General features: G+C 61.3%; 60 protein-coding genes and 1 pseudogene (2 of these 61 only partly in view). 26 read left to right on the forward strand and 35 right to left on the reverse strand.

Annotated features, from left to right (window positions below; translation table 11 throughout):
* The 6 genes from ACI7M0_RS13635 to ACI7M0_RS13660 all read right to left on the reverse strand — a co-directional run.
* Positions 1-1756 carry the 5' portion of an acyl-CoA dehydrogenase C-terminal domain-containing protein gene (locus ACI7M0_RS13635; protein ID WP_129932724.1) on the reverse strand. It extends 23 nt beyond the left edge of the window, so 1756 of the gene's 1779 nt are visible here — the first part of the coding sequence; its start codon is at positions 1754-1756; its stop codon lies beyond the left edge, outside the window.
* Complete coding sequence (locus ACI7M0_RS13640) at positions 1749-4214, reverse strand: RND family transporter (protein WP_129932725.1); 2466 nt, start codon at positions 4212-4214, stop codon at positions 1749-1751. Before ACI7M0_RS13640 ends, ACI7M0_RS13635 begins: the two co-directional genes overlap by 8 nt.
* Before the next feature lie 15 nt (positions 4215-4229).
* Positions 4230-5225, reverse strand: a complete 996-nt coding sequence (locus tag ACI7M0_RS13645) for a YCF48-related protein (protein WP_129932726.1) — start codon at positions 5223-5225, stop codon at positions 4230-4232.
* Positions 5226-5246: 21 nt separating this feature from the next.
* Positions 5247-6605 carry a DUF1329 domain-containing protein gene (locus ACI7M0_RS13650; protein WP_129932727.1) on the reverse strand — a complete coding sequence of 453 codons (1359 nt, stop codon included), beginning with the start codon at positions 6603-6605 and terminating at the stop codon, positions 5247-5249.
* A 38-nt stretch (positions 6606-6643) separates the two neighbouring features.
* Positions 6644-8599, reverse strand: a complete 1956-nt coding sequence (locus tag ACI7M0_RS13655; RefSeq protein WP_129932728.1) for a DUF1302 domain-containing protein — start codon at positions 8597-8599, stop codon at positions 6644-6646.
* A 77-nt stretch (positions 8600-8676) separates the two neighbouring features.
* Positions 8677-9252, reverse strand: coding sequence for an alpha/beta hydrolase (locus tag ACI7M0_RS13660; RefSeq protein ID WP_129932729.1), 576 nt, complete (start codon positions 9250-9252; stop codon positions 8677-8679).
* A 246-nt stretch (positions 9253-9498) separates the two neighbouring features.
* Between ACI7M0_RS13660 and ACI7M0_RS13665 the strand changes: the two genes are divergently transcribed.
* Complete coding sequence (locus ACI7M0_RS13665) at positions 9499-10530, forward strand: AraC family transcriptional regulator (RefSeq protein ID WP_064490590.1); 1032 nt, start codon at positions 9499-9501, stop codon at positions 10528-10530.
* Here ACI7M0_RS13665 and ACI7M0_RS13670 read toward each other — a convergent pair.
* The 6 genes from ACI7M0_RS13670 to ACI7M0_RS13695 all read right to left on the reverse strand — a co-directional run bounded on the left by ACI7M0_RS13670 (position 10493) and on the right by ACI7M0_RS13695 (position 15837).
* Positions 10493-10825: a Rieske 2Fe-2S domain-containing protein gene (locus ACI7M0_RS13670; RefSeq protein ID WP_020191133.1), complete on the reverse strand. Its 333-nt coding sequence runs from the start codon at positions 10823-10825 to the stop codon at positions 10493-10495. The genes ACI7M0_RS13665 and ACI7M0_RS13670 overlap by 38 nt on opposite strands.
* On the reverse strand, positions 10822-11475 hold the full coding sequence (locus ACI7M0_RS13675; RefSeq protein WP_129932730.1) for a DsbA family protein: 654 nt from the start codon (positions 11473-11475) through the stop codon (positions 10822-10824). The genes ACI7M0_RS13670 and ACI7M0_RS13675 overlap by 4 nt, the downstream gene beginning before the upstream one ends.
* Before the next feature lie 4 nt (positions 11476-11479).
* A complete protein-coding gene (locus ACI7M0_RS13680) occupies positions 11480-12760 on the reverse strand; it encodes an MFS transporter (protein ID WP_064490592.1) in 1281 nt (426 codons plus the stop codon).
* 127 nt (positions 12761-12887) lie between these two features.
* Complete coding sequence (locus ACI7M0_RS13685) at positions 12888-13940, reverse strand: 3-keto-5-aminohexanoate cleavage protein (protein WP_020191130.1); 1053 nt, start codon at positions 13938-13940, stop codon at positions 12888-12890.
* 54 nt (positions 13941-13994) lie between these two features.
* A complete protein-coding gene (locus ACI7M0_RS13690) occupies positions 13995-14843 on the reverse strand; it encodes a TauD/TfdA family dioxygenase (protein ID WP_012052451.1) in 849 nt (282 codons plus the stop codon).
* Positions 14844-14856: 13 nt separating this feature from the next.
* A complete protein-coding gene (locus ACI7M0_RS13695) occupies positions 14857-15837 on the reverse strand; it encodes a quinone oxidoreductase (RefSeq protein ID WP_129932731.1) in 981 nt (326 codons plus the stop codon).
* Positions 15838-16063: 226 nt separating this feature from the next.
* Here ACI7M0_RS13695 and ACI7M0_RS13700 point away from each other — a divergent pair, with 226 nt between their 5' ends.
* A complete protein-coding gene (locus tag ACI7M0_RS13700) occupies positions 16064-16270 on the forward strand; it encodes a hypothetical protein (RefSeq protein WP_129932732.1) in 207 nt (68 codons plus the stop codon).
* 42 nt (positions 16271-16312) lie between these two features.
* On the opposite strand, the gene ACI7M0_RS13705 is transcribed toward ACI7M0_RS13700, so the two are convergent.
* Complete coding sequence (locus ACI7M0_RS13705; RefSeq protein ID WP_104961793.1) at positions 16313-16672, reverse strand: hypothetical protein; 360 nt, start codon at positions 16670-16672, stop codon at positions 16313-16315.
* Between the two features lie 169 nt (positions 16673-16841).
* Between ACI7M0_RS13705 and ACI7M0_RS13710 the strand changes: the two genes are divergently transcribed.
* Complete coding sequence (locus ACI7M0_RS13710; RefSeq protein ID WP_104887563.1) at positions 16842-17042, forward strand: hypothetical protein; 201 nt, start codon at positions 16842-16844, stop codon at positions 17040-17042.
* A 225-nt stretch (positions 17043-17267) separates the two neighbouring features.
* Here the strand turns inward: ACI7M0_RS13710 and ACI7M0_RS13715 are convergent, their stop codons facing one another.
* The 4 genes from ACI7M0_RS13715 to ACI7M0_RS13730 form a co-directional block, all read right to left on the reverse strand.
* Positions 17268-17576 carry a hypothetical protein gene (locus ACI7M0_RS13715; RefSeq protein WP_019438490.1) on the reverse strand — a complete coding sequence of 103 codons (309 nt, stop codon included), beginning with the start codon at positions 17574-17576 and terminating at the stop codon, positions 17268-17270.
* A gap of 223 nt (positions 17577-17799) precedes the next feature.
* Positions 17800-19221 (reverse strand): group II intron reverse transcriptase/maturase, encoded by a 1422-nt coding sequence (gene ltrA, locus ACI7M0_RS13720; protein WP_405314305.1) that lies wholly within the window; start codon positions 19219-19221, stop codon positions 17800-17802.
* Between the two features lie 475 nt (positions 19222-19696).
* Positions 19697-20065 (reverse strand): hypothetical protein, encoded by a 369-nt coding sequence (locus ACI7M0_RS13725; RefSeq protein WP_010953909.1) that lies wholly within the window; start codon positions 20063-20065, stop codon positions 19697-19699.
* Positions 20066-20467: 402 nt separating this feature from the next.
* Complete coding sequence (locus ACI7M0_RS13730; RefSeq protein ID WP_012052457.1) at positions 20468-20755, reverse strand: hypothetical protein; 288 nt, start codon at positions 20753-20755, stop codon at positions 20468-20470.
* A 216-nt stretch (positions 20756-20971) separates the two neighbouring features.
* Between ACI7M0_RS13730 and ACI7M0_RS13735 the strand changes: the two genes are divergently transcribed.
* From ACI7M0_RS13735 to ACI7M0_RS13745, 3 genes are all read left to right on the forward strand, one after another.
* Positions 20972-21499, forward strand: coding sequence for a DUF3455 domain-containing protein (locus ACI7M0_RS13735; RefSeq protein WP_104887561.1), 528 nt, complete (start codon positions 20972-20974; stop codon positions 21497-21499).
* 103 nt (positions 21500-21602) lie between these two features.
* Positions 21603-22151 (forward strand): sigma-70 family RNA polymerase sigma factor, encoded by a 549-nt coding sequence (locus ACI7M0_RS13740; RefSeq protein WP_010953906.1) that lies wholly within the window; start codon positions 21603-21605, stop codon positions 22149-22151.
* A complete protein-coding gene (locus ACI7M0_RS13745; RefSeq protein ID WP_104887559.1) occupies positions 22148-22840 on the forward strand; it encodes an anti-sigma factor domain-containing protein in 693 nt (230 codons plus the stop codon). Before ACI7M0_RS13740 ends, ACI7M0_RS13745 begins: the two co-directional genes overlap by 4 nt.
* A gap of 51 nt (positions 22841-22891) precedes the next feature.
* Here the strand turns inward: ACI7M0_RS13745 and ACI7M0_RS13750 are convergent, their stop codons facing one another.
* The 7 genes from ACI7M0_RS13750 to ACI7M0_RS13780 all read right to left on the reverse strand — a co-directional run bounded on the left by ACI7M0_RS13750 (position 22892) and on the right by ACI7M0_RS13780 (position 27671).
* Entirely contained in the window at positions 22892-23149 is a 258-nt protein-coding gene (locus ACI7M0_RS13750; RefSeq protein WP_014591103.1) for a hypothetical protein, read from the reverse strand.
* Positions 23150-23390: 241 nt separating this feature from the next.
* On the reverse strand, positions 23391-23828 hold the full coding sequence (gene aroQ, locus ACI7M0_RS13755; RefSeq protein WP_010953903.1) for a type II 3-dehydroquinate dehydratase: 438 nt from the start codon (positions 23826-23828) through the stop codon (positions 23391-23393).
* A gap of 4 nt (positions 23829-23832) precedes the next feature.
* The gene (gene aroE / locus ACI7M0_RS13760) at positions 23833-24651 is read right to left on the reverse strand and encodes a shikimate dehydrogenase (protein WP_064490599.1); all 819 of its coding nucleotides are present in this window, start codon (positions 24649-24651) and stop codon (positions 23833-23835) included.
* Complete coding sequence (locus ACI7M0_RS13765; RefSeq protein WP_129932415.1) at positions 24648-25880, reverse strand: CaiB/BaiF CoA-transferase family protein; 1233 nt, start codon at positions 25878-25880, stop codon at positions 24648-24650. Before ACI7M0_RS13765 ends, aroE begins: the two co-directional genes overlap by 4 nt.
* The gene (locus ACI7M0_RS13770; protein ID WP_019751728.1) at positions 25877-26332 is read right to left on the reverse strand and encodes a MaoC/PaaZ C-terminal domain-containing protein; all 456 of its coding nucleotides are present in this window, start codon (positions 26330-26332) and stop codon (positions 25877-25879) included. The genes ACI7M0_RS13765 and ACI7M0_RS13770 overlap by 4 nt, the downstream gene beginning before the upstream one ends.
* Positions 26329-26727 carry a VOC family protein gene (locus tag ACI7M0_RS13775; protein ID WP_129932416.1) on the reverse strand — a complete coding sequence of 133 codons (399 nt, stop codon included), beginning with the start codon at positions 26725-26727 and terminating at the stop codon, positions 26329-26331. The genes ACI7M0_RS13770 and ACI7M0_RS13775 overlap by 4 nt, the downstream gene beginning before the upstream one ends.
* On the reverse strand, positions 26724-27671 hold the full coding sequence (locus ACI7M0_RS13780) for a ketopantoate reductase family protein (RefSeq protein WP_129932417.1): 948 nt from the start codon (positions 27669-27671) through the stop codon (positions 26724-26726). Before ACI7M0_RS13780 ends, ACI7M0_RS13775 begins: the two co-directional genes overlap by 4 nt.
* 93 nt (positions 27672-27764) lie before the next feature.
* On the opposite strand from ACI7M0_RS13780, the gene ACI7M0_RS13785 reads away from it, so the two are divergent.
* Complete coding sequence (locus ACI7M0_RS13785) at positions 27765-28664, forward strand: LysR family transcriptional regulator (RefSeq protein WP_129932418.1); 900 nt, start codon at positions 27765-27767, stop codon at positions 28662-28664.
* 336 nt (positions 28665-29000) lie between these two features.
* Here the strand turns inward: ACI7M0_RS13785 and ACI7M0_RS13790 are convergent, their stop codons facing one another.
* From ACI7M0_RS13790 to ACI7M0_RS13800, 3 genes are all read right to left on the reverse strand, one after another.
* Positions 29001-29762: an SDR family NAD(P)-dependent oxidoreductase gene (locus ACI7M0_RS13790; RefSeq protein WP_129932419.1), complete on the reverse strand. Its 762-nt coding sequence runs from the start codon at positions 29760-29762 to the stop codon at positions 29001-29003.
* Between the two features lie 211 nt (positions 29763-29973).
* Positions 29974-30198 (reverse strand): DUF6196 family protein, encoded by a 225-nt coding sequence (locus ACI7M0_RS13795; RefSeq protein WP_371920358.1) that lies wholly within the window; start codon positions 30196-30198, stop codon positions 29974-29976.
* The gene (locus ACI7M0_RS13800; RefSeq protein WP_129932421.1) at positions 30170-31426 is read right to left on the reverse strand and encodes an NADH:flavin oxidoreductase/NADH oxidase family protein; all 1257 of its coding nucleotides are present in this window, start codon (positions 31424-31426) and stop codon (positions 30170-30172) included. Before ACI7M0_RS13800 ends, ACI7M0_RS13795 begins: the two co-directional genes overlap by 29 nt.
* A gap of 300 nt (positions 31427-31726) precedes the next feature.
* Here ACI7M0_RS13800 and ACI7M0_RS13805 point away from each other — a divergent pair, with 300 nt between their 5' ends.
* Positions 31727-32530 (forward strand): type 1 glutamine amidotransferase domain-containing protein, encoded by an 804-nt coding sequence (locus ACI7M0_RS13805; RefSeq protein ID WP_064490604.1) that lies wholly within the window; start codon positions 31727-31729, stop codon positions 32528-32530.
* Between the two features lie 114 nt (positions 32531-32644).
* A complete protein-coding gene (locus ACI7M0_RS13810; RefSeq protein WP_104961805.1) occupies positions 32645-33571 on the forward strand; it encodes an acetoacetate decarboxylase (ADC) in 927 nt (308 codons plus the stop codon).
* A 15-nt stretch (positions 33572-33586) separates the two neighbouring features.
* Here ACI7M0_RS13810 and ACI7M0_RS13815 read toward each other — a convergent pair whose 3' ends face one another.
* From ACI7M0_RS13815 to ACI7M0_RS13825, 3 genes are all read right to left on the reverse strand, one after another.
* On the reverse strand, positions 33587-34066 hold the full coding sequence (locus tag ACI7M0_RS13815; RefSeq protein WP_104961806.1) for a MerR family transcriptional regulator: 480 nt from the start codon (positions 34064-34066) through the stop codon (positions 33587-33589).
* Between the two features lie 137 nt (positions 34067-34203).
* Positions 34204-34962, reverse strand: a complete 759-nt coding sequence (locus tag ACI7M0_RS13820; protein ID WP_129932422.1) for an SDR family oxidoreductase — start codon at positions 34960-34962, stop codon at positions 34204-34206.
* Positions 34963-35008: 46 nt separating this feature from the next.
* Complete coding sequence (locus tag ACI7M0_RS13825) at positions 35009-36007, reverse strand: NADP-dependent oxidoreductase (RefSeq protein ID WP_129932423.1); 999 nt, start codon at positions 36005-36007, stop codon at positions 35009-35011.
* On the opposite strand from ACI7M0_RS13825, the gene ACI7M0_RS13830 reads away from it, so the two are divergent.
* On the forward strand, positions 36002-36565 hold the full coding sequence (locus ACI7M0_RS13830) for a helix-turn-helix domain-containing protein (RefSeq protein ID WP_256658194.1): 564 nt from the start codon (positions 36002-36004) through the stop codon (positions 36563-36565). The genes ACI7M0_RS13825 and ACI7M0_RS13830 overlap by 6 nt on opposite strands.
* Before the next feature lie 65 nt (positions 36566-36630).
* Here the strand turns inward: ACI7M0_RS13830 and ACI7M0_RS13835 are convergent, their stop codons facing one another.
* Positions 36631-37512, reverse strand: coding sequence for a LysR family transcriptional regulator (locus ACI7M0_RS13835; protein ID WP_129932424.1), 882 nt, complete (start codon positions 37510-37512; stop codon positions 36631-36633).
* Positions 37513-37629: 117 nt separating this feature from the next.
* On the opposite strand from ACI7M0_RS13835, the gene ACI7M0_RS13840 reads away from it, so the two are divergent.
* From ACI7M0_RS13840 to ACI7M0_RS13860, 5 genes and pseudogenes are all read left to right on the forward strand, one after another.
* Positions 37630-37818, forward strand: coding sequence for a hypothetical protein (locus ACI7M0_RS13840; RefSeq protein ID WP_129932425.1), 189 nt, complete (start codon positions 37630-37632; stop codon positions 37816-37818).
* Positions 37819-37821: 3 nt separating this feature from the next.
* Positions 37822-38850 carry an SDR family oxidoreductase gene (locus ACI7M0_RS13845; RefSeq protein WP_129932426.1) on the forward strand — a complete coding sequence of 343 codons (1029 nt, stop codon included), beginning with the start codon at positions 37822-37824 and terminating at the stop codon, positions 38848-38850.
* A gap of 17 nt (positions 38851-38867) precedes the next feature.
* Positions 38868-39416 (forward strand): histidine phosphatase family protein, encoded by a 549-nt coding sequence (locus ACI7M0_RS13850; RefSeq protein WP_129932427.1) that lies wholly within the window; start codon positions 38868-38870, stop codon positions 39414-39416.
* A gap of 118 nt (positions 39417-39534) precedes the next feature.
* Positions 39535-40050: a GrpB family protein gene (locus ACI7M0_RS13855; RefSeq protein WP_019438508.1), complete on the forward strand. Its 516-nt coding sequence runs from the start codon at positions 39535-39537 to the stop codon at positions 40048-40050.
* Between the two features lie 16 nt (positions 40051-40066).
* Positions 40067-40282 (forward strand): annotated as a pseudogene (locus ACI7M0_RS13860) (NIPSNAP family protein); the annotation flags it as partial.
* 233 nt (positions 40283-40515) lie between these two features.
* Here the strand turns inward: ACI7M0_RS13860 and ACI7M0_RS13865 are convergent.
* Positions 40516-41610 carry a GNAT family N-acetyltransferase/peptidase C39 family protein gene (locus ACI7M0_RS13865; RefSeq protein WP_076403005.1) on the reverse strand — a complete coding sequence of 365 codons (1095 nt, stop codon included), beginning with the start codon at positions 41608-41610 and terminating at the stop codon, positions 40516-40518.
* Between the two features lie 94 nt (positions 41611-41704).
* On the opposite strand from ACI7M0_RS13865, the gene ACI7M0_RS13870 reads away from it, so the two are divergent.
* From ACI7M0_RS13870 to ACI7M0_RS13880, 3 genes are read left to right on the forward strand one after another with little or no spacing between them, the layout of a single operon-like run.
* Complete coding sequence (locus tag ACI7M0_RS13870; RefSeq protein ID WP_020190206.1) at positions 41705-43285, forward strand: RimK family alpha-L-glutamate ligase; 1581 nt, start codon at positions 41705-41707, stop codon at positions 43283-43285.
* Positions 43286-43288: 3 nt separating this feature from the next.
* Entirely contained in the window at positions 43289-44200 is a 912-nt protein-coding gene (locus tag ACI7M0_RS13875) for a magnesium transporter CorA family protein (RefSeq protein ID WP_104961815.1), read from the forward strand.
* A gap of 56 nt (positions 44201-44256) precedes the next feature.
* The gene (locus ACI7M0_RS13880; RefSeq protein ID WP_165366978.1) at positions 44257-44400 is read left to right on the forward strand and encodes a hypothetical protein; all 144 of its coding nucleotides are present in this window, start codon (positions 44257-44259) and stop codon (positions 44398-44400) included.
* A 109-nt stretch (positions 44401-44509) separates the two neighbouring features.
* Here the strand turns inward: ACI7M0_RS13880 and ACI7M0_RS13885 are convergent, their stop codons facing one another.
* Both ACI7M0_RS13885 and ACI7M0_RS13890 read right to left on the reverse strand, forming a co-directional pair.
* The gene (locus ACI7M0_RS13885) at positions 44510-44896 is read right to left on the reverse strand and encodes a putative quinol monooxygenase (RefSeq protein WP_129932428.1); all 387 of its coding nucleotides are present in this window, start codon (positions 44894-44896) and stop codon (positions 44510-44512) included.
* A 114-nt stretch (positions 44897-45010) separates the two neighbouring features.
* The gene (locus tag ACI7M0_RS13890; protein ID WP_129932429.1) at positions 45011-46018 is read right to left on the reverse strand and encodes a zinc-binding alcohol dehydrogenase family protein; all 1008 of its coding nucleotides are present in this window, start codon (positions 46016-46018) and stop codon (positions 45011-45013) included.
* Positions 46019-46123: 105 nt separating this feature from the next.
* Here ACI7M0_RS13890 and ACI7M0_RS13895 point away from each other — a divergent pair, with 105 nt between their 5' ends.
* The 3 genes from ACI7M0_RS13895 (at position 46124) to ACI7M0_RS13905 (ending at position 48236) form a co-directional block, all read left to right on the forward strand.
* Positions 46124-47014, forward strand: a complete 891-nt coding sequence (locus ACI7M0_RS13895; protein WP_064490617.1) for a LysR family transcriptional regulator — start codon at positions 46124-46126, stop codon at positions 47012-47014.
* 125 nt (positions 47015-47139) lie between these two features.
* Positions 47140-47706, forward strand: a complete 567-nt coding sequence (locus ACI7M0_RS13900) for a TetR/AcrR family transcriptional regulator (RefSeq protein ID WP_218567978.1) — start codon at positions 47140-47142, stop codon at positions 47704-47706.
* 53 nt (positions 47707-47759) lie between these two features.
* Positions 47760-48236, forward strand: a complete 477-nt coding sequence (locus ACI7M0_RS13905; protein WP_010953850.1) for a nuclear transport factor 2 family protein — start codon at positions 47760-47762, stop codon at positions 48234-48236.
* 85 nt (positions 48237-48321) lie between these two features.
* Here the strand turns inward: ACI7M0_RS13905 and ACI7M0_RS13910 are convergent, their stop codons facing one another.
* Complete coding sequence (locus ACI7M0_RS13910) at positions 48322-49263, reverse strand: helix-turn-helix domain-containing protein (protein ID WP_064490705.1); 942 nt, start codon at positions 49261-49263, stop codon at positions 48322-48324.
* Between the two features lie 529 nt (positions 49264-49792).
* On the opposite strand from ACI7M0_RS13910, the gene ACI7M0_RS13915 reads away from it, so the two are divergent.
* The 5 genes from ACI7M0_RS13915 to nthA form a co-directional block, all read left to right on the forward strand.
* Positions 49793-50851, forward strand: a complete 1059-nt coding sequence (locus ACI7M0_RS13915; RefSeq protein ID WP_129932431.1) for a phenylacetaldoxime dehydratase family protein — start codon at positions 49793-49795, stop codon at positions 50849-50851.
* A gap of 82 nt (positions 50852-50933) precedes the next feature.
* Positions 50934-51800, forward strand: coding sequence for a transporter (locus tag ACI7M0_RS13920; protein WP_129932432.1), 867 nt, complete (start codon positions 50934-50936; stop codon positions 51798-51800).
* 54 nt (positions 51801-51854) lie between these two features.
* Complete coding sequence (locus tag ACI7M0_RS13925; protein ID WP_129932433.1) at positions 51855-52379, forward strand: group 1 truncated hemoglobin; 525 nt, start codon at positions 51855-51857, stop codon at positions 52377-52379.
* Between the two features lie 189 nt (positions 52380-52568).
* Positions 52569-54083: an amidase gene (locus ACI7M0_RS13930; RefSeq protein ID WP_129932434.1), complete on the forward strand. Its 1515-nt coding sequence runs from the start codon at positions 52569-52571 to the stop codon at positions 54081-54083.
* An 88-nt stretch (positions 54084-54171) separates the two neighbouring features.
* Positions 54172-54721: the 5' portion of a nitrile hydratase subunit alpha gene (gene nthA, locus ACI7M0_RS13935; RefSeq protein ID WP_014591140.1), read on the forward strand. The gene runs 32 nt beyond the window's last position; only the first 550 of its 582 coding nucleotides appear in the window; it begins with the start codon at positions 54172-54174; its stop codon lies off the right edge, out of view.

Raw genomic sequence — 54721 nt, forward strand, 5'->3', positions numbered from 1 at the left:
GGTACAGGCTATCGCTGCCGGCCCTGACACTGGCGCTGAGCGAGTGGATGCGTGGTAGCAGGCGTGCAAAGTAGAAGCGCGCGGTACCGAGCTTGCTGAGGTGGAACGGCTCAGGTGCCGCCTGGCCCTGGCACACCACGGCCATGCGCGCCCACAGGTAGGCGTAGAAGGTGTAGCCAAACACGTGCAGGTACTCCACCGCCGCCGCGCCAAGCTCGCGCGGGTTGCCTTGGCTGCGGTCGAGCAGCCAGGCACTCAGTTCGTCAAGGTTGTGCACGGCAGCCAGCAGTGGCGCACTGAACTCGGCGTGCGCCACTGGCAGCGCCTGGGCAAAGCTGACGATTTCGTCAGACAGGCCACGGTAGGCCTTGCCGCCATCACCAAATAGCTTGCGCCCTACCAGGTCGAGCGCCTGGATGCCATTGGTGCCTTCGTAGATCTGGGTAATGCGGCAGTCACGAATCAACTGCTCCTGGCCCCACTCGCGGATATAGCCGTGACCACCCAGCACCTGCTGGCCGTGCAGGGTAGTCTCCAGTCCCATGTCGGTGAGGAAGGCTTTGGCGACCGGCGTAAGCAACGCCACCTTGGCCTCGGCATTGGCGCGTGTAGCCGGGTCGTCGCTGTATTTGGCCATGTCCAACTGCAACGCCACGTAGGTGGAAAATGCCCGCCCGCCCTCGTTCAGCGCTTTCATGGTCAGTAGCATGCGGCGTACGTCCGGGTGGACGATGATCGGGTCGGCATACTGCGACGGCGCTTCAACACCCGACGGCGCGCGGCCTTGCAGACGATCACGGGCATAGGCGATGGCTCCCTGATAAGACCGCTCGCCCAGCGCCAGCCCCTGGATACCCACGCCCAGGCGCTCGTAGTTCATCATGGTGAACATGGCATTGAGGCCCTTGTTCGGCTCGCCGACCAGGTAGCCGATGGCGCCGTCGAAGTTCATCACGCAGGTGGCCGAGGCCTTGATGCCCATCTTGTGCTCGATCGAGCCGCAGCTCACTGCGTTGGCCTCGCCAAGCACGCCGTCGGCGTCGACCAGCACCTTGGGCACCAGGAACAGCGAGATGCCTTTGGGGCCGGCCGGTGCATCCGGTAGCCGCGCCAGCACCAGATGGATGATGTTCTCGGTCAGGTCCTGCTCGCCGCCAGTGATGAAGACCTTGGTGCCGCTGATGCGGTAGCCGCCGTCGGCGAGGGGTTGTGCCCGGGTGCGGATCAGGCCCAGGTCGGTGCCGGCGTGGGGCTCGGTCAGGCACATCGAACCGGCCCAACGCCCTTGGTACATGGGTGGCAGGTACAGCGCCTGCAAAGCCTCACTGGCATGGTTGAGCAGTGCCAGGCAGGCCCCGGCGGTCAGCATCGGGTACAGGCCAAACGACAGGTTGGCGGCATTGAGCATCTCTTCGAGTTGGGCACCGATCACCTTCGGCATGCCCATGCCGCCGTAGGCCGGGTCGCCGGCCACACCGACCCAGCCGTCAGCGGCAAATGCCCGGTAGGCATCGGTGAAACCGTCGGGCGTGCGTACCTGGCCAGCCTCCCAGCGGCAGCCCTGCTCGTCACCACTGCGGTTGAGCGGCGCCACTCGCTCGGCAATCAGCTTGCCGGCCTGCTCGAGTATGGCCCGGGCAGTGTCACCATCGACCACCTCGGCCAGTATGGGCGTTTGCGCCCACCAGGTCGGGATGTCGAACACTTCGTTGAACAGAAAATCCATGTCGCGCAGTGGCGCAAGGTAATCAGACATGAGGCGAGCACTCGGTTTCTTGGGTTTGCGAAAGCGCCGGCGCCTGGGCATCGGCAGCTGCCAGGGCGCCCTGGCCGCGCAGGAGGAAGTGCGACAACGCGGGTATCAGCACCAGCGCGCCGAGCATGTTCCACAGGAACATGAAGGTCAGCAGCAGGCCCATGTCGGCCTGGAACTTGATTGGCGACCAGGCCCAGCCGGCTACGCCAGCGGCCAAGGTGATACCGACCAGCCCCACCACCCGACCGGTGAAGGCCAGGGCTTTCTGGTAGGCGTGGGCCAGGCTCAGGCCGGCGCGCTGGTAGTGCAACTGCACGCTGAGCAGGTACAGCGCGTAGTCCACGCCAATGCCCACCCCCAGGGCGATCACCGGCAAGGTGGCGACCTTGACGCCGATGCCCATGGCCACCATCAACGCCTCGCACAGCACCGAGGTAAGCATCAGCGGCAGGATTGCCACCAGCGTCGCTCGCCAGCTGCGGAAGGTGACCAGGCAGAACAGGGTCACCGCCAGGTACACCAGCAACAGCATGCGGTGGTTGGCCTCGCGCACCACCTCGTTGGTGGCGGCCTCGATGCCGGCGCTGCCGGCGGCCAGCAGGAACTGGTGGTCAGCATTGCTGTTGGCCTGGGCGAAACGCTCAGCCGCTACAGCCACCTGGGCCAGCGTGTCGGCGCGGTGGTCCTTGAGGTAGGCGATCACCGGCATCAGCGAACAGTCGTTGTTGAACAGCTCCGGGGCGTTGACCGAGGCTTGCTGGGCGGCGTAGTTGAGCACGTCCTGGTTGCGCTGAAGGCTGTTCAGGCGCGCGTTGCCTTCGTAGGTACCCGCAGTGATCTGGCGCACCGCGTTTGCCAGCGACACGGTGGTCTGCACACCCGGCAGTTGCTGCAGCTCCCAGGCCAGGCGGTCGGCGAGGATCAGTGTCTGGTATTGCAGGCAGCCTTCGGGAGCCGTCTTGACCATGACCGCGAAGATATCGCTGGACAGTGCGTAGTGCTGGGTGATGTAAGCGTTGTCGAGGTTGTAGCGCGAGTCCGCACGCAGCTCGGGGGCGCCACTGTCGAGGTCGCCGATCTTCAGCTGGAGGCTACCCCAGGTGCCAAGGGCGGCCAACGCCAGGGCAGCCAGCAGTGCAGCACTGGCCCACTTGCGTTCGGTGAATCGGTCAAGCAGCGCCCACAGCCGGCCGAAGCCACGGTGCTGATCCGCGCGAGCATCGATACGTAGCGCTCGCTCGGCAGCCTTGCGGCCTACACCGACATAGGACAGCGCCACCGGCATCAACAGCAACGAGGTAAAAATCAGCACCGCCACACCAATGCTGGCGGTGATTGCCAGGTCCTGGATCACCGGAATATCGATCAGCATCAGCACCGCAAAGCCCACGGCATCGGCCAGCAGTGCGGTGACCCCGGCCACGAACAGGCGGCGGAAGGTGTAGCGGGCGGCAATCTGCCGGTGCGTACCGCGGCCTATGTCCTGAAGGATGCCGTTCATCTTCTGCGCCGCGTGCGACACGCCGATGGCAAAGATCAGGAACGGCACCAGGATCGAATACGGGTCGATGGCATAGCCCAGCCAGGCGACGATACCCAGCTGCCATACCACCGCAGTCAGCGAACACACCACCACCAGCAAGGTGCTGCGCACACAGCGGGTATAGCAGTAGATGATCACCAGGCTGGTCAGCACAGCCAGCGCAAAGAACGCCATCACCTGGATCAGGCCGTCGATCAGGTCACCCATCAGCTTGGCGAAGCCGATCACATGAATGCGGTACTGGCCGCTGGCCTGGTACTGACTGCGCAACTGTTCGAGCTTTTGCGAAAAGGCATGGTAGTCCAGGCCTTTGCCGGTGGCTGAGTCCTGGTCCAGCAGCGGCACCACCAGCATGCTCGACTTGAAGTCGCGCGCTACCAGGCTGCCGACGATGTTGGCACGCTCGATGTTCTGCCTTAGCTGTTCGATATCACCGGCTGCGCCTTGATACCCGTCAGGCATGACCGGGCCGCCCTGGAAACCCTCCTCGGTTACCTCGGTCCATCGCACCGCCGGGCTCCACAAGGACTTCACCCATGCCCGGTCCACGCCTTGGCTGAGGAACAGTTCGTCGTTGATATGGCGCAGGGTCTGCAGGTAACCCGGGTCGAAGATATCGCCGTGGGTGTTCTCTACCACCACCCGGACCGCATTGCCCAATCCGCGCAGCGAAGCGCGGTTTTCCAGGTAGTTCTGTATGTAGGGGTGGCTCTGCGGCAGCATCTTGTCAAAGCTGGGGCGCAGCTCCAGGCGCGTCGCCGCCATGAAGCCCAGCACCAAGGTTGCCAGCAGCATGCACAGCAGAAATGGCCAACGATGGTTGAACACCAGGCGTTCCAGGCAATTGCCCGAGCGTGGGTCGAAATCGGCGAGGTTGCGGATTACCGGAAGCGTATCTTGGCGGGTAGCGGCCATCAGGGTCTTCTCTTGTCAGGGGTGCTGCGTGGGGTTACCGGCCTGGTTGCGCACGCCACGCTCGCCCACCAGCACCAGGCCGTTACCGGCATCGCTGACGAGTGCGGTGACTGGGCTGCGGGGGCTGTGGGCTACCGGGCTGAAGCTGGCGCCGTCATCGCGGCTGAGCAGCAGGTCACCGGCCTGGCTGGCAAGCCACAGCTGCCCGTCACGGTCGATACCGGCGGCGGTGAGGCTGGTGTTGATCCGTGTGTTGATCAGTTGCCACTGCTGACCGCCATCGGTACTGCGATAGACGTGGCCGCGCAGGCCGTATATCAGCAGCACGCCGGGCTTGCCGACGGCACCGAACAAGGTGCCGGCGTAGGGTGTGCCAACGCGAGCGAAGCGCTTGCCGTCCCACTTCAGCAACAGGCCCTGCTCGCCCGTGATGAACAGCTCGTCGCCCACCGCGGCCAGGCTGGTCAGGTGCAGGCCTTGCGGGTTGTCGCTGTGGTCGAGCCACGGCTGCCAGTGCTTGCCGCCATCCGTGGTGCGAAGCAGCAGGTTGAACACCCCCACCGCGTAGCCCGTGCGGGTATCGCTGAACCACACGTCGAGCAAGGCATTGTCGGTGCCCGCGCCTGGCAGCTGTTCGGCCAGTACCCGGCCGTCCAGCTGTTTTTGCCAGTGCATGCCACCGTCACGGCTGTGCAGGACCACACCGTCATGGCCCACCGCCCAGCCCAGCTCGGGCGTGGCGAAGCTCACCGCATTCAGGTCGGCGCTGACCGGCACCTGGGCTTGCTGCCAGTGCGCGCCGTGGTCATCGGAATACAGGATGTGCCCGCGCGGGCCGACCGCGACCAGGCGCTGCCCGGCCCAGGTCACATCACGCAGGGCGCTGCTGCTGGCAAGGGCGCTGGGCATGGCGGGCACATCCAGCACATCGGTGAATGGCGCTGCCTGGGCCGCGCCATGCAGCGCAACCAGGGCCAGCATCACCACGCTGCATCGTTTGAAGACAGGCATTGGAACCTCTGCTCCGTGCGTTTAGCGAATGCCGTTGCCGGCCAGCGAATCGGGCGACCATTGGGTTTTCGACAACGGGTCGATGTAACGGATGCCGCCGTAGGCACCGACCACGCCGTTGAGGTTGTAGGTGCCGCCGATGAGGTCGTAGATCATGAACGGCGTGGCGTCCGGGGTCTGCTTGTCATAGCTCTGGGTAAGGAAGGCGAACGAACCCCGGTACAGCTGGCCACGGGCGTCGTACTGGTCCGAGGCCAGCGCGATCCAGCTGTCCTCATCGAGGTAGAAGCGGCGCTTGTGGTAGATGTGACGCGCGCCGTCCTTGAGCTTGCCTTCCACCACCCACACGCGGTGTTTTTCCCAGCGTACAAACTGCGGCGCCAGGTGATTGGGGGTGATCAACTGCTTGACGTCGGTGTTGTAGGTCAGCCGGTAGGTGTTGTAAGGCACATACATTTCCTGCTTGCCGACCAGGGTCCAGTCGTAGCGGTCCAGCGCGCCGTTGAAGACGAACACGTCATCGTAAGTGCCAGAGCCGGAGGTGCCCGGGTTGGGCGTGTCGTAGGCCAGGTTAGGCGCCAGCTTGACCCGGCGCTGGCCCGGCAGGTACTGCCAGGCGCTGCGCGGCTGCACCAGCGGGTTGGCAGCGTCGCGCAGCATCATTGCTTCACCGGCACGGCGTGCGGGCCCGGTGTACACCAGTTTCATCTGGTAATAGGTGTCCTTGGCGCCGATCGGCTTGGCCATGTCCTCATAGATCGGGTAACTGATGTGCGCCTGGCCGGTGGTCGACAATGACGGTTTGCCAGCAGCATCGACGTTCCAGGAGTCGTACTTGGCGGTCATGCTCACGCCCTGGTAGCGCAGCAGGAAGTTCCACATGGCCTCGGCGCCGTTCTGCGGAATGGGGAACGGAATGCCCGGCAGCACATTGTCCACGGCAGTGCCGCCCTCCTGGCTTCTGGCGCCGGTGGCATTTTTGCGGGTGTTGTCCAGCACCGCCTGCGGCAGCGCGACGCTGCGGTGAGTCGGGTACACGTCAACGTGGTAGCTGGGGTAGCGCTTGAGCAGTTCGAGGGTAGTGGCGGTCAGTTGCCCCTTGTACTGATCGGCATTCTTGCCATCGATGACCAGCAACGGCTTCTCGCTGGCAAACGGGTCGGGGCGCATGCTGGCGCCGCTCTGATAGCTGGCCGGCGGGGTAAGCAGGCCGCCTTGGTAGGCCGGGATGGAGCCGTCGGCATTGCCGGCCTTTTCGGCGCCGAGGGTGGTCAGGTTGTTGCCCAGGTGTGCAGCCTGGTCAGGAGAAACGGCAGCCTGGGCGGCGTTGAGCGCGGCCAGCGACAGGCACGAGGCCAGCAGGGTACGTACGAAGATCATGATGGTTGTCTTCCTGTGTAGGCGGTAGGAAACAGGACTCAGAAGGTCGTCTTGACGGTCAGGTACAGCGCGCCACGGTCTTCGGTGGTGGCGCCACCACCGGAGAAGGAGGCGTAGCCGCCGCCGTAGCAGGTGTAATCCTGTTCGCCGTCCAGGGCATTGGGGGTGCTGCCGTCGGTCTGGCCGTCCTTGCAGGCCTTGGTCTCACCTAAGCTGTCGACGTACTTGAGGTCGACGAAGTACTGGTTGTAGATCGCGGCGCTGAAGCCCACCGCGTAATTGCCGGTGTTTTCGGCGCCGCCGCCTTGCACCGGCGAGACACCGTCCAGGCCGACGTTGACCGACAACGGCATGCTCAGATCCATGCCCGGCAACACCTGGTACCAGGTGGGGGTGAAGTTGACGGCGATACCCCAGTTGTCGCGGGTCGCCTTGTCGATGCCGCGGTAGCTGCCCTTGCCTTTGTACAAAGCCTCGTTGTGGCCATCGAGCTTGAGCAGGTTGCTGTAGAATAGCTCACCGAGCAGGGTTGCCGAGTCGAACAGCGGCGTGTCACCCATCGTCATCAGGCCGTTGACGGTGAAATGCAGGGTGTCGCCAGTGGCGCTCAGGCTGTCACCATCCTTGGGTACGTCGTAGACCACCCCGCTGCTGGGCAGGCGCGACGGCAGTAAACCGAAGCCACCACCCAGGCCACCTTGGCCGGGGGCACTGACGATTGCCGGGATACTCGCCAACGGCATGTTGTGGCGGATGTTGAGGTCGCTGCCGACGCTGATGCCGGCCACATCCTTGGACAGGCTCAGGCCATAGATGTCGATGTTGTCGGCGTAGGCGAACTGGTAAGTGGTGCTTTGCAGCGAGTTGTACAGGTTACCGACCGCCCCTTGGCGGCTGCCCGGCGGGTTGCCGAAAGGGCCACTGGCCACGGTCATGCCGCGCGCATCGAGCCAGGCCTGGGGCAGAATCTCGGACGTCTTGCGGTAGTAGAAACCGAGGGTGCCGCCCAGCCATTGCGGCGACCACCTGGCCATGATGCCCCAGTCGCCGCTCTTGCCGGGCGTCAGGTCATGACCGCGGCGGATGGTGGTCAGCGCTCCGCGCACCGGGATCAAGCCCGGGGTGCCGGTGTGGCCGAGCAGGAAGCTCTGCGCGCCCTCGCCTACCACATCGGCGCCGCCATAGTAGGTGCCCACTTCGGGCAAGCGGGCAGCATCCCAGTCGAAGAAGTACTGCGCCCCCAAGGTGAGTTCGGAGTTGACCAGGAACGAGGTCGACAGTTGGTTGCGGGGGACGAACAGCTCCTTGGCCTCGGTGCCTGGCGAGGCCGCCAGCTTGGCCAGGTCCAGGCCGGACTGGCCATAGCTCAGCGAATGCACGGGGTTGAGCAAGGTTTCCCCCCAGAACAGGTTGTGCTGGCCCAGCTTGGCACTGACCTGCGACGCTTCGCCGACATCACGGCTCATGAATACGAACGCATCCAGCACTTCGCCCGATGGGCCGTTGTAGTATCGCTGGGCGTAGTTGCTCAGGTGCGGGCTGCCCAGGGGTGTGCCAGTACCCGGCAGGCCATTGAGGCTGGGGCTGATGCCCGACTGATCACCGTTGCCATTGACGAACGGGTTGCTGTTGGAGCCGGTGTTGTCGTAGGCCTTGTCGTACCAGCTGGCAGTGCTGACGCGAAAACCGGTGTTGCCCTGATACACCACATCCAGCTCGGTCAGCAGGTCGACCCGGTTGGTGATGTTGGTGCCGGCCTTGCGGAAGTTGTAGTCACCGTCGTTGCTGTTGGGCGTGCCCAGCATGCGCTTGTCGGCGCTTTCCGTGCGCACGCCATAATTGTATTTGACGGTATTGTCGAAGCGCACGGCCCAGTCTTCATTGCCGGTCTCGACTTCGACGGCCTGGGCGGCGGGCAGCGTGAGCAGGGCGACGGCGCAGGCGAGCAGGCAGCGCTGTGGCTTCACGGCATGGTGAATGCGGTGTTCTGGCATTACGATGGCTCCACGTATTGTTATTGTTTTTTACGCCGCCCGTCTGTTGCGGGCGTGGCTGGGGCGTCCATGCGTTACTACAGGGTTTCGGCGTCCAGACGGCGGATCAGGGCCTCGGCCAACGGCCAGGGGCCGAAACCGGAAGCCGGGTTGAGATGGCCGACGGCGCCCAGGTTGACCAGCTCACTGCCCCAATGGCGGGCAAGTTCGCTAACGGCGGCGTAGCTGGCCAGGTGGTCATTGCTACTGGCCGCGACAATGCTCGGGAACGGCAGCGCCGTGGTTGGCAACGGCGACCAGCCCTGGGCGGCCAGGCTGGCCGGGCTTGGGTAGTGCGCCGGCCATTGGGCATTGAGGTCTGGCGGTGCAGCCAGCAAAGCCCCCTTGATCGGCCACCCGTAACGCGCGGCCCAGTGGGCGACCATCAGCACGCCGGCACTGTGTGCCACCAGCAGCACCTGGCCGTCGATCTGCTCCAGTTCGCGCTGGATCGCCTCGACCCGGGCGTTGCAGCAAAGGCCGTCAACCTTCAGCGGCGGTACGCTGCGCACCTTCGCCAGGCGGCTGGCAAGCAGCGTCTGCCAATGATCGGCGACGTGGTCGCGCAGGCCAGGGACGATCAACACGGTGGCAGTGGTTTGCAGTTTTTCCACGGTGAACCTCGTGTGCGGTGTAGCTGTTGAGGTTCACAGTAAACAGCCCTCCCCCCGGGTGCTTCACATTGGGCGTCAGGTACTTTTCATTTGATGACAATGGCCCGAACAGGGCTTTGCTTTTCAATTGATGACACGCAGGCTATAAAACCCGTGCACCTGCAAGCCAAGTGCTTTTTGTCGCAACAGCCTTGTGCTGCTGCCTGAAAGCGCCAGGTTGCCTGAACAATAGGGATAACAATAAAAATGCCTGCCCTCGTCCGCGCCGCCAGCTTGACCAACTACCTGGAAGTGTCCCGCCACCTGGGCCTCAACCCCCACACACTGCTGGCGCAGGTGGGCCTCAGCGCGGCGTTGCTCGACGACCCCAACCGGCGTATCCCGGTGGCCAGCGTGATCAACCTGCTGGAAGCTTCCGCCAGCGCCAGCCACTGCGAGAGCTTCGGCTTGCGCATGGCCGAACTGCGCCAGTTGTCGGACTTCGGCGAAATCAGCCTGCTGCTCAGCCACCAACGCAACCTGCGCGACGCGCTGCAGGTGATCGTGCAGTACCGCCACCTGCTCAATGACGCGCTGGCCATTCATATCGAAGAAGCTGGCAAGACCGTGGTCATTCGCGAAGAGGTGATCAGCGAGCGCGCGCCCTGTAGCCGCCAGGCCACCGAGCTGGCTATCGGGGTGATGATGCGCTTGTGCGCGGCGCTGCTCGGCACGCACTGGCACCCGATCAGCGCCAATTTCACCCATGCGGCACCCGCCGACCCCGCCATTCACCGGCGCATTTTCGGCTGCACGCTGGTGTTTGGCAGCGAGTTCAACGGCATCGTCTGCCCTGCCGCCGACCTCGACAGTGCCAGCCCGCTGGCCAACGAAGCCATGGCCCGCCTGGCCCGGCGCTACCTGGACACGCTGCCGGCAGGCAGCGAGCCATCGCTGGAGCTGGAGCTGCGCAAGACCATCTACCTGCTGCTACCCATGGGTCGGGCCACCCTCGAGCAAGTGGCGCAAACCCAGGGCATGAACGTACGCACCCTGCAGCGGCGGCTGGAAGACAGCGGCTTGACCTTCAAGGACCTGATCAACAGCGTGCGACGTGACCTGGTGATGCGCTACCTGGAGAACCCCAGCTATTCGCTGGGTCGCATTGCCGATATGCTCGGTTACTCGATGCCCAGTTCGTTCACCCGCTGGTTCATCGCCCAGTACGGCATGCCGCCGGCCAGCTGGCGGGCACGCAGTGTCAGCCCTGCTCCCCAGGCCCGTCACCATCGAGGGTGATGAACACCGCATCACCCTCCTGCTGCACCGGGTAGCTGGCAACTTTCAACGCCTTGGAATTGACCAGGTAGCCGCTGGCCAGGTCGAAGCGCAGGCCGTGGGCACAGCACTGGATCACCCGCCCTTCCAGGCGCCCGCCACACAGCGACGCCCCTTGGTGCGGGCAGCTATCGTCGATGGCATAGAGCGCACCGGCGACATTGAACAACGCTACGCTGCGGCCCTCGCAGGCCAGCAGCACCCGGCCATTGCGCTCCGGCAGCTGGCTGGGGTTCAGGGCGATACGCAGGCTCATGCCTGCACCCTCTCTGACAAGGCGTCGGTCATCGCGGCAAACAGCGCCTCGGCTGGCCGCACCCCGGCAATCAGAGGGCCCAGGTTGAAGCGATAACGTGGCACGGCACTGCCTGCACGCCCTGCACCGTCGAGGAACGGGCTGCCATCATCACGCAGACAATCGATTACCTGCGCGGCCTTTAGCCCGCAACTCTCAGCGATGCCGAGCAACGTGCGGCTATCGCCGAGGTCGCGGCCTTGGTGGAAATAGGCAATGAACAGCCGCTCCAGCAACGCTTGCTGTTGCGACGCGCCAAGCAGACTGCCGGCCCGCTGCATCAACCGGTGGGCGTTGCCGGTGTTTGGCATGCGGCAGATGCGCGAGAAGTCGATATCCTCCCCCACCACGCGGGCAGCGGCGCGCACCTGAGTCTGGCGCTCGCGCACTGCCTGCTCGCTGCCCAGGCGTTGAAGGTAGAACTGTTTGAAGGGTACCCCATTGGCTGGCAGCCCCGGCAGCAACTGCACGCCCTGCCTGTGAACCTGCACTTGCACGTGTGGCTGCTCACGCTGCAACAGCAACAACGCAGCCTGCAAGTGCCGCTGGCCAATCAGGCACCAGGGGCAGACGAAATCGAAGAGCACCTCGATGGACAATTGCTGTTTCACAGTTTCAACTCCTGGCGCGCAGACGATCCATGTCGCGGTGGTAGTGACGTTTGGCAACCAAGAACACAGCCGCCGCTGCAATGCTTGTCAGTGGCACCAACTGCAGCGCCGCCTGAAGCCCGATCAGGTCAGACACCCGACCGGTGATCAGCGGCCCGGTGGCCAGGCCCAGCAGGTTGTTGGCCAAGGTCAGGGTGGCGAATGCCGTGCCATGCACAGCAGCGTGGGTAAGGTTGGCGACCATGGCACTGGACGGGCCATTGGTGCCGGCGGCTATCATCATGCCCAGGCAGATCAGCACCAGTTGCGCGGTACCGGCAGGCAACGCAAAGGCTATGCTCAGCAGCGCGCAACTGCCCAGGCAATAGCCGATGGCCAGGCTGATCTTGCGGTCCGGGCGCTGCCGTCCAAGGCGATCGCAGAGCATGGCGCAGAGAATCATGCCGATACCACTGCACAGCACGATGACGGCGGCGATCGCCCCGGCGCGGTCGGTGCCCATGGCGTAATAGCGGTTCAGGTAGCTGGGCATCCACACGATCAGGGTGCCGCCGACAAACAACTGCAGGCCACTGCCGACATAGGCGGCGATGACCGAACGGCTGCTGTACAGGGTGCGCAGCGGGTGGCTGGCCTTGTCCAGCGCCTGCTGCGCGCACTTGGGGGCAATGCGCCCCTCTTTGACGATGACCGGGTAGAGCATCGCCAGCACCAGGCCGAACAATGCCATGCCGGCGAATGCCCAGCGCCAGCCCAGGTGCTGGGCCAACACCCCGCCCAAGGCCATGCCCAGCACCGAGCCGAACATGCCGCCCGCCATGAACGCCCCGGCCAGCGTCGAGCGCATGTCGCGGGGGAATACCGCGACCACCACGGCAATGCCGACACTGCCATAGGCGGCCTCGCCGACCCCGACCAGGAAGCGTGCAATGAACATTTGCGAATAGTTTTCCGCCAGGCCACAGCCGAGCGTGGCCAGGCTCCACAGCACGGCCATCAGCACCAGGCTGCGTACCCTGCCGAAACGGTCGGCCAGCAGCGACAACGGGAAGGTCAGCAGGCCGACCATCAGCGCGACGATGCCGCTGAGCAAGCCCAACTGGCTGTCGCTCAGTGCCCATTCGCCCTTGAGCAGCGGAAACACCGCATTGAGCACCTGGCGCGACATGTAGTCGGAGATCAACAGGCCGAAGGTCAAGGCGAAGACGACCCAGGCATAGCGCCGGGGGATGCTGTTGGCAGTGTCGGTGCCGGAGTCTTCGGCGCTGACGAGATAGGTGGCCATGTTGCCTCCTTGGGTGTGAAGCGTGGGTGTCGTTTTTGTTGTTATGGGTAACCGCCAGAACTCACGTTGCGTTTTTTGGCCTCTTCGCGGCGACGCACGCGAAGAGGCCGGGCCTGCCATAACCGCATCAAGTGCGCTGCGGCACGCCCTTCTCACCCGCCTGGCGGTTCGGCGCCATGCCATTGGCTTTCAACGTTTGCTCGACACTGTCGTACTGCTGCCCGATGCGGTAAATGGCGCGGGCCTCCTTGCCGCTGGCAATCTCGCGCCCCAACTCATGGGCCACGCGCACGGTCTGCTGGACCTGCTGCACCGAGGTGAAGCGTTTGCCGTGCTGGTCGATGATGGTGTCTTCATTGCCGCAGCGCGGGTGCAGGCCCATGGCCAGCGCCATGGTGTTGAACGGCAGCACGTTCTTGAGCAACGATTCGGCAGTCAGGGTGCAGCCGTCCGGCGCGCGGTGGATGAAGTTGAAGAAGTTGAACGGGTTGGGGCCGTCGAAACCGCCGCCAATACCGATCCAGGTCAGGTTCAGCGGCCCCATGTAGTCACCCCGGCGCACGATGCGTTCGAGGGTTTCCAGGGCATGCATGCCGGTCAGCTGGAAATGCGGCTGGATATGGCTGGCCTGCAGGCGGCGCAAGTGCTCGCGGACCCAGGCCGGGCCGGCCGGCACGGTCATTTCGCTGTAGGCGGCATGGATTGCGGGGCTGGCCAGCGAGGTGCCCTCAAGGTACTCGGGGTACAGCAACTCCATGATATTCATCTGCGTGGTGTTGATGGCCACGGTCACCTGGTCGGGGCGCGGCGTCAGCTCGGCAAGCATGTGCCGGGTGTCATCCGACAGCCATTTGGCCGCCTCGCCTTCGCCTTCCGGGGCGAAGGAAATCGAACCGCCAACTTGAATGATCATGTCCGGCACAGCTTCACGTACCCCGGCGATCAGCTCGTTGAACTTGGACAGGCGCTTGGAGCCTTTGCCGTCCAGCTCACGCACATGCAAGTGCAGCACGGTGGCGCCTGCCTCGTAGCAGTCGACGGCCTTCTGCACCTGCTCGTCCATGGTCAGCGGAATGTCTTCAGGGAAGTCTTCGGGCATCCACTCCGGGCCATAAGGGGCGACGGTGATGACCACTTTTTCCATGTTTTCCGGGTGCAACGAATCGTCGAAGAATTGCATGCTGTAGTCCTCGCTATTGTTATTGTGCGGTTACCGCCAGTGACGGCGGCAGGCTTAGAACGTGCGGCTGCCCTTGATCCCGGCACGCTCCATCTTGCGATGGCATGGCGGGTAGTCCATGACCGCGTAATGCTGGGTGCTGCGGTTGTCCCAGATCGCCACGCTGTTGGGCTTCCAGCGCCAGCGCACCTGGTACTCGGGCAGGTAGGCCTGGCTGATCAGGTAACGCAGCAGGTCGCCGGCACCGGGGTTCGCATCCTGGCCGAAGCGCACCCGCTGCGGGGTGTGGTAGTTGCTGAAGTGGGTGGTGAAGGCGTTGACGAACAGCACCTGCTCGCCCGTTTCCGGATGGGTGCGTACGACCGGGTGCTCGGCGTCGGGGAACTGCGCCTTGAGTGCCAGCCGTTTGTCCAGCGGCATTGCAGCGCCGAAGCTGGCCTCGATGCTGTGGCGAGCGCGCAGGTCTTCGATTCTGGCCTTTACATCGTTTGGCAGGTTTTCATAGGCCAGCACCATGTTTGCCCACAGGGTATCGCCGCCTACCGGAGGGCATTCCACACAGCGCAGCACACACCCCATGGGCGGTGCCTCACGCCAGGTGGCATCGGTGTGCCAGGCATTTTCATAGCGGTCGTTGGGCTGGTCCGGGCGCTTGTAGATCTGCACCAGCCCCGGGTGCTCCGGGTCGCTCCCGGCCACCGGGTGGTCCTCCAGCTCGCCGAAGCGGCGGGCGAAGGCCACATGCTCGGCACGGCTGAAGTGCTGGTCGCGCAGGAACAGCACACGGTGCTGGAGCAACTGCTGACGCAACTGGGCGAACAGTTCGTCATCGTGAATCGCATCGGCCAGGTTGACGCCACTCACCTCGGCACCGATCGCGCAGGTCAGTTGTTCGATGTGCATGCTGTTGCCCTCTTCAGATGACGAAGATCGACGAGCCCGTGGTTTTGCGGGCTTCCAGGTCACGGTGGGCCTGTACCGCGTCCTGCAGGGCGTAGTGCTGATTGATTTCGATACGAATGCGCCCGCTGCTGACGTGGTCGAACAATTCGCCGGCCAGGTCAGCCTTTTCTGCCGGACCGGCGATGAAGTCGGCCAGTGCCGGGCGGGTAAGCTGCAACGAGCCCTTGATGGCCAGCAACTGCGGGTCGAACGGCGGGATGCTGCCCGACGCCGTGCCGACGCAAACCATCAGCCCGCGACGCTTGAGCGAATCGAGTGAGCCGGTGAAGGTGGTCTTGCCGACACTGTCGAACACGACGTTCACCCCTACTCCGTCGGTCAGTTCGCGTACGCGGCTGGCGACGTCTTCGACGCTGTAGTTGATGATGTGGTTGCAGCCATGGGCGCGGGCCACCTCGGCCTTGGCCTCGGTGGAGACCGTGCCGATCACGTTCAGCCCAAGCAGCCGCGCCCACTGCGCGACAATCAGGCCCACCCCGCCAGCAGCCGCATGCAGAAGCACGCTGTCACCGGGTTTGAAGTCATACAGCCGGCGTAACAGGTAGGCCGAGGTCAGGCCGCGCATGGTCATGGCGGCAGCAGTCTCGAAGGCAATGGTTTCCGGCAGCTTGATCAGCGCCGCAGCGGGGATCAGGCGCTCGGTGCAATAGGCACCCAAGGTATTGAGGAAACCGGTATAGGTGACCCGGTCACCGACCACCACCTGGGTCACGCCTTCGCCCACCGCCTCCACCACCCCGGCAGCTTCCACGCCGATGCCATTGGGCAGCGTGATCGGGTAAGTGCCGTTACGAAAGTAGGTGTCGGCATAGTTCAGGCCCACCGCCACCTGGCGCAAACGTACCTGCCCAGGGCCGGGCTCGCCAACCTCGGCGTCCTCGTAGCGCAAAACCTCGGGGCCACCGGTCTGATGGAAACGTACCACTTTGGACATGCTTGTCTCTCCAATCATCGATCTGGACGTCAGGCGTCAGTGCTGGTGATTGGACTGTATGCCCTTGGCTTGCGGGGTGCTTCGCATCGGACGACAGCGGGTTTTCATTTGATGACAGTACTGTCGACCCACCGGCGTTCAGACCAGCGCCTTTATTCATGAGGCTGCTTGATGGTTACCTCTTGCGAGACTAATACTTAAATCTCTGCCTGGGGAGGCACGAAAAATGCAACCAAGATTCGTTATCGTTCCCGCTGTGCCGATCGAAAAGGAATCGTTCCGCGTTGGCAGCCGCTACTACGCCGCTACCGTGTGTGGAGGGTTCGACATTTATGACAATCAGGCAAAGGAGCGGCTCAAGCCGAGCTATCCGAGCCGGATAGAGGCGCAGGTGAAGTGCGAGCATTTGAACAAGCGGGATGAGTTGGGGTAACTGCAGGCGATCGGGGCGGCACAACCCGCTCGGGTCACTGATTCAATCCAGGCATTGCCTGGCAGCCTGGCGTAACTTGTCGCCAGACAGAAAGCTGCCCTTGTAGAAGGTCGCACGGCTGCCCTCGCGAGCGTCGACCACGTCAAGCACATCGTCGCTTGCCACGGCGCTTGGCGCCGTGAGCCGGTAGCCGTGGGCTATCGACTTCTGCGTGGCCTGTGGCGCCAGCGCCTGCCATTTTGGCAGGACACAGGCGGCGTACTGCTGCGGCGATTTTTTGGTCAGTTGGCTGGCAGTGGGTTTGCCGGGGGTTGCGCAACCGGCGAGGCTGGCAACCAACACAGTAGCGATAAAAATACGAAAGTCAGGCATTTGCAATCGGCCGTTATGGATAGGTTGCATTTTAACGGGGGTGACGCCGCGTTACTAATCAACCAAAGTCTTGCTGCAGGACGGCGCCCAAGCGGGATTCGTGCAGCGCACCTGATATTTCTGCCAGTAGCAAGGTCACGCTGCAACAGTGAAACTGCCCACGGCACATCACACCACGACTCGGCAGGGGCTTCAGACCATGCAAACCAACGCCAACCACACTCAGTTCTTCTATCAGAATGGCAAACTCGTCACCCTTAAAACCGGTGAACAAGGCCGTAGCATCTTTCGCTCGCCGGACGTACCACTTGCCGAGCGACAATCAGACGACACCGACGCCGGCGGATTGCTGGTAACTGACGACAAGGGTTCGGTGCTGCAGGTACAGCAGAAAAGCTGAAGTCCTCATGATGCTCCGGCACCATTGCGAACCAAATGCGGGCTCAGGGCTTGGCTCCCCTGTACAACACGATGGCTGCTATATCCAGGGCCAGCACACTGCCGACAATCACGAACATGATGTACAGATCTTCAGAGAGCATTGCCGTATCCCCCAGATGCACCGGTTTCAAAAGGGGTAAGCAAATACTGATCCAGTCAGTGCATCAGGACTGCGAGCTGAGACTCAGCTGAACTTCAACTTGACCACTTTGCTCAGCGCCCAGCCACTGAAGACATAGAACGCATCCAGGTAGAAGCGCCCTGCATAGTTGGGCAACGGTGATTGATTCAACAGCACATCCGGCTCGGGCGCGGGAGGAAACAGTGCATAAAAGCCGTTGGGCAGAACGGCCAGTACCAGCAATAGCAGGTAAGTCGAGGCTTGTAGCAGGGTGGCACGATTACTGGATCTGGCGGACCACTTCAGCCCGTAGTAGGCAACCAGGCCGGCAACAGGCAAAACCCAGAAATGCGTCGGAATCCCAATGAACATTTCGGCAACTACGCTTCTTGCTTCCACCTGCGACTCTCCATCCAAATACAACGATTATTACGGGCGGGGCCGGCAAATGCAAAGCAACGCTGCTCAGGCCATACCGGCTCCACCCGCGCTTTTTTGAACGTTGCCGGGCAGGCGATGGGCAGATCGAGTAGGAGGCGGATTCACACCCGCCGTCCTCTCACACCACCGTGCGTACGGTTCCGTACACGGCGGTTCAGGTTACGCGGCTAAGCCGGTTAATCGTATCCAGTATCGAGACCAGCCCGAGCCGGTCCCACAGTTTCTTTGGCAGCGCGTAGTTCATATGTTGCGCTCCCGAATTCCACCATGGACCTCGGCCATTGAAGGCTGACTTGTTGGCACGCTCCTCGCTCAACCCCAGGCGCATCAAGTTTCTCAGCCTCGTGGGAGGCTGCTTCCATTGACGCCAGATGACGCAGCGGAGTTTGTGCCTGACCCAACCATCCAGTTCCTCAAGCGGCCGCTTGCTCTGGCTGAGCTTGAAGTAGCTAGCCCAGCCTCTCAGGACGGGGTTGATCCGCTCGATGACAGTCGCCATTTTGCGAGCCCGTACGCTGCGCAGCAGCATTCTGAGCCGGTCGCGTAAGCGGTCTAGGCTCATCGTTGCCACGCGCAGCCTTGGCTGCTGGTGCCAGCTCATCCCATAGCCTAGGTAGTCGCACTTCCACGCCCTTGCCACTTGGCTTTTCTTTCTGTTCACCGTCAGCTTCAGACGTTCTCTCAGGAAGCGCTCGACGCTGACCAACACCCGTTCGCCGGCCCGGGGACTGCGTACATAGATGTTCGCATCATCGGCATAACGTACGAAGCGATGGCCCCGCCGCTCCAGCTCGCGGTCAAGTTCGTCGAGCAGGATGTTCGACAGCAACGGCGAAAGCGGGCCGCCTTGCGGCGTCCCCTCCTGCCGTGGGCTGACGACACCGCCCGACATGATCCCGGCTTCAAGGTAGCGGCGGATAAGCCTGAGTACGCACTTGTCTTTGATCCGACGTTCGATGCAGGCCATGAGGATGTCGTGATTGACCCGATCGAAAAACTTCTCCAGATCGAGTTCCACGCACCAGCGGTGTCCCGCTGTCACATGGGCACGAGCCATCTCGATGGCTTGATGCGTACTTCTGCCCGGACGAAAACCATAGCTGTAGTCCGAGAACAGTGGGTCGAAGATAGGTGTGAGCTGCTGCTGCAGTGCTTGCTGGATCAGGCGATCCACGACGCTGGGGATTCCCAGTTGCCGTGTGCCGCCCTGCGGCTTGGGAATTTCAACCGCTCGCACTGCTTGGGGCTGGTATTCACCGGCCAGTAACCTGACCTTGAGGGTTGGCCAATACTGTCTCACGTAGCCCGCCAAGTCAGCGACCGTCATGCCATCGGCACCCGGTGCTCCCTTGTTGCTGACCACGCGTTGATACGCACGTCTGAGGTTGGCCGGTGCAAGCACCCGCTCCATCAGCGTGTCCGGCTCCGCGTTCGTCCACGTCACGGACGCCGTCGATACCTTTGCACTGTCAGGCGTCACCCTCGGCTTCTGGCCGGAACTCGGGATGACAGTTTCCGCTGTGGGAAATTTCTGCATTACGGTTACCAACGAGACGGCGACGCCTACTGGCGGCATAACCTGTTCGGCCCTTGGTGGCGCGGTTAACCGCCACTTACTACGGCTTCGGCTGACTTCTGCACGCTCATCCCGTCGCCTTTCGACGCGCGGTAGCACAATGGCAAACGTACAGATCTCCCAGGGTAATTCGCGCGACCTTCCTGCTTATGCCTGTCGGATCTACGTCACAGCGTTCCGTGCAAGTATTGGGCTTTGGCGATTTGTGCCACCTCACCCCGCTGTGCCGCCTCTATCCGCTTCCTGTTCGTCAGGCCAGCATTTTGCCTCGGGCTTCCTTCAGATTCGCAGTCGCCCACGACACCCTTGCCTCTGGCTAACACTTCCCCTTGCCGGGTGTGTAGAGGACTTTCACCTCCAAGTCACCCGCTTGGCCACCACAGCCAAGCGGATTGCGCTTACGCGCAACGCGCCATGCCTGGCGCACACAAAAAGCCCGCTCTCGACGGCGGGCTATTGGTGTGGGGTTGGATGATTACGCTTTTGAACACATCAGTGCAGCATCCAGCAACCTGCCATGGTCGTACCAGGCATCACGTTGATAGGCCGTGAAGTGGCGCTCGCTTCCCGTGCCCCGCAACTCTACAAGACCCTCTGCCTTGTCGGGGTCAGTGCTTTCGACGAAAAGCCTGACCGCGTTATCACCCTCGACTTCATAGGTTTTCACATTCCCTTGTAGCTCGCCTTTGACGCAGCCCAGATAAGCGGGTGGGCTTTTCACGGTAGTGCCAGCGGTATAATCGTGGCTGTCACGCACATCAGGGTTTTGTGCGCAGCCTGCGACGAACAACGAGGCTGCCCCGATTACCAGTATTGCACCTGCCAGCGATCTTGAGTTTTTCACGCGACACGCTCCTGCAGCCCCATCGAAAACTGGGAAATGTTGCCAAGCAGCCTGCCCTTTTTTGGTTTTTGTCCTGCCCATGTTACTGCTCAACGACAACAGGGCATCAGGTTTGTTTGCTATATAGGGTTCGAGGCGTTTCCCTCACGCCCTCGTTGCCCCCGATTACGAGTAAGGCCTGCCCCATAACCGGGGTCAGGGAATGGCATTGAGAAACACATATGTCGCCGCCAGATCCAGTACCAGCACAGCAACCACGCTGAAAATCATGTAATAGCGGTCATCCTGAGTCATTTCTGCGTACTCCGCATGATCAATGTCTCAGGGGTCACAGCAATTCCCGTTCCAGTGCCCTGATGCAGCCCGCTGACACTGCGCCAGCCCAACCGCGCAATCGCGCAGTCAGTCCTTGATCTGGCATACGCCATTGGCTTTGTTCTTACCGGTATACGAGACGTCAGGCGAGCCGTCCGGGTTGATCGACAACGATACCGTTACCCCGCCACCTTTGGCCTCGAAATAGTTGTCATTGAATTTCTTCAGCGTGGCTTCCTTGCCGTTGATGTAAACAGGCCCACCTTTATCGGCATGGACCTCGATATTGCCGGGGCATGTTGCGTTCAACAGCGGAATACCGGCGTGGGCAGCGCCCGATGCGGCAAGCAACAGGCCTAGTAACAAACGCTTCATTTGCAGTGTCCTCGTGGGGTTGTCGGGGTGCGCGCGTTAAAGCAGTCCTTCGATGACGAAGAGGCTCATCGCTCGTTCGAGATGGTAGGCAAGCACATGCAGGGACATCTCGCTACGCATTTTTTTTCATTCCGTGCATCCATTCCACCCGTTGGCGGGTATTGCTAGTGGGCGGCCTTTGACTGCCCGGCCCAATGACTTTCAGGAGCACTGCCCATGAACTTCAAATACTCCGCCTGCCTGCTTGCCTGCAGCCTCGCCCTTGCGCTGCCGCCCGCCCTCGCCCAGACCGCGCTGCCAGACGCAGTCAAAGTCCCTGATGGCCATCGCGTCCTGCTCGAAACCGTCGGCGTCGGCGAGATCACCTACGAGTGCCGCGACAAGGCCAACACCCCCGGTCAGACCGAATGGACTTTCGTCGGCCCCAAGGCAGTGCTCAATGACCGTACCGGTAAACAGGTGGGCGACTACTTTGGCCCACCCGCTACCTGGCAGGCCAAGGATGGCTCGAAGGTCACCGGCACCCAGCTGGCAGTGGCACCGGCGGACAAAGGCGCCATCCCCTATCAACTGGTCAAGGCCAACCCGGCCGAAGGCAAAGGCGCCATGCAGGAGGTCAGCTATATCCAGCGCCTGGCTACCCGCGGCGGTGTGGCGCCGTCAGTCGACTGCACGGCGCAGAACAAAGGTGCCAGGCAGGTCGTCCAGTACCAGGCTGACTATGTGTTCTGGACAGCCAAGTGACACGCACCTGACCCTACACCCTGCGAGTGATGATCTACGCTCGATGGCAAGCCCCCCGGCTGGATGGCCGGGGTACTTGCCTTACACAAGGAAGCCACACACGTTGAACTCGCCGGCCGCCCCCTTCGACTTCCACCGCTGCCTGTTAGCCTGTGCACAGGGTGACCGACGGGCCCTGCAGGCGCTCTACGATCACGAAGGCGCGCGCCTGCTGGGCGTTGCCCGGCGTATCGCACGTGATGACGCCACTGCAGAAGACATCGTCCACGATGCGATCATCCGCATCTGGACCCGCGCAGCCAGCTACGACCCGGCGCGCGGCTCGGCTCGAGGCTGGATCTACAGCATTACCCGCCACCTGGCGCTGAATTCGATACGCGATACCCGCCGTGAAACTGTACTGACCGATGCCGACACCGAAACTGCGTCAACATTGCACGGGAGGGTTGATGACCTTGACCTCTGGTCCGGCTCAGCAAAGATTTACCGCTGCCTTGAACAACTGCAGCCCGCACCGCAACGCTGCATCCTGCACGCCTACGTGGACGGCTGCAGCCACGCCGAGATAGCCGGTTTATTGGGTGCGCCACTGGGCACTGTCAAGGCCTGGATCAAACGCAGCCTCAAAGCGCTACGGGAGTGCCTGGAATGAAGCCCGATTCTGCCGAAGAACTGGACAGCCTCGCCGGGGAATACGTGCTGGGGACCTTGTCGCCGGAGCAATATGCCGCAACGGCCGAACGCCTGCGTACCGACCCCGCGCTTCGCGCCGCCGTGGATGCCTGGGAGGCTCGGCTGCTGGAGCTGACCGCGCTGTCTACCCCGCAGCCCCCTAGCCCCCGCCTGTGGCGCCGCATCCAGCGCAGCCTCGATGAGCTACCCGCACCGCGCACGCAGGCTCGCTGGTGGCAACGCCTCGGCCTGTGGCAAGGGCTCAGCGCCGCAGGGCTTGCTGCAAGCCTGCTGCTGGCGTTTACCTTGCTGACCACGCCCCCCTCTACCACGGAATACCTGGTGGTGCTGGTGGCGCCGAACAGCCAGGCCCCCGGCTGGGTGGTGCAGGCCAGCGACAGCCACATGATCGAACTGCTGCCGCTGGGTAAGGACAAGGTCCCCGACGGCATGGCCCTGCAGTTCTGGACCAAGGGCGAGCAATGGCGTGCCCCGGTTTCGCTTGGCCTGGTCAAACCGGGCGAACCCTATCGAGTTCCGCTGGAAAGTTTGCCACCCCTGGAGGCCAATCAACTGTTCGAGCTGACGCTGGAGAAAGCCGGTGGCTCGCCGACCGGTCTGCCGACAGGGCCGGTGAAGTTCATTGGTCGCGCGGTGAAAGTGATATGACACGACAGGGCCGCAGTACGCGACTGCGGCCTTCGCAAGCTGGACCTATGGTCAGGCGCGGATCACCTCAAGGCGATCCCGCCCAGCCTCTGTGATGGCGTTCTCTCCTTCATCGCTGATGCGATAACGTCCTGACACCATTTTGGTAATTGAGAACCGGACCAGCCCGCTTTGGGACAAGGCTTGGCCTGCTTCGAAGCTCATTGCCTGCTCCAGGTCGAAGATCTTGATTTCTCCGATTTTGTAGCGTGCAAACGCGACCAAGGCGTTATCCAGTTCTTGTTGACTGATCGTTGTAGCGACGTCCATTCGACCTCCCAGGTCATGAGAGCCCCGGTCCGTGGGGGTGGAGGCAACGAACCGGGTGGCTTGTTGAAGGCGGACCGTACTATGCAGTCACGGAAGTCGCTACTGGCTTTCCATCCATGCTGGATGGGTAGGCAGCACGACACCCGCCACACCTACGGTCACTTCAGGCGCCGTCGCCGCATGCCCCGCGCCACCTGCTTCGCGGGTAGACGCGCTCGGAGATCCGCCCCCTGCGCCCTGCTCAGACCATGCTCATCGCCGCACGCAGCGCCAGCAGGTAGGTTTCGACACCAAACCCGCAGATCTGCCCGCGCACCACCTCGGCAAATACCGAGTGATGGCGGAATGGCTCCCTGGCATGAATGTTGGACATGTGCACTTCAACCACCGGCACTTCGATAATGGCCAACGCATCACGAATGCCGTAGCTGTAATGGGTCCAGGCACCGGCATTGATCAACACGGCATCCACCCGGTCCTCATAGGCCTGATGGATGCGCTCGCACATGGCGCCCTCGAAGTTGCTCTGGAAGCTCTCGACCTGCGCCCCCAGCTCCTCGCCCAGGGCCTGCAACGCCTGGTCGATGTCGGCCAGGGTCGCTGTGCCGTACTGGCGCGGGTCACGCTTGCCGAACATGTTGTGGTTGATGCCATGCAGCATCAGTACATTGGCGACCATCGACCTACTCCAGGGGAATCGTCAGCTGATCGATCACCGCACGTGTGTCGGGCCGCACCCCGCGCCACCAGGCGAACGCCTCGGCGGCCTGCTCCACCAGCATGCCGACGCCATCGGCCAGGCGCGCCTGGCCCTGCTCGCGGGCCAGGCGCAGGAAAGGCGTGAGGCCTTTGCCATAGGCCAGCTCGTAGGCCAAGGCCGCCTCGCCCAGCACATCAGCCGGCAGTGGCGGCAAGTCCGCGGTCAGGCTCGCCGAGGTGGCGTTGACCACGATGTCGAACGATTGCCCTTCCAGCGCTTCGTAGCGGCTGATGCGCAGACGCGGGTGATCGAGCTCGTTACGCAGCGCCAGCGCCTTGGCCATGTCCCGGTTGGCGATCACCAGCTCGCGAGGCCCCGCCTGCAGGAACGGCAGCAACGCCCCGCGCACCGCGCCACCAGCGCCCAGCAGCAGCACACGGCGGTTGCGCAGCGGCTCGCCAAGGTTCTCCTCGATGTCCCGCAGCAAACCGATGCCATCGAAGTTCTCGGCGACGATGCGGCCATCCTCGAACTTCAGCGCATTTGCCGCCCGTGCCAATTGCGCCCGCTCGCTGCGCCGGTCGGCCAGCTCGAAGGCACGCAGCTTGAACGGGGCGGTGATGTTCATGCCCTTCCCGCCTTCGCTACGAAACTGCAGTACCTGGGCTTCGAAGTCGTCCAGCGAGCCTTCGATAGCCCCGTATTCCAGCTGTTGGTTGCTGGCCTGGGCGAACAGGCCATGAATCAGCGGGGACTTGGTGTGGTTGATCGGTCGGCCGATCACTGCGTAGCGGTCGCTCATCGTGCATCTCCGTGGGTAAACAACACGCCATCCGCCTGCAAGGCAGTGATTTCTTCAGGGCTGAAGCCAAGCCCGGCGGCCACTTCGGCGTTGTGCTGGCCAAGGTCCGGGGCTACTTGGTGAATCGTGGTATCGCAGTCGGAAAAGCGGAACGGCAGGTTGGCCAGGCGCAGCGTGCCGTAGCGTGGGTGCTGCTGCTCGATGACCATGTTGCGTGCCTGGATCTGCGGGTCGGCCAGCACTTCGTCGATGCGTTGGACCTTGGCACTGGGGATGTCGATGGCATCGAGCAACGCCAGGATCTCGGCCACCCGACGCGCGCCGACCCAGTCGCGGACCACCGCCAGGATCGCCTCGCGGTGGGCGTTGCGGCCGTTGAGGCTGTGGTAGCGGCGGTCGCTGCCGAACCCGGGCGGGCCGCCGTTGGCTTCGAGCATGGCCGCGAAGCGCTGCCAGGCATCGTCGACCTGGGCGGCGATCACCAGGTCGCCGTCGGTGGCGCGGAACACGCCGTACAGGGTCGAGGTGGGCATGTCGTGGCCGGTCTGCTGGGGCAACACAGTGCCACCGGACAGCGTGTAACACTGCACCGCGTATTCGTGCATCGACACCAGGGTGTCGTACAGCGCCATGTCGATGTGCTGGCCGCGGCCACTGCTCACCCGGCCGAGCAACGCGGCATTGATCGCCGCCACCGCGTGGATGCCGGTGTACATGTCGCCCAGGGAAATACGCAGCAGCGGCGGTGCCTCGCCCGGCACGCCAACCATCTGCATGATCCCGCTCTTGGCCTCGGCGATCAGGCCGAAACCGGCGCGGTGGGCGTCCGGCCCGGTATGGCCGTAGGCGGAAATCGAGCAGTACACCAGGCGCGGGTTGCGCGCCGACAGCTCGGCGTAGCCCAAGCCCAGCTTGTCCAGGGCGCCGGGGCGGTAGTTCTCGATGAACACGTCGGCCGAATCGGTCAGGCGCTGCATGAACGCCTTGCCGCGCGGGTCCTTCATGTTGACGCTGACGCCCTGCTTGCCCATGTTCAGCTGCAGGAAATAGCCGCTCTGCTGGTCGTCCAGGGTGAACGCATGCTGGCGGCCAGCGTCGCCGCTACCCGGCCGCTCGACCTTGATCACCTCTGCGCCGAGCGCCGCCAGGCAACGGCCGACATAGGGGCCGGCGAGGAAGTGGCTGTAGTCAATGACGCGGATACCCGCCAATGGCAATGCCTGGCTCATGCTACTGCCCTCCGCGGCACCATCAACCGGTGCTCGCCACGTTGCACGACTTCGCCGTGCTGGTTGATCAGTTCCGAAGGCAGCACCACGATGCCCCAGCCAGGTCGGCTGTTGCTCGGGCGCATCGCCCCCACCCGCATGCGCACGTGGAGCACGTCGTTGACCTTGATCGGCAGCACGAAGTCCCAGGTCCAGCCCAGCGACATGCCCGGTAGGAAGCGGTACTCGCACTGGGTCTTCAGGCCGTCGGCGATCGACAGCCCGAACAGGCCGTGGGCGACCAGGCAGCCAAAGTGGCTGGCGTTGGCGTAGGCCTCATCGACATGTACCGGGGTGTGGTCGCCGGTGAGGTCGGCGTAGGCCAGGATGCGTTCGCGGGTCACGGTGTAGGTCGGGCTGATGCACTCATCGCCTTCGCGGGCATCGTCCCAGTACTTTTCAATCACGCTCATGCCTGCACCTCCGCGCGCGGGTCGATGGCCAGTGCCTGGGCTACGCATTTGGGCGGCAGCGCCTGGATGAACTCCACCGCCAGGCCATCAGGCAGGCGCAGCCAGTTTCGGCCCTGGGGCATCTCACTGACGCCAAAGCGTTGGGCGGCGGCCAGCGCCGCTTCCAGGTCTTCGCACATGATGCCCAGGTGCGCCAGGCGCCCTTCCGGGCCTGCGAAGTCCGGCTGGTGAATGAACTGCAGGCCGCCGAGTGTCCAGTACTGCGCCGGTTGCTCGACGTCACCCTGTACTTCACGCATGGTCATGCCACACACCTCGCTGAAAAAGCGGATATGCCACTGAATGTCCTGCACCCAGAACGCCACGTGTTCGAGGTAGGCTTTTGGCTGGCTCATGGGGTTTCTCCCTTCTGGTGATCGGCCATGGCGCGCTCGATACCCTTGATGCAGGCCACCAGGGTCGCGTTGACCGGCGTGGCCACGCCATGGCGCTGGCCCCAGCGCACGACGGAGCCGTTGATGAAGTCGATTTCGGTGATCGAGTTTTTTTCCAGGCTCTGCAGCATCGAGGTGCGAAAGCTCGCCGGCAGGCCCTCGGCGGCCAGTGACCAGGCAGCCTCGGGGCTGGTCAGGCTCAAGCGAATGCCCGCGCGCTCGGCCACGGCAATGGCCTCGGCCACGGCGGCCTTGGCGGTGCTTTCCAGCAGCGGCTCGCTGTACAGCTGGCCGTAGCTGAGCATGGTGATGCCGCTCAATGCACCGGTGGCGACGTTGACCAGCAGCTTGTCCCACATGGTGCCGAGGATGTTGTCGCTGACCGTGGTGGCCAGCCCGGCATTGTTGAACGCTTCGGCGATGGCCTGCACGCGGGGCGTCAGCTGGCCGTCGAGCTCACCGATGAAAGTCTGTTTGCCGGCCACACCGGCGCGGATAGAGCCCGGCGCGAGTAGCACGCCGCCGACATAGGTCTTGCCAGCCAGCACCCGCTGGCGACCCACCACTTCGGCCAGGATGTCCTCGTGGCCGAGGCCGTTCTGCAGCGACAGCACCAGCGTCTGTGGGCCTATCAGCGCGAGGGCACCGGCGATGGCCTCGGCAGTGTGAAACGACTTCACCAGCACTACCACCAAATCGGTCACGCCAACGTCTTCGGCTTCGATGGCCGCCTTGACCGGTACATGGCGCTCGCCCCGTTCGTCCTGCACCCGCAGCCCATGCTGGTTGATCGCCTCGACATGCGCGCGGCCGCGGTTCAGCAGCCAGGTTTCATGCCCTGCCTCGCTCAGGGCCGCGCCGATGGCGCAACCCAGTGCACCGGCGCCCAGAATGCAGATTTTCACGTCGCAGACCTCCTGTGATTTGCGATCACCTTATGCAGCGGGGTTTATTTGCGCTATACAATGGCCTCAATACAGCTATTGAGAATTTCAATAATGACTACCCTGGAGGCCCTGCCCGAACCCAAGCTGCTGCAGCTGTTCGACGTGCTGTACCAATGCCGCAACGTGACCCGTGCCGCCGAACAGCTGGGGCAGAGCCAGCCGACCATCAGCATCTGGCTGGTGCGCCTGCGCGAGCAATTGAACGACCCGCTGTTCGTGCGCACGCCGGGCGGCATGGCCCCTACCCCACGCGCCGATCAGCTGATAGGGCCGTGCCGCGAGGTGCTGGAATCGCTGCGCCGGCTGACCGCCTGGGAGCCGCAGTTCATCGCCGCCACAGCGCAGCGGCGTTTTCGCCTGTGTGTCAGCGATGCCAGCCACATCACCTTGCTGCCCAGCATCCTCAACCATCTGCGCAGCCATGCGCCGGGCATCCGCCTGGAGGCGGCGCGGATCGACGGCAATACCGAGAGCGCGCTGGAATCGGGCGAAGCGGACCTGGCCATCGGCTTCGTGCCCTGGCTGGGCGGGGGGATGTATCAGCAGGTGCTGTTCGAGCAGGACTGGGTGTGCCTGAGCAACCCGCAGCATCCGCGCCTGGGCAATGGCATGAGCCTTGAGCGGTATCGGGCCGAGGGGCATGTGCAGATCAGTTTCGGCACCGGGCAGAAGCTGCTGGAAGCAGGATTGGCGCGGGCCGGGATCGAACGGCGGATCATGCTCGAGCTGCCAGCGTTTCTCGGGTTGGGGAAGATAATCGGGACTACCGACCTACTGGGCACCTTGCCGCGGCATATCGGGCAGACACTGGCCGATATGCATGGGCTACAGGTGCATGACTGCCCGTTCGAAGTGGAGGGATTCACGGTCAAACAGCATTGGCACGCCCGCTATCATCAGGACAATGGAAATCGATGGTTGAGGGAAGTCGTTCGCGGATTGTTTCAGTGAGCCAGCCAAGCATGACCCCGTTTCGACTTGGATAGCAGGTCTGATTCAAGCCATCCGCTCTGGCCGCACGCCTATCTTCGCGAAGGATGGGCTTGGGTCGTAAATTGGCATTCACGACCGGCCGCTTTCGACCCAGGCTGTGTGAAAACGCCTGCGATTGTCTAACCTTCTGATCGTCGAGATCGTGGCGCCAAGGCTGAGCATCTTCGGCATCATAGGGCTACTTGAGGCGATCAGGGCGTGAATCCCGCCGCTTACTGGCCCGTAAACAAGCATATGGGCCAGCAAGCGGCCATATGGCCTTCTTCTCTTCTGCTCCACCAAAACACGCTAAACCTAAGTCAGATTCAACCCACCGTCTGAAAGGAGTATCTCGCCGGTCAAGTAGTCCGACTCGACCAGCATGACAACAGCTTTTGCGATGTCGTCTGGGCTAGCGGCCCTGCGCATAGGTGCGCGAGTTCGCCACAATTCTTGGGCCTCTGTCCACTCTGCGGTCAGAGGCGTGTCGACCAAGCCAGGCGCCACAGCGTTTACGCGAATGTCTGGCCCCAGCGATAGCGCGAGCAAGCGGGTCATGTGATTTAGCGCAGCTTTGCTTACCGCATAGGGAATCGATGCGCCCTTAGGACGGGTACCGGCATGCGAACTGATGTTTACGACGCAACCTGCTCGACGGTAACGGGCGGCATCGCGCAGTGCCGACTCGGCCAAAGCAACCAGATGGAACGGCGCCACGACATTAACCTCGTTAAGTTCGTGCCACACCGTCGAACTGGCAGAGGCAAGGTCGCCGTGCGCAATGACTCTGCTAATACCGGCGTTATTGACCAGTACGTCAAGCTGCCCCCACGCGGCGATAGCCTCGTTAACAAGCCTGACCCTGTCCGCTTCGACAGCAAGATCAGCTTGCAAGTAAATAGCCTGCTTCATTTCGGCAACCATAGCGTGTCCCGTATCCGCAGAATTTCGCGAATGGAGCACCACCGCATAGCCTGCCCGGCTAAGGACACGTGCAATGGCTGCGCCGATACCGGAAGTTGATCCTGTCACCAACGCAACGCGTAATGCGTTATCAGTTGTCGGATTGGGTGTCATATGGGTATCTCGAATGGAGTGCTAAAGAGTAAGCGGCCAGCGTACACACCTTGCACAGATCAGTCAGCCATCCACAGATGCGGAAGCAATTGCTCGGTCTCACTGGCTCACTGCGTCGGCAGCCGCGTCAGCACATCGTTTAGATACGCGCATGGGTCATGACCCTTCAGCCGCTCAGAAGCTGATATCGTGGGACACGCGAATGTATCCGCTACCGGGAATCTGCTTGGCCATCTACCAACGCCTGGATCTCTGCGAAGACATCTGAAGCCAGGCTAGCCGGGACGACCCAATAATCAAACATCCCGCCCTCCTCTCGACTCTGGCCACAAGTCACAAAAACGCCGGTCCCAAACTTCTGCTTCAGGCGCATTGCCAAACAGCCAACGAGCCCTCTACAGCGATCGTCATCTTGCGTCTCCCAGGCCCTTGTCATGCGCAGACGTGTCAATCCATTTTCGATACTGGCGAGTGCGATAAGCCATGAAGAGCTGTTGCTGGATCAGCGCGCGCAACGGCGAAACGCTCGGGTCGGGCTTTTTAGCCCGGCTGAGTTTGCGCAATTGAAACTTCACTACTGCCATGTTCGCCAAGGATGCGATGGCTTTGTTTTTCCAGGTGATCGGCGGCAATTGAGGGGCGTTGTCCTTGCCCTGCAACCAGTCACGAGGCAAGTGCGGATCGATGGCTAACGCCGTTCCGATACCCACCATGTCCACACCGCTCTGCACGACGCTTTCGGCTATCGGGCGCCGACGTATACCGCCAGTGACCATCACCGGCATTTTGGCAACGGTTTGGAGATCACGGGCGAACTCGACGAAATACGCTTCGCGAGCCAGGGTGCGACCATCGCGCGCGTCACCCTGCATGGCGGGTACTTCGTAGCTGCCTCCCGATAACTCCACCATGTCTACGCCCAGGTCGTTGAGCCACTCAACGACCTTTTTCGCGTCTTCGGTGGTGAACCCTCCGCGCTGGAAATCGGCGGAGTTGAGTTTGACCGCCACTGCAAAATCCACAGAAACCACGGCCCTGACCGCCTTGACGATTTCGAGCAACAGGCGCGCCCGGTTTTCCAGAGAGCCACCCCACTCGTCCGTCCTTTGGTTGGTCAGCGGCGAAAGGAACTGGCTCAACAAATAGCCGTGGGCAGCGTGGATCTCCACACCTGTGAATCCGGCTTGTTCGCCCAGGCGTGCGGTGTTCGCAAAGCGCTGAATAACCTCTTCGATCACGCCGGGAGTCATCGCGTGAGGCGTGGCAAAGCGCTTGGACATTGTGCCCAGTTCCAGCGGCACGGCTGACGGTGCCCAGGTTTTTTGCCCAAGATTGGACTGCATCTGCCGCCCTGGGTGGTTTATCTGCAACCAGAACTGCGCGCCGCCGGATCGACCAATACGTGCCCAGCGCTTGAACTTGTCCAGTTGCTGATCGTCCTGTAACACCACGCCACCCGGCCCGGTCATGGCGCGGCCGTCGACCATCACATTGCCAGTGATAATCAGGCCGGCACCACCGTCGGCCCACGCTTGATAGAGACGCATGAGTGCTTCGGAAGGCGCCTGGTCGGCATCCGCCATGTTCTCTTCCATGGCGGCTTTGGCGATTCGGTTCTTGACGGTCGAACCGTTGGGAAGCATCAGGGTGTCGAACACATTCATGGAGCAGTCCTCAACTGGATATGAGGCCACCTTAAGTTTGAAGTCAACTTTAAGGTCAATACCTTTTTCAAGATCAGTCGATTTCCAATACGCCGGCACCTGGCAAGTGCGTCACCCGATGGGCGTCCAACAACCGAGTAGGGAGTGTTCAATCGAAGTCTTGGCCGTACCGGGTGAAAAGCTCGAGCGCGAATCAAACCCAGCGCCAGATGCATCGGACATTATTTGCAGCACGGGGATTGACCTTAAAGCGAGGTTTAAGGTGAGCATGCACTGGCCTGCTTGAGTGATGGAGCTCGGATGATGCTCAAGACCTTTGTTTCTTATGCGTTGGTACTGATAGGTAGCGCTTTCATGACATTTGCAAATGCTGGCACCGCCGCTTCCACAACGACTGCCAAGAATCGCCAGATTCTGGTGATTATGACCAATCACGCCAGATATCCCTCACGCACCGATTCCACGGGGTTGTGGCTTACTGAGCTGACGCATTTCACCGATGTGGTGGAGGCTGCTGGCTACAGCACAGTTTTTGCCAGTCCCAAAGGCGGTGCGGTGCCACTGGACGAGCGCAGTCTCGGTTGGCTGTACATGGACAAGGCCGCGCGTGAGCATTTGCAGTCCCCGGCCTTTCGCGCCCGCTTGCAGAACACGCTGCCGATCGCAGATATCGATCCGTCCCAGTTCGGCGTCATCTACTTCACCGGGGGCCATGGCGTGATGTGGGACTTCCCCAATAATCCCGACCTGCGACGTGTCGCCGAAACCATCTACAACCAGGGTGGCATCGTCTCGGCCGTCTGCCATGGCGTAGCGGGCCTGCTGGATCTGAAGGATGAAAAGGGCCAGTTGATCATCAAGGGCAAGAACATCACCGGCTTCTCTGATCGCGAAGAACTGTTCTCCGGCATGAAAAGCCAGGTGCCCTTCTTCCTTGAGGACAAGTTGGTGAGTCAGGGTGCTCGGTACCGCAAAGGCTGGCTGCCATTCACGTCATTTGCCATCACGGATGGAAGGCTTGTCACCGGCCAAAACCCTCAATCACCCAAAGCCGTAGCTGAAGCGGTGATGGCGGTGCTCTCTGGCGACAACGTAGCTCGCTGAACCCTCAAGTTGTTCCCACCCGCGGAGAAAGACCGATTGAAACTTGCAAGCACCGCATTAACAGGATTGCTGTTCAGCTCAATTGCCAACCAAGGGTTGGCGGGGACGCCTGAAATGCTCACGTCGACTGAAACCAACACAATCGAAATCGCAGGCCACCCGGTGCCGGTCGTCAAAGGCGGCCTGTACGACCGTTATCGCTCGAACCCGCCCTTGTCGGTGATTGCAGCAGAGCTGCCAGGTGTTGATTTGAGCTGGTTCAAAGGACTGGAAAAGCACAAGGTCGACATCGGCTTCGAGTCATACTCCCCGAACTTTTACTACCAGAACAGTCGGGTAACGGCTGTCTACACGGCCGACTTGGACGCACTTCGGGCATTGATGCCGCCGGAAGTACTAGCAACCGCATCCCCATTGCAAGTCTGGCCAGGCCGTGGCTTGGTTGCGTTTACTGCATACACCTATGAGCATTGTGATAACGACGCCTATAACGAAGTGGCGGTGTCGATCATTACCAACACGCCAGGCAAAGCCAATCTGGGTCCGTTCACACTGATTGGCCAGTCGATGTCCGGCGACTTCTGGGGCTATGTGCTCAAGCTGCCGGTCAATACCGAGCTTGCACGGGTGCGTGGTGTCGTCGGTTACAACCTGCCTAAATGGCTGACTGGTATCGACCGCAAAGAAGATGCCCAGTCTGTGGTCTATGACATCAACGACAGCCAGACCGGAAAAGTCGATGTGTCCTTCAAAGCGAAGAAACTCGACAAGCTCTCACGCGAAGTCGATATCGTCACCAGCAGCTTCACCAATCTCGATCATCAGGGCCACTTGGCATACGGTTATGCGGTTTCCCGCCAACTCCGTCACGGCTCGAGCCGCGACGCAGATTCAGCCACCCTCACACTAGGCGACGGCACTCTGTCGAATTACCTCCGCACCCTGAAGCTTGGGAAAATGATGAAGTACGAATACGTGCCAGAGTTTCAGAGTGCGCTCTATGCACCCAAACCACTCGCCGGCCTGATTGGCGAGCGCTGAGACCTTTTGCGCCTGTCAGGCCCCGGAAGCCTGGCGGGCGTTTTTTCTCGTGGAAGACGTTACCGCACGCTTGCCGGACGCTTGGCCAACCCCTTCTTCACGCAAACGATTTATCAGCATTTGCGCATTGTCCGCGCACGCCATGCCTTCGGGCTTACCCTCGATGCCTTCGATGACGAGCAGAAGTTGCGCTTTGTTTTGTGCTAGCCGTTCCTCCAGCGCACTGATTTCCTCAACCTTTTGCTTGAGCCCAGTGAGCAACTCGTCGTGCCGCCAGCCACTGGCGTTCATCGGCATCAGTTGCCGGATCTCCTCAAGAGAAAAACCCGCCGCCTGTGCGCTGGTTATGAGGTGCAGAACCCATTCGGTATCAGGCGCATAGTCCCGGTATCCATTGGCCTTGCGCTCGACGGAGCTGATCAGGCCACTGGCCTCATAGAATCGAATGCGTGACGGTGCCAGTCCACTGATTTTTGCCAGTTCACCTATTCTCATACCTCACCCTGAAAAACCTATTGACCTTAAAGTTGACTTTAAACCTGAAGTCATCGGGCGGCCAAGCACAACGTGTGACTTGGTCGCCTTGGTTTCATAGGGAAGCGGAGGCCGCGGATTCGATCATTCGTACACAATCACGCGCTCAGTGGGCGCTGATATCGTTCAGCCGCGTGGGTTTGTCGAATGTCAGACATCAGCCCTTGACGCGCACCTTCCAGCGCATCCCAGCGCTCGGCAACATGAAGTGGCGGGATGGTTACCAACTCGCGACGGTCGAAACCGACAAGTGCAGCATCGACCAGCTCACCGACCTCCATCACCTCCGGGAGTGTGTTGACGTCAATGCCGGCACGCGCCCAGATCTCGGTACGGGTCGCTGCCGGCAGCACCGCTTGCACGTACACGCCCTTGGGTGACAGCTCCTGACTCAGCCCCTGTGACAGAAACAGCACGAAGGCTTTGGTAGCGCCGTAGATGGACATGCCGAACTCGGGCGCAAAACCCACCACTGAACCCACGTTGACGATCGCAGCAGCGAGCCGCGTCAGCGCGGTGGTGTTGAGCGTGACAAGGCGCTCAATAGCTTCAGCGGACTGGTCCAGGAAACCACCCGATTGGGCCATACCCGCGTTGTTGATCAACACGCCGATATTGGCGTCGTCGCGCAGCCGACTTTCAAGCACGGACAGGTCTGCCGAGCTGGTCAGGTCGGCTGGCAGCACCTCAACGGCCACATGGCTTTCCTTGCGCAAGCGTAATGCAAGCGCCTCCATGCGCGATGTGTCGCGCGCCACAAGGATGAGATCGTGGCCACGACGGGCGAAACGCTCGGCGTAGGTGGCGCCAATGCCGCTGGAGGCGCCGGTAATGAGTACGGTCGGACGTGTGGTCATGGACGTTACCTTTATGTCGATGGTTGTGTGAGAAATATGGCGGCAGTCACATCTTGATTACGACCTTGCCCTTGGAACGCCCTTGAGCAAGGTACTCAAGCGCACCCTTTGCGTCCTCGAACGGAAATACCCGGTCGATCACCGGCCGAATTCGCTGGGCGTCCAGAAGCTTGCCGATTTCGGCGAGTTGGGCACCGTCTGGCTGCACGAAAAGAAACGAGTATTGGACATTCCGCCTCTTTGCCAGGCGCATGATCTTGCGGCTCATCAGGCCGAACACGAAGGTCAGGAGGAGGTTCAGGCGTTTGGCCCGGGCGAACGCAGCATCCAGTGGGCCAATGAGCGAGACAATCTGGCTTCCGGGTCTGAGGATGGACAAGGATTTTTCAATCGCATCTCCCCTTATGGTTCCGAGCACCGCGTCGTAGTCGCGCAGCACGGTCTCGAAATCCTGCGTCTTGTAGTCCACAACCTCGTCCGCCCCCAGAGCGCTCACCAGGTCAACGTTGCCTGTACTGGTGGTGGTGCCCACCTTTGCCCCGAGGTGTTTGGCCAACTGGATTGCGAACGTACCGATGCCCCCCGACCCGGCGGGAATGAACACCTTCTGCCCGGCCTGAAGCTTGAGGCGCTCTTTCAGCGCTTGCCATGAGGTGAGGCCGACCATCGGGATCGACGCCGCCTGCTCGAAGCTCAGATTGGCCGGTTTCAGCGCGGCGGCGCTTTCCGGCACAACCGCGAATTCCGCAATCGCCCCTGTGCCAAGATCGAAGAGGCTGGCGAAGACAGCATCGCCTGGCTTGAAGCGGGTCACATTGCTACCCACCTCGGTCACGATGCCGGCCAGATCGCTGCCCAGGGTGGCTGGCAGCTGGAAATGCAATACAGGCTTGAACATCCCCGTTGGAATCATGTTGTCGATCGGGTTCAGGCCGGCAGCGTGGACTTGCACCAGTAATTCGTCAGCCTTTGGCGTGGGGCGGGGAACGTCGGCCAACCCGATGTCGGGTGACTTGCCGTAGCGCTTGAAGGTCAGTGCTTGCATGGTTCGGCTATTCATCATTGGTTTTTGCGGGTGGATGGCTCGTCATCGAGGTGTTACTATCGATTTGATACAGACAATACTACCCTTTCGCAGACAGGTCACTATCAAAATAGTATGGACATGAAAAATAGTTGCGATAACCCGTGCCCGATCGCCCGCAGCCTGGCAGTTGCCGGTGATGCCTGGAGCATATTGATCCTGCGTGATGCCCATGCCGGCCTTTCTCGCTTTGACCAATTCAGGAAAAGCCTGGGTATTGCACCGACAATGCTGACCCGCCGGCTGGCGACACTGACGGAGGAAGGATTACTGGAGAAGCGGCGCTACTCCGAGCACCCGCCTCGGGAGGAGTACCTGCTGACCGCTGCGGGTCGCGATTTTCTGCCTGTTCTGTTCATGATTGGTGCATGGGGCCGGCAATACCGAGGCGGTGGTAAGCTGACGCGCTTCTTCGATGCGCAAACAGGCACAGAAATCAAAGCTGTCGCCGTGGACGAGATTACGGGGGCAAAGATCGGCACGCGCCCCCTGCGCATTGTCACACCTGAGGAAAGTTGACACGACCTCTGCAGCCTTGGTCAGCGGCCGGTGAGGTGCTGCGCAGTGATCAGGGTGCTGCTGGATCAAGCGTCAACATGTGCCGAGGACAGGGCTTCGAGCAGAACCCGCTCCAAGGTGTCAAAAAAGCATTTGATGTGAGCTTGCTTCAAGGCCTGAGGCCGGGTCACCAAATAGATCTCCATATCTGGAAGCTGGAGATGCGGGAACAGCTGGACCAAATCGGTAGCCGCGATACGGGGCAGCACAGCCACCCCCATCCCTCGCCTCACCGACTGGAGCTGCACGGCGAACGAGTTCACGCTGATCTGCGCGCGGTCCAGACCCGCGGCCTTTGCCGCTCGCATTTGCGGCAAGATATCCAGCGGGGGAAGCAAGGAAATACTGACCGCCGTGGAAAGCGTCACGCCTGGAAATTGCTTCAGATAACCCGGGGCAGCAAAGATGCCGTAGGCGAGCCGGCCAATCGGTCGATAAATCAGTGACGGTTCCCCCAGATGGGCGGTGCGCACAGCAACATCTGCCACGCCGCGGGCGATCTTGTGAAACTCGGCTGCCACCGTTAGCTCCACGGAGCAACGCGGGTGCAGGGATGTAAAGCGCCTTATCGCCTCCAGAACGTAATCCGAGAACCCCTCCCCTGCACTGACCAACACACTGCCGGACAGCTCGGTAGGCTGCTGCGATGTGTCAGAAAGGGTTTGCCGCCTCAGGCCTGATTCTGCAGCGATAGCAACTTCCACCAGGGATTGCCCCCGGGACGTCAGCCGGCACCCTTCAACGCCGCGCTCGACAAGTGGCTCGCCCACCGCAATCTCAAGTTGGGTCAGGCGGCGTGACAAGGTAGAAGCTGCGATACCGAGCAATTGTCCCGCCTGAAGAAAGCTGCCACGTCGCGAAACGGCCAGCAGAAGGCGAAGATCATCCCAATTTGCGTGCAACGTCATACTGTCAGTCATTCCTGGCTTTGCGAATATGCAAAGCCATTATGCAGTGATTGCTGTTTTTCGAAAGCATCCTCAAAGGTATATCTATAGCCCTTCGATACGAATGGACCGGACTTTATGACTATCACCCCCAACGCCTGTGCGCAGCACGCCTCTGGCGCTTTCAATCGACCAGATCCAGAGGCGTTGCTTGCAGTGGTTGGCAACGATTGCATCCACCTCGATACCATGGGTCTTGTCGTCATGGACAAGGCCTTTTTCGACAGCGCCGTGTTGCTGCCGTTAACCGAACAGCGAGCTTGTTGAGCCATGCGCAGCGTATTTGTGACCGGAGCAACCGGCTTGCTGGGCAACAACCTGGTGCGTGAATTGGTCGCTTGCGGCTACACGGTCAAAGGCCTGGTCCGCTCAAAAGCCAAAGGTGAACAGCAGTTCAACAATCTGCCGGAGGTGGAACTGGTCGTTGGGGACATGGCCAAGGTCGACACATTCGCAGCGTCGCTGCAAGGCTGCGATACGGTATTTCACACAGCCGCGTTCTTCCGCGATAACTACAAGGGCGGCAGCCACTGGAACGAACTCGAACAGATAAACGTGTCGGGTACGCGGCGCCTGCTTGAGCAGGCCTACCGGGCCGGCATACGACGGTTCATCCATACGTCTTCCATTGCTGTGCTCAACGGCGCACCTGGCACGCCCATCGAGGAGAACTGCCTGAGGGCCGACGCCGACGCAGATGACTACTACCGCAGCAAGATCCTCGCTGACCGTGTCGTGTTGTCGTTCCTTGAGAGCCACCCCCAGATGCATGCCTGTATGGTCCTGCCTGGCTGGATGTGGGGGCCTGGCGACGTTGGCCCAACCTCGTCGGGGCAATTGGTCAACGATGTGGTACAGGGCAAGTTGCCCGGGTTGATCCCTGGCAGTTTTTCCATTGTCGATGCCCGCGATGTGGCATTGGCACAAATTGCCGCAGCCAGACATGGGCGCCGAGGTGAGCGCTATCTCGCGGCGGGTCGACATATGACAATGCGCGAACTGATGCCTGTTTTAGGACGCATGGCGGGCGTCAAGACACCAGCCCGACAAATACCGCTGCCCTTTCTATACACCTTGGCGGCTGTGCAGGAGATCTACGCGCGCCTGACCGGCAGACCCATTCTGCTGAGCATGGCCACGTTGCGTCTACTGGTACGAGAGCAGGACCGCACCCGTTTCGACCACCGCAAGAGTGAACAGGAGCTTGGGCTGAGTTTCCGGGCACTCGAGCTGACAATCGCCGACACCGTGGCGTGGTCCCGTGATCACGGCTGGTTTGAAAAAGGCAGCCGACTGTGAGCGGGGAAATAATCCTGATGCGCCACGGCCAGCCAGAACTGGTCGCAGCCGAGAAAATGTCAGCGCTCCAAATGAAAGACTGGATCGAACAATACAACCAGTCCGAAATTACCCACCAGCCCGTTCCGGAAGCCAGCATGCAGCTCGCCGCAACCGCCACGGTAATTGTCTCAAGTAGTGCGCCACGTGCGCTGACCTCCCTGCAGGCGCTCGGCCTCAAGCCCACCCTGGTCGACGCGCTCTTCTGTGAAGCGCAACTGCCTTATGCTCACTGGAGGCTGCCACGGTTATCGCCGTTTACCTGGGCATTTATCCTTCGCATCTTATGGCTGTGCGGTTACTCACGCCGCGTCGAATCTGCAAGCACTGCGAGGATCCGCGCCAACGTGGCAGCGCAACGGCTGCAATCGCTTGCCAGCGAAGGTCCCGTTCTATTGCTCGGTCACGGTTTCATGAACCGGATGATCTCCAAACAACTGATGGCAGACGGATGGAAACGCCAAACGCGTAACGGCAGCCAGTATTGGAGTGCGACGGTCTATCGATATGCGGGTGTTGAAGCGTGAATCGCCCGGATTCCGAAGACACATCCCGGCGACAGTGATTGCCCTGTAAGTCGGTGGCAAATGCACACGCCTTGATGGACAATCCGGCGCCTCAAGTAGTTATCGCCAAGGAACGGACATGGCACTGACCAGCAAGATTACCCCCTACGATCCCACATGGCCCGCCCGCTTCCTGACAGACAAGCCACTCATTGCCTCGGCATTCGACGCTGAACTGATTGCTATCCACCACGTTGGAAGCACGTCTGTCCCAGGGCTGGCGGCGAAGCCCGAACTCGATGTGCTCATTGAGGTTCACGCGCATCGCAATACCTCGACGCGGGACGAGGTGTTGATGGCTTTGGGGTATGTACGGGGAAGTGATCTGTCAGAGGGCCATCATTTCTACCGGCGCAATGTGGATGGGATTCGCACGCACAAGCTCCATGTTTGTACCCGCGACCACCTGACGATCACTCAGATGCTGGGGTTCAGAGATTTGCTTAGGCGCGATGCCTCGATCCGCCAACAGTATGAAACGCTGAAGCTTCAGTTGGAGTCGAGCAATACGGGTGGGATGGCTGAGTATCTAGAGAAAAAGGCTCCTTTCATTATCGCGGCGCTGCTTCATGCCGGTATAACCACGCGTGAATGATCGATTTGTCTGGCCCCGTCTGGGTGGCCAGCATCACGGATCCTTCTTGCCGGCTGAAGGGGCCAATAACGTCGCGTATTACCTTTTTAGCTTCGCAAACCTTACCGACTACGCGCGATACCGTCAGGAAGCCGCACGCGATCCTGAGTGCATGCGCCTGGTGGAGGAAGCGTCCGAATTGAAGTTCATCGTAAGCTACGAAAGGAGCTTCCTTCGCCCTTTGCTTGATTAACACGCACGAAGGCCTGCCCTTCCTGCGCCTCGGCTATCGCGCCAGTCGGGTCCAACACTGGCAACAGTAGCGTGCGTATTCTGCTGATGACTTGGCGTGTCTCGACTGCAAGGGCCAGCTCGAGGCATTGCTTCACGCTTGAAGCGCAAAGTGCTCCGGCATGCGATCCCATCCGGAGCACCATTCATGTTCACTCCATGCCCATGCCATACGTACCCACCTGCACAGCCGTTCTATCGCCCGCGCAACAGCACAGCGGCCCTTACCCGCTGCCTGCCGAAACTGCTCATGCGCTGAAATTCGGCATGGCTTACGGGCAGATGCTGGCAGTCCAGGATGCGTTTTTGGCGGCTGTGATCCACATCAGGATCATGCAGGTACACGAATTCGTCATCGCAACCCGTGACCAAGATCCAGTGTGGGGCTTTCAGACGAGTGAAACGGTAGCTGCTAATCAGCACCACCGGCCTGAACCCGTCTTGCAACGCTGACCGCACATCAAGGCCGGGCGCCAGCACCTGATGCACGTCGGTTTCGGCCAACGCCCCGGCAAAGCCGTCCTCGACCAATTGCATTACGTCTTTTTTCTGAGCACTGCGTACTCCATCGAGGAACAGCGATCCAGGCTGGCTGACCACCATGCACACTTCGAACCCGCGTCGCCAAGCCGCCAGTGCAAGCCCCTGCGGACTGCAACCGCCGTGCCCTGCCGTCATGAAGATGGTGGTCGCTTCCCGCCACAGTTGAATTTCCTCGCTGCGGTGCATGGCCCGCCCCCGTTCGACCGCAGCCATGGCCATCAAAAGGCAGGCCGCTCCGCAGGTGAACTCGGTCGTTTGCGCGTAGTACGGCACTTGCCGTGCAGGGGGCGGAGCACTGCGCAGGATACGCTTCTCGAAACGCAGCGCCTGGCTGTGGTCTTCGTAGTAGTTCTCAACCACAGCGAAGCGTTGATAGCCATTGCTTTCGTACAAGCTGATGGCCGCAGGGTTGTCCGCGCGCACCTCCAGGCGCAGCCAGGCGCAATTACGCTCTAGCGCACTTGCCTGGGCCTGCTCCAGCAACTGCTGGCCCAACCCATGGCCGCGCCAGGCCGGGCTTACGGCAATTGAATACAGACGGGCAAGTGACGTGCCGCGATGGAACAGCAGCAGCGCGTAGCCCGCCAGATGCCCCTGTTGTTCAGCGACAATAAGGCAGGCATTGGCGCGTCGCACCATCCAGTTGAAATTACGCGGGCTCAGGCGGTCGAGGGTGAAACAGTCCTGCTCCAGGGCAACCAGCGCATCGATATCGGCCACCGATGCAAAGCGAAAATCAAAAGCCATGGCAACACCGTAATGTTTGAGTAACGAACCGGGACAGGTCGGGAAACCCGTGATTTATTGAAGGGGCGTCTTCTTCAACAGGGATCGAATACTCATGTCAGCGGTGCAAGCCAACGTGGCCGAAGTATTGGCCAAAACCGAAGTTTCCACAATAACCCTCTCCGAGGAGCCACCCAGTAAGCGGAGCGCCGGTAACCGCTTGCTGATCGTGGTGGAGCGCAAGGAAGACTGGGCCAGCTACTTTCCCAGCGAGAGCCTGATGCTGGCCCAGGACTACTTTGAACACAGCGACGATGTTGCGAGGCGTACGCAGGTAATCAACCTGTGCCGCAGCTACAAGTATCTGGGGCAAGGCTACTACTGCTCGCTGCTCGCCGAGGCACGGGGCCACAAGGTGTTCCCGTCGGTGCGAACCATCAGCGAGCTCACCCGCAAGGCGCTCTATGGCGTGGGGCTGGATGACCTGGAACGCACGCTGGAGCGAGCCCTGGCCGATCACCCCTATGGCAGCACCGAGGCTTTCACCCTCACCTTGTATTTCGGACGGACCGCCATTGAACCCCTTCAGGATATCGGCCGACAGCTGTTCGAGTCGTTCCCCTGCCCTGTCTTGCTGGTGGAGTTTCGCAGGCGTGATACCTGGCAGATCGACGGGATCAAGGCAGGCGCGCTGCACAAACTGCGGGATGAGCAACAGTACTTGTTTGCCAACGCGCTGGATGCCTTCAACCGCCGGACGTGGCGTCAGCCCGCCTCCAAACGCCTGGCCCGGTTCGACCTGGCGATTCTGCATGACCCGGCCGAGGCGCTGCCACCGTCCAATCCCGAGGCGCTGGAGCAATTCATCGAAAACGGTAAACAGCTGGGCATCGATGTAGAGCTGATCGAAAAGAAGGACTATGCACGCCTGGCCGAATTTGACGCCTTGTTCATTCGGGAGACCACGCGGGTGGACGACCATACCTACCGTTTTGCCAAAAAGGCCGAAAGCGAAGGCCTGGTGGTGATCGACGACCCCTCCTCCATCCTGCGCTGCACCAACAAGGTGTACCTCGCCGATCTGCTCAAACGCCACAACCTCGGCGCACCGGCCACGGAGATCCTGTACAAGGACCGCCCGCAGGAACTCGAACTTGTGGGCCGGCGCCTCGGTTTTCCGCTGGTGTTGAAGATTCCCGACGGCTGCTTCTCGAAAGGCGTGATCAAGGTCGCCGACGCCCAGGCACTGGCCTCGGCGGCACAGGAACTGTTCGAACACTCGGTACTGCTGCTGGCCCAGGAGTACTGCTACACCGAATACGACTGGCGTATCGGCGTACTCAACGGTGAAGCGCTTTATGCCTGCCAGTACTTCATGTCCAAGGGCCACTGGCAAATCTACAACCACAAGGCCCAGGCCGGCGAAGTCAACGGCCTGTGCCGCGCGGTCCCGGTGGAACAGGCACCGCCCGAAGTCGTAAAGCTGGCCGTCGACACTGCCAGGCTGATCGGGCAAGGGCTGTACGGTGTGGACTTGAAGCAGACCGGCGACCGTGTACTGGTGATCGAAGTCAACGACAACCCCAACCTCGATGCCGGCACCGAAGACGCCGTGCTGGGTAACGCGCTTTACCAGCGAGTGCTGCAGGCTTTCGTGCAGCGGCTTGAACGTAAGCACCTCGGCCAGGCCTGGTAAACGATGATCGAATACTACCTCGCCGTAGACGGTGCCCTCCTTGAAGCCCCCGAGGAACGAGCCAGCGTCTGGTTGTGTGTCGCGCCGGACGCAACGGAGCAATCCCGGTTGTGCGAGTGCCTGGGGGTCAGTGCCCAGTCGCTGGAGTCCTCCCTGGACCCGGATGAAGTGGCGCGTATCGAGATCAAGCCAGATCACCTGTTCCTGATCTGGAAGCGCCCGGAAAGCTTCGATGGCCGGGTATTCAATGTCTCGTCATTCGGCGTTGTACTCAGCGAAAAGCGCCTGGTGGTGATCTGCGCCGCCAACTCGCTACTCGCCGGGGTAGACCGGCAGGCCGGCATGAGTACCCCACTGGATGTGCTGATGGCGATGCTGGCTGAAAGCGTGCATCACTACCTGGGCCACCTGCGGGTGGTAAAGCAGGTGGCCCGCGAAATCCAGCTGCAGTTCGATCGGTCCATGGACAACCAGCACCTGGTGCAGATGTACAGCCTTAGCGAAAGCCTGGTGTATTACGTCAACGCCATTCAAAGCAATGGCGCCGTGCTAGCCCTGCTGCGCAGCCATGGCCAGAAACACGGCTTCGGGCCCGAGCAACTGGAAGTGCTGAATGACCTGATCATCGAAAACGAGCAAAGCTACCAGCAGGCGAAGATCCATGCCCAGGTCTTTACCAACCTGATCGAGGCCCGCGGCAACCTGGCCAACAACGGCATGAACCACGCGCTGCGCAACCTGACCATGATCAATGTGGTGTTCCTGCCCTTGAACCTGCTCGCCAGCATCGGCGGCATGTCAGAGTTCAGCATGATGACCGCCGGCATGCCCTGGTGGTTGACGTTCCCCACGCTGCTGCTGGCCATGGCGGTACTTGGCGGGGCCATGGCCGTGGCTTTACGGCGTATGGCATGACCCGCCGTGCCAAGAAATAGTGTCAACCTGTACCCATCAACCCGCAGGACGAGACCATGGAAAATTCGGAAATCGGATTATTTATGCTGGCGCTGATTGCAATCACAGGCACCCTGATAAGCCTGTTTGAACACCGCGCCGTACGCTCAGAGGAACCCAGCATCAAGCAGCCGGCAACCAAAGTTCAGCGGCGTCCTTGAAAGTGAAATGGCGACCCACTCGCAAACTGGCGCCAACGTCCTCGAGAACAGCCATCCACATCGGTCGAGGTAACAGTGCCCCAGGGCGGGTCACATTGCCTGGCCTGCCTCAGGGACAGGGCGCAACGGCAGATGACACCGGGTCAAGGAAGATCAGTTGCAAGGGCTCCGCCAACAGCTGTTCGGCCTGCTCGGCAAACCGCTGGAAGTGAGCGGTGGTCAGGTGCGCGTCCAGGGCCTGCTGATGGTCGAACGCCTCGCGCATGTAGAACGTCCCAGGCTCGTCGCTGCGTTCGAACAACATGTAGTCGCGGTTGCCGGGCTCCGCCCGAGTCGGTTCGATCAATGCCAGCAAGGCCGCTTTCAGCTTTGGGGCCTGGCCTGGCTTGGCCTTGAGGATGGCGAGGGAAACGAGGGGGTAATCTTGTCGGTTCACATCAAGCTCCTGGTCAGTGGCAAAGAGCAGGCGCGGTACTGCCTGCTTCAATGTGTGCATGAGTTTCACCGGGCGTAGCGCCGGGAATGTGCGCGGCGCGGAGAAACACGGTTCGTTCAAGCATGCTCATGGCAGACCGGATCGACCGGTCCGCCGTTGTCTGTCAAACAGGTTTCAGAAGCCTTCCAGGACGATCTTGCCGCACGCCTTGCCACTCTCGACCAGCGCATGGGCACGGCGCATGTTGGCGGCATTGATGGCGCCGAAATGCTCGCCCAGGGTGGTACGCAGGATGCCTTGGTCGATCAGCCCGGCCACGCGCTCGAGCAGCTCGTGCTGGCGCACCATGTCGTCGGTTTCATAAAGCGAGCGGGTGAACATCAGCTCCCAGTGCAGCGACAGCGACTTGCGCTTGAGCGGCATGACGTCCAGGGTCTGCGGGTCGTCAATCACGCCCAGGCGACCTTGGGGGCGCAGCACTTCAACCAGTTGCGCAAAGTGCTGATCAGTATGGGTGAGGCTGGCGACATGGCTGACTGACTCGATCCCCAGGGCCTGCAGCTGCCCTTGCAGCGGCGCACTGTGATCGATGACGTGATGGGCGCCCAGTTCGCGTACCCAGTTGCTGGTCTCGGCGCGGGAGGCCGTGCCGATAACCGTCAGGCGGGTCAGTTGCCGGGCCAACTGCACCAGCATCGAACCGACGCCGCCCGCCGCGCCCACGATCAGCAGGGCATCGCCCTCCCCGCCGCCCTCCGCGATCCCCAGGCGATCGAACAGCAGTTCCCAGGCGGTGATGGCCGTCAGCGGCAGCGCGGCTGCCTGCGCCGCACCCAGGCTGCGCGGTTGATGCCCGACGATACGTTCGTCAACCAGGTGATATTCACTGTAGCTGCCGGGCCTGGCGATGGAGCCGGCGTAGTACACCTGATCTCCGGGCTTGAACAGGGTCACTTGGCGCCCGACCTCGCGGACGATACCGGCCGCGTCCCAGCCGAGTATTTTCGGCTCTCCCGTGAAAGTTCCCGCGCGTACCTTAGTGTCTACGGGGTTGACCGACACGGCTTTGACCTCGACCAGAATGTCCCTGGGCCCAGGGCTGGGCTTGGGCATGAAGATGTCCTGGAGAGACGCAGGGTCTTCGATAGGCAAGCCTTTTTGGATGAAACTGATCGCTTTCATAGGCACTCACTGCTGAATGTGGTTTGATTTGGCATCGAGTCTGGCGTGCCAGGCGTCCGGGAAAAACGGGCCCTGCCCGTCAACACTTTCATTGCAGGAGTGATAATGATCCGTCTCGACGACCTGGGTATCTTCGTTCGCAGCGCTGCGCTGGGCAGCTTTACCGCGGCGGCCCACGAGGCCGACCTGCTACCTGGCCAGGCAGCCGAGGCAGTCAAGCGCCTGGAGCGTGAACTGGATGTGCGATTGTTTGCCCGCACCACGCGCAGCTTGCGCCTGACAGCCGAAGGCGAGCAGTACCTGCCCTCGGCCCTTGTCGCCCTGGAAGCCCTCAGGCACGGGCGCGACAACCTGCGTCAGGAAAGCGCCCAGCTCAGCGGAACCTTGCAGGTGGCTGCACCCTCCGATCTGGGCCGCAACGTGCTGTTGCCCTGGCTCACGGCGTTTCGCCGAGAGCATCCACAGTTGAACCTGCGCTTGTTTCTCTCCGACCAGATCGCCGATCTTTTTCGCGATCCGGTAGATATCGCCATCCGCTATGGCCTGAACGCCGACGCCAACTATATAGCCCTGCCACTGGCACCTTGGAACCGCAAGGTGCTGGTGGCCTCGCCCGAGTACCTGGCGCGGCAAGGCACCGTCCAAGCCCCCGAAGATCTGCTCGAACACCAGTGCCTGCTGTACATGCAGCAGGGGCGGGTCTACGACAAGTGGCAACTGGGAACGCAGACCGTCCAAGTGCGTGGCGCCCTGCTCTGCGACGACGCCGATATCGCCCGGCGCTGGGCCGTGGCCGGCGAAGGGATAACCTACAAGTCCTGGCTGGATGTGAGCGACGATGTGCTGGCGGGAAGACTTGTCGTGCTCATGCAGGATCACCCCGGGCCCGCCATGCCACTGAGCCTGGTGTGCCCGCACCGCAAGCAGTTGTCGCCTGCGGTAAGGCACCTGCACGCCTGGTTGTCCAGCCGCTTCGCCGAACTGGAGCGCGACTGATCAGCGCGAAGCCAGCCACTCTGATCGAACGCACGCCGGCGCCCCGCTTGCACGCAATCGAATAATTTCAAGAGCTGCTTGACCAGGGAGAACGATCGTTCTACTCTGGCTACATGGATAAGCCAATGACCGATACACGCGAAAAAATCCTGGCGACTGCCGAGAAGCTTATTTACGAAAACGGGATTCACGCCACGGGCATGGACCTCTTGGTAAAGACCTCGGGCGTCGCCCGTAAAAGTATTTATCGCTATTTTGCGAATAAAGAGGACGTAGCAGCGGCGGCACTCAATGCCCGCGATATACGCTGGATGACGTGGTTCAGAAGTGAATGCGAAAAAGCGCAAACGCCAGAGGCACGCATCCTTGGCATTTTTGATGCCCTCAAAAGTTGGTTTGAGTCAGACGGTTTTCGCGGATGTGCTTTTATCAACACCGCCGGAGAGGTGGGTAACGCAGACGATCCTGTTCGACAGATCGCAAAACTGCATAAACAAAAGCTGCTGGACTACACGCTAGAACTGACCAGCGAATTAGGTGTTAACGATCCGACTGGCTTGGCCAAGCAACTTCTTTTGATTATAGAGGGCACGATAACCGTGGCCCACGTCATGGGTGATCACACCGCGCTCGACAGTGCACGAGAAATCACAAAGGTCTTGCTCAAGGAAGTGCAGCGCGCAAGCGCTTGAAGTTAAAGAAATACCCACTCAACTGAACCATCCAAAAGATTGGAGGCACCACCATGTCCAACGAACACACTCGTCCGCCACTTCCTCCTTTCACTCGCGAATCGGCGATTGAAAAGGTCCGACTCGCTGAGGATGGTTGGAATACCCGCGAACCCGAAAAGATTGCCTTGGCCTATACGGTGGACACCCAATGGCGTAACCGTGCCGAGTTTGCAAACAACCGTGAAGAAGCTCGGGACTTCCTTACTCGCAAGTGGAAGAAAGAACTGGACTACCGCTTGATCAAAGAGCTCTGGGCCTTCACCGACAACCGCATCGCCGTCCGTTACGCCTACGAGTGGCACGACGATTCGGGCAACTGGTTCCGCTCCTATGGCAACGAAAACTGGGAGTTTGAAGCCGATGGCTTGATGCACCGCCGTTTCGCCTGCATCAACGACATGCCCATCAAGGAAAGCGAGCGCAAGTTCCACTGGCCACTGGGTCGCCGTCCGGATGATCACCCAGGGCTGACTGAACTGGGCCTGTAAGTCAGGTTTAACCTGATCCTTTACATAGGGGGTCAGGTTTTTTGTTTGAGGGGCACAGAGCATGGCCAAGCGCAGTTTTCAATTCTCACCCCCTACTGCGCGGTAACAACGAATGCGGCGCCACGCCAAACGCCTTGCGAAACGCATGGCTAAAATGTGAAAAGTCTGAAAAACCAAACTCCAACGCCGCCTGCGAAACACTCTTTACCTGCCCACACTCAATCGCCGCGCGGCTAGCATTCAGCCGCTCCTTCCAGATCTCGGCAACCGGTGACTTCTGATGCCGGGCAAACGCCCGTGTCACCGTCCGTGTCGACACGTGATGTGCCAGGGCAATCGACTCGATCGACAGCTCCGGCTCAGTCAAATGGCGTTGAATGTAATTCATGATTCGCCCATAAAGATCCAGCTCCCGATGGGTAGTCTTCAGGTCCTGCAACTCAAGGCTGAGCACCAGCAGGTCGATGATGGTGTTGGAGTACCGTCGGGAGACGCCTTCGTCCTGCAACAACGGCGCAGAACTGGCCGCCTGGCCAATCATCTGCCGCAACGGGATCACTCCGGGGCGCCCCTCTTCCAGCACCAGCGCGGTGATGTCAGCGATGTGCGGGACACGCTGTGCGAGCAGCGGCCGGGGGATGCGGATAAGGTGGTTTTCGGTACCACCCAGGCTGAATCGAAACGGTTGGGTTGCGTCGTAAAGAAACACATTGCCGGCCGTGAGCCTGGCCTTGCGGTTGTGTTGTTCAATTTCGCCGTAGCCGTCGAGGGTGACTCCCAACCATATGTCTTCGGCGGGGTCGCTGCGCAGGTGTTGCTCGGAGCGCACCCAGTGGTGCAGCGGCGACGACAGCGTCGTGACATCCAACGGGCCGATGCCGTTGACCTGCAGCGCACCCTCGAAGTTGCTCTGCGAGGAGGGTTTGCTGTCTGCCGACAAACAATGGCGGCAGACCACCTCCCGCCAGTAATCAAAGCGACGGGATGGCGAAACGGCAAGGGTTGAATAGTGGTTGGTCTCAGCCATGATGGCGCTCACCTTCATGTGGCAACTTGAAAAAGGGGCACTGTTACAAAGGTTCGCATAGGCAATATTCACGCCAGCGGTATCCGCTGGCACAGGCTGCAGCCCTCACAGCCTTCGTCCTCATAGTGCCAACTGGCGCTTTCCAAAAGCACCCATATTGCTCCCCATTTCAGGGCAAAAACGCAGCTTTTCTCTGGCCGCTGCACCATCGCGGTTCGTGCTCAAGCGGGTGTTACGGCGCTGTCGTTTCCAACCAAACGATTGTCCTTGCGAACAAAGCGACGTTGCCCAGTCCTCCCTAACTTTGACCTCACGTTGTTTCCAGCAACTGCGCTGATGAGGTAGCCCATGCAATTACAACAACAGCGAATCGCCGACGAGTTCAGGTGGCTGCATAGGCGCGACCTGGCGCCTGAAGAGTTTTTATCGTGGGTGCTCGAGTGGGCGGCGTGTGCACTGCGCGCCCGGCTGGCGAACGCACCAGGCAACGCTGAGCGTGTTCTGAACATAAAATAACAAGGAGCCTGTGATGGAATCTGCAATCGACAAACACCTCGTGTGCCCGCGCACGTTATCGCGCCGGGTGCCTGATGATTACCAGCCGCCCTTCCCGATGTGGGTCGGCCGCGCTGATGAGCAGCTGACGCAAGTGGTGATGGCCTATCTGGGGGTGCAGTACCAGGGTGATGGTCAGCGTGAGCGGGCCTTGCAGGCGATGCGCGAGATTCTCGACAGCTTTGGCTTGAACGACGGCCCGCTGACTCACGACCTGACGCACCACACCGACAGCAGCGGCTACGACAACCTGATGATCGTCGGCTACTGGAAAGATACCGGCGCTTACTGCCGCTGGTTACGCTCGCCTGAGGTGGATGGCTGGTGGAGTTCGCCGCAACGCCTGAATGATGGCCTTGGTTACTACCGCGAAATCACCGCGCCGCGGGCCGAGCAGTTCGAGACGCTGTATGCGTTCCAGAGCGATTTGCCCGGGGTCGGAGCGATCATGGACAACACCAGTGGCGAGATCGAGGAGCACGGTTACTGGGGCTCGATGCGCGACCGTTTCCCGGTGTCACAAACGGACTGGATGAACCCGAACGGCGAACTGCGAGTCGTGGCTGGCGACCCGGCCAAAGGCGGTCGGGTGGTGGTGATCGGCCATGACAATATTGCCTTGATTCGCTCGGGCCAGGACTGGGCAGCGGCAGAAGCGGCTGAGCGCTCGCTGTACCTGGATGAAATCTTGCCGACCTTGCAGGATGGTATGGATTTTCTGCGCGATAACGGCCAGCCGCTGGGCTGTTACAGCAATCGCTTTGTACGCAATATCGACGCGAACGGCAATTTGCTCGACATGAGTTACAACATCGGCCACTGGCGTTCATTGGAGAAACTCGAACGCTGGGCGGAATCGCACCCCACTCATCTGCGTATTTTCGTCACCTTCTTTCGGGTAGCAGCAGGGCTCGAGAAGTTGCGGCTCTATCACGAAGTGTCCGTGTCGGATGCAAGCAGCCAGGTGTTCGAATACATCAACTGCCACCCACACACCGGCATGTTGCGCGACGCAAAAGTCAGTTCCAACTAGCCCCCAACTCCACGTTTAGCCCCGCACCTGCCGTCCCTGCGGCAGTGGGGCTCTTTTTGCCCAGAATAAAGGACCTCTGTCCATGAAACAGCTCCGTTACCTGATGCTCGCGGCAGCCGTGCCAAGCGTGTGTGCGCAAGCGTTCGAAGTTGATCCGGGTGATTATGAAGCGCTGCCGGTGGGTGCAACGATCGGTGTGGTCTATTACCAGCATTCCACCACCGACAGCGCTTACGCCAACGGGCACAAAGTCAGCTCCGATTTCAACCTGACCTCCAACGTCGGCATCCTGCGGCTGCTGCACGTCTATCAATTGACTGATCGACTGACCCTGGAGCCGCAATTTCTGCTGCCGTTCGGCCGCGTATCGAGCAGCGGCGATGCCTCGGCCCTGGGCGACACCAGCGGCGTTGGCGACCTCACCCTGACGGCACCGCTCAAGTACCGCTTGAACGAGGCCAACGACATCCTTGGCGCCACCGTCTACCTCACCGCCCCCACTGGCACTTACGACCGCGACGACGCGCTCAACCTTGGCGAGAACCGCTGGAAGGTCGATCTGCAGGCCGCCTACGTCAAACATTTGGGCGAAAAATGGGCTGTCGACCTGGTCGGTGATGCCATCTGGTACAGCGACAACGACGACTTCGGCTCCAGCTCTGCGCGCCGTGAACAGGAGGTTTCCTACGGGGCACAACTGATGGGGCGCTACATCGTCGACCCAGGCACTTCACTGGCAGTTGGCCTCGGTCACACCTGGGGCGGAGAAAACCAGATTGACGGAACAGCGCAGGACGACCGCGCCGAAACCACCAACTTGCGCGTCACCGCGAACAAGTTCTTCACCGCCAAGGACCAGTTGCAGGTGCAGCTGGGGCGTGACCTCGCGGTAGAAAACGGCCCCAAGGAAAACTTCCGCCTGAACCTCAGGTACGTCCGGGTCTTTTAACCCAAGGCCCGTTGGCACCAGCAAGCCTCCCCAGCAGATACGGAGCACCAGTACATGACTGATCAACAGGCAACCCCTGAACCGCAACCTTCGTTGTATACCCGCCTCGGCGGCTATGACGCTATCTACCAGTTCGCCGGCGCGGTACTGCGCAAGACCATGGCCCACCCGGCGATCGGTCATATCTGGGCACACATGTCCGAGTCGACCTTCCAGAAGGAACACATCAACTTCGTCGACTTCCTCTCGCAACACTGGGGTGGCAGCGCCAAGTACCGCGGCCGGGACATGGTTACCGCACACCGCGGCATGGGGCTTACCGAGGTTCATTGGCAAGCCACGCTGGATTGCCTGGAGGAGTGCTACAACGACTACAACCTGTCACCGGAACTGCGCAAGGAGGTCAACGACTTCCTGGTCAAGTTCAAACCCGCCGTGATCGGCAGCCCCTCCTACCGCGATGTGGTGTTGGCCAACCCCACGATGGACCCGGCCAAAGGCATGAAAAGCGTCGGCGTAGTGTGGCCCGCACGCACCGATTCGGCTGAGCAGGCAGCCGTGCCCAAGCTGGAGCCGTAAGCCCACCCGGCCACATTCAGGACGCACTCCACTTGGCGCAACGCAGTCCTGCTCAACAAAGCGACTGTCCTGCTCAACCAAGTACCGCTCGCGCGCTGGCGCTAGCTTGTTACCAGGCCCAGCCGCGGCGAGCCTCTCGAACAGTCATTTACCGGCCCCTGCGGCCTGCCACCGGAAACAGGACACCCCATGGCCATCATCCGCCCGACGCTCGAACAGTTGCAGGCCCTCGCCAACCGCCTGCACATGCAGCTGACCCCCGAACAAGCCAGCGAATACCTGGCGCTCATGCAGGCAAGCCTCGACGGCTATGACCTGGTCGACGAACTGCCGGACTTCATCCCCTTGGTGCGCTACGAGCGCACTGCGGGTTACCGCCCCTCCAGCCGGGAGAACCCGTTGAACGCCTGGTACTACCGTACCGAGGTGATGGGCGCCAGCACCGGCAAACTGCTCGGCAAAACAGTCGCACTCAAGGACAACATCTCGCTGGCGGGCGTGCCGATGATGAACGGTGCCGCGCCACTGGCCGGTTTTGTGCCGTCATTCGATGCCACTGTAGTTACGCGTTTGCTCGACGCCGGGGTGACCATCCTCGGCAAGGCCACTTGCGAACACTACTGCCTGTCCGGCGCCAGCCACACCTCGGACCCGGCCCCCGTGCACAACCCATTGCGCCCTGGTTTCAGCACCGGCGGTTCGTCGTCGGGCAGCGCCGCGCTGGTTGCGGCGGGCGAAGTTGACCTGGCGGTGGGCGGCGATCAGGGCGGTTCGGCGCGTATTCCCGCAGCGTGGTGCGGCATCTATGGCATGAAGCCGACTTTCGGGCTGGTGCCGTATACCGGAGTGATGGCGATCGAGGCCACCTTCGACCATGTCGGCCCGATGACCAGCAACGTGCGCGACAACGCGCTCATGCTCGAAGTCATGGCCGGTGCCGACGGGCTTGACCCACGCCAGGGCGTGCCCGAAGTCGATACCTATGGCAACTACCTCGAGCGCGGTGTACGCGGGCTGCGTATCGGCATCCTCCAGCAAGGTTTCCAGCTCGCTAACCTTGATCAGCGCGTTGGCGACAAGGTGCGCAGCGCCATCGCCCGCTTCGAGGCGTTGGGCGCAGTGGTCGAGGAAGTATCGGTTCCCGAGCATACGCTGGCCGGCTCGCTATGGAGCCCGATCGGCTGCGAAGGCCTGACCATGCAGATGATGCACGGCAACGGCGCGGGCTTTAACTGGAAGGGCCTGTACGACGTCGCCTTGCTCGACAAGCAGGCTGGCTGGCGGACCCAGGCCGACGCCCTGTCGCCCTCGCTCAAGCTGTGCATGCTGGTTGGCCAGTTTGGCCTGGAACACTACCACGGCCGTTACTACGCGAAGGCGCAGAACATCGCCCGTTTCGCGCGCGCCGGCTACGACAAGGCGCTGGAGCGCTACGACCTGCTGGTAATGCCAACCGTGCCCATCATCGCCCAGCCGCTGCCAGCGCCAGGTTGCTCGATCACCGAGAGTGTCTCGCGCGCGCTGGAGATGCTCGGCAATACCGCCGCGCAAGACATCACCGGCCACCCGGCCATGTCCATCCCTTGCGGCCTGGTCGACGGCCTGCCGGTGGGGCTGATGCTGGTCGGCAAGCACTATGCCGAAGGCACGATCTATCAGGCCGCGGCAGCGTTCGAGGCCGCGGTGGACTGGCGTACGCTGTGACCCAGGCAGCAGGCGCTGCGCCCCTGAAAAAATACCGCTGGCACAACAACAGATTTCAACAACCGTGTTGGACGAGAGGAGTAATCCCATGACGGCAACTTCAACCCCTGGTGAGCGCGCGCGCGCATTGTTTGCAGTGCTCAAGCGCAAAGACCTCATCCCCGAGGGCTACATCGAACAGCTCACCCAGCTGATGGAACACGGCTGGAGCCCGGAAAACGGCGCGCGCATCGTCGCCAAGGCCTGGGTCGATCCGCAGTTTCGCGAGCTGCTGCTCAAGGACGGTACGGCCGCCTGCGCCCAGTTCGGCTTCACCGGCCCACAGGGCGAATACATCGTCGCCCTGGAAGACACTCCGCAGCTGAAAAACGTGATCGTCTGCAGCCTGTGCTCCTGCACGAACTGGCCGGTGCTGGGCCTGCCGCCTGAGTGGTACAAGGGCTTCGAGTTCCGTGCGCGGTTGGTCCGGGAGGGGCGCACGGTATTGCGCGAGCTGGGCACCGAGTTGCCCGGCGACATGGTGGTCAAGGTCTGGGACACCAGCGCTGAAAGCCGCTACCTGGTGCTGCCGCAACGGCCAGCGGGCTCAGAGCATATGAGCGAAGAGCAGTTGCGGCAATTGGTCACCAAGGACGTGC

Origin of the sequence: Pseudomonas sp. 10(2024) (assembly GCF_045164175.1) — a bacterium.
Taxonomy (GTDB): domain Bacteria; phylum Pseudomonadota; class Gammaproteobacteria; order Pseudomonadales; family Pseudomonadaceae; genus Aquipseudomonas; species Aquipseudomonas alloputida.

Bases quoted from the DNA above. Each gene is read 5' to 3' on its own strand.
- ACI7M0_RS13640 (WP_129932725.1), bottom strand. From the start codon at position 4,214: ATGGCCGCTACCCGCCAAGATACGCTTCCGGTAATCCGCAACCTCGCC.
- ACI7M0_RS13645 (WP_129932726.1), bottom strand. From the start codon at position 5,225: ATGCCTGTCTTCAAACGATGCAGCGTGGTGATGCTGGCCCTGGTTGCG.
- ACI7M0_RS13650 (WP_129932727.1), bottom strand. From the start codon at position 6,605: ATGATCTTCGTACGTACCCTGCTGGCCTCGTGCCTGTCGCTGGCCGCG.
- ACI7M0_RS13655 (WP_129932728.1), bottom strand. From the start codon at position 8,599: ATGCCAGAACACCGCATTCACCATGCCGTGAAGCCACAGCGCTGCCTG.
- ACI7M0_RS13665 (WP_064490590.1), top strand. From the start codon at position 9,499: ATGCCTGCCCTCGTCCGCGCCGCCAGCTTGACCAACTACCTGGAAGTG.
- ACI7M0_RS13670 (WP_020191133.1), bottom strand. From the start codon at position 10,825: ATGAGCCTGCGTATCGCCCTGAACCCCAGCCAGCTGCCGGAGCGCAAT.
- ACI7M0_RS13680 (WP_064490592.1), bottom strand. From the start codon at position 12,760: ATGGCCACCTATCTCGTCAGCGCCGAAGACTCCGGCACCGACACTGCC.
- ACI7M0_RS13685 (WP_020191130.1), bottom strand. From the start codon at position 13,940: ATGCAATTCTTCGACGATTCGTTGCACCCGGAAAACATGGAAAAAGTG.
- ACI7M0_RS13690 (WP_012052451.1), bottom strand. From the start codon at position 14,843: ATGCACATCGAACAACTGACCTGCGCGATCGGTGCCGAGGTGAGTGGC.
- ACI7M0_RS13695 (WP_129932731.1), bottom strand. From the start codon at position 15,837: ATGTCCAAAGTGGTACGTTTCCATCAGACCGGTGGCCCCGAGGTTTTG.
- ACI7M0_RS13700 (WP_129932732.1), top strand. From the start codon at position 16,064: ATGCAACCAAGATTCGTTATCGTTCCCGCTGTGCCGATCGAAAAGGAA.
- ACI7M0_RS13705 (WP_104961793.1), bottom strand. From the start codon at position 16,672: ATGCAACCTATCCATAACGGCCGATTGCAAATGCCTGACTTTCGTATT.
- ACI7M0_RS13710 (WP_104887563.1), top strand. From the start codon at position 16,842: ATGCAAACCAACGCCAACCACACTCAGTTCTTCTATCAGAATGGCAAA.
- ACI7M0_RS13715 (WP_019438490.1), bottom strand. From the start codon at position 17,576: ATGTTCATTGGGATTCCGACGCATTTCTGGGTTTTGCCTGTTGCCGGC.
- ltrA (WP_405314305.1), bottom strand. From the start codon at position 19,221: ATGCCGCCAGTAGGCGTCGCCGTCTCGTTGGTAACCGTAATGCAGAAA.
- ACI7M0_RS13730 (WP_012052457.1), bottom strand. From the start codon at position 20,755: ATGAAGCGTTTGTTACTAGGCCTGTTGCTTGCCGCATCGGGCGCTGCC.
- ACI7M0_RS13735 (WP_104887561.1), top strand. From the start codon at position 20,972: ATGAACTTCAAATACTCCGCCTGCCTGCTTGCCTGCAGCCTCGCCCTT.
- ACI7M0_RS13745 (WP_104887559.1), top strand. From the start codon at position 22,148: ATGAAGCCCGATTCTGCCGAAGAACTGGACAGCCTCGCCGGGGAATAC.
- ACI7M0_RS13750 (WP_014591103.1), bottom strand. From the start codon at position 23,149: ATGGACGTCGCTACAACGATCAGTCAACAAGAACTGGATAACGCCTTG.
- aroQ (WP_010953903.1), bottom strand. From the start codon at position 23,828: ATGGTCGCCAATGTACTGATGCTGCATGGCATCAACCACAACATGTTC.
- aroE (WP_064490599.1), bottom strand. From the start codon at position 24,651: ATGAGCGACCGCTACGCAGTGATCGGCCGACCGATCAACCACACCAAG.
- ACI7M0_RS13765 (WP_129932415.1), bottom strand. From the start codon at position 25,880: ATGAGCCAGGCATTGCCATTGGCGGGTATCCGCGTCATTGACTACAGC.
- ACI7M0_RS13770 (WP_019751728.1), bottom strand. From the start codon at position 26,332: ATGAGCGTGATTGAAAAGTACTGGGACGATGCCCGCGAAGGCGATGAG.
- ACI7M0_RS13775 (WP_129932416.1), bottom strand. From the start codon at position 26,727: ATGAGCCAGCCAAAAGCCTACCTCGAACACGTGGCGTTCTGGGTGCAG.
- ACI7M0_RS13785 (WP_129932418.1), top strand. From the start codon at position 27,765: ATGACTACCCTGGAGGCCCTGCCCGAACCCAAGCTGCTGCAGCTGTTC.
- ACI7M0_RS13790 (WP_129932419.1), bottom strand. From the start codon at position 29,762: ATGACACCCAATCCGACAACTGATAACGCATTACGCGTTGCGTTGGTG.
- ACI7M0_RS13795 (WP_371920358.1), bottom strand. From the start codon at position 30,198: ATGACAAGGGCCTGGGAGACGCAAGATGACGATCGCTGTAGAGGGCTC.
- ACI7M0_RS13800 (WP_129932421.1), bottom strand. From the start codon at position 31,426: ATGAATGTGTTCGACACCCTGATGCTTCCCAACGGTTCGACCGTCAAG.
- ACI7M0_RS13805 (WP_064490604.1), top strand. From the start codon at position 31,727: ATGATGCTCAAGACCTTTGTTTCTTATGCGTTGGTACTGATAGGTAGC.
- ACI7M0_RS13810 (WP_104961805.1), top strand. From the start codon at position 32,645: ATGCTCACGTCGACTGAAACCAACACAATCGAAATCGCAGGCCACCCG.
- ACI7M0_RS13815 (WP_104961806.1), bottom strand. From the start codon at position 34,066: ATGAGAATAGGTGAACTGGCAAAAATCAGTGGACTGGCACCGTCACGC.
- ACI7M0_RS13820 (WP_129932422.1), bottom strand. From the start codon at position 34,962: ATGACCACACGTCCGACCGTACTCATTACCGGCGCCTCCAGCGGCATT.
- ACI7M0_RS13825 (WP_129932423.1), bottom strand. From the start codon at position 36,007: ATGCAAGCACTGACCTTCAAGCGCTACGGCAAGTCACCCGACATCGGG.
- ACI7M0_RS13835 (WP_129932424.1), bottom strand. From the start codon at position 37,512: ATGACGTTGCACGCAAATTGGGATGATCTTCGCCTTCTGCTGGCCGTT.
- ACI7M0_RS13840 (WP_129932425.1), top strand. From the start codon at position 37,630: ATGACTATCACCCCCAACGCCTGTGCGCAGCACGCCTCTGGCGCTTTC.
- ACI7M0_RS13845 (WP_129932426.1), top strand. From the start codon at position 37,822: ATGCGCAGCGTATTTGTGACCGGAGCAACCGGCTTGCTGGGCAACAAC.
- ACI7M0_RS13850 (WP_129932427.1), top strand. From the start codon at position 38,868: ATGCGCCACGGCCAGCCAGAACTGGTCGCAGCCGAGAAAATGTCAGCG.
- ACI7M0_RS13855 (WP_019438508.1), top strand. From the start codon at position 39,535: ATGGCACTGACCAGCAAGATTACCCCCTACGATCCCACATGGCCCGCC.
- ACI7M0_RS13865 (WP_076403005.1), bottom strand. From the start codon at position 41,610: ATGGCTTTTGATTTTCGCTTTGCATCGGTGGCCGATATCGATGCGCTG.
- ACI7M0_RS13870 (WP_020190206.1), top strand. From the start codon at position 41,705: ATGTCAGCGGTGCAAGCCAACGTGGCCGAAGTATTGGCCAAAACCGAA.
- ACI7M0_RS13875 (WP_104961815.1), top strand. From the start codon at position 43,289: ATGATCGAATACTACCTCGCCGTAGACGGTGCCCTCCTTGAAGCCCCC.
- ACI7M0_RS13880 (WP_165366978.1), top strand. From the start codon at position 44,257: ATGGAAAATTCGGAAATCGGATTATTTATGCTGGCGCTGATTGCAATC.
- ACI7M0_RS13885 (WP_129932428.1), bottom strand. From the start codon at position 44,896: ATGCACACATTGAAGCAGGCAGTACCGCGCCTGCTCTTTGCCACTGAC.
- ACI7M0_RS13890 (WP_129932429.1), bottom strand. From the start codon at position 46,018: ATGAAAGCGATCAGTTTCATCCAAAAAGGCTTGCCTATCGAAGACCCT.
- ACI7M0_RS13895 (WP_064490617.1), top strand. From the start codon at position 46,124: ATGATCCGTCTCGACGACCTGGGTATCTTCGTTCGCAGCGCTGCGCTG.
- ACI7M0_RS13900 (WP_218567978.1), top strand. From the start codon at position 47,140: ATGACCGATACACGCGAAAAAATCCTGGCGACTGCCGAGAAGCTTATT.
- ACI7M0_RS13905 (WP_010953850.1), top strand. From the start codon at position 47,760: ATGTCCAACGAACACACTCGTCCGCCACTTCCTCCTTTCACTCGCGAA.
- ACI7M0_RS13910 (WP_064490705.1), bottom strand. From the start codon at position 49,263: ATGGCTGAGACCAACCACTATTCAACCCTTGCCGTTTCGCCATCCCGT.
- ACI7M0_RS13915 (WP_129932431.1), top strand. From the start codon at position 49,793: ATGGAATCTGCAATCGACAAACACCTCGTGTGCCCGCGCACGTTATCG.
- ACI7M0_RS13920 (WP_129932432.1), top strand. From the start codon at position 50,934: ATGAAACAGCTCCGTTACCTGATGCTCGCGGCAGCCGTGCCAAGCGTG.
- ACI7M0_RS13925 (WP_129932433.1), top strand. From the start codon at position 51,855: ATGACTGATCAACAGGCAACCCCTGAACCGCAACCTTCGTTGTATACC.
- ACI7M0_RS13930 (WP_129932434.1), top strand. From the start codon at position 52,569: ATGGCCATCATCCGCCCGACGCTCGAACAGTTGCAGGCCCTCGCCAAC.